The following is a 57671-nucleotide window of genomic DNA, read 5'->3' as shown; positions in this document are numbered from 1 at the left end:
GACGCTTGATTCCGATATCGCGGCGCTGGGGTGTTGCCACGGCATTCCCAGCAGCATTGAAAGTTGAATCGGTCATTATTCGTACTGCTCCCGGTACTTGCGAACGATGTAGAGCGCAAAGATGTTCATGATCAGCGTCAGGACGAAGAGGGTGATACCCAGCGCAAAGGCAACGAGCGTCTGCGGCGAGTCGAATTCAAGGTCACCGGTCAGCTGGTTGACGATCTTGACCGTGATGGTGGTCATGGCTTCAAATGGATTGGCTGTCAGGCGGGCTGCAACACCAGCTGCGAGTACCACGATCATGGTTTCACCAATCGCACGCGAAGCCGTCATCAGAAGTGCACCGACGATGCCGGGAAGTGCAGCTGGCAGAACAACCCGCTTGATCGTTTCGGAACGTGTTGCACCAAGGCCGAGCGAGCCGTCACGCAGCGAGCGCGGGACCGATGTAATGATATCGTCAGACAGCGACGACACGAACGGGATCAGCATCACGCCCATGACGAGACCGGCGGTCAGCACGCTCTGCGCCATGATGAAGCCCTGACCGCCAGCGATTGCCATCGAGAGATCGCGCAGGAATGGGCCAACCGTTATGAGTGCGAAGAAGCCGTAGACGATGGTCGGAATACCGGCCAGAAGTTCAAGCAGCGGCTTGACCACGGTGCGCACGCGAGGTGATGCATATTCAGCCATATAGATGGCGGAGAACAGGCCAACCGGCACAGCAAAGAGCATTGCAACCAGAGCAATGTAAAGCGTACCAGCGAGCAGCGGGATCAGACCGAACTGGCCGACTTCGCCGCCTGAACCGGCAGCTGCAAAGCGTGGGTCCCAGACTGTGCCGAAGAAGAAGTCCATCGGCGCGATTGACTGGAAGAAGCTCACAGTCTGGAACAGAACAGAGAACACGATCCCGATCGTCGTCAGGATGGCAATACCGGAAGCAGCGATCAGGCCCCACAACACGATGCGCTCGACATTGTTACGGGCACGCGTACGGCGCTTGATACCGGAGAGACCAAAAATCAGACCGGCAATCGCAATAATCATTGCGACGGCGCTGCCGAGCGTATGAGAGATTTTATTCGCTTTTTCCAGGAAAAGGGCGACAGGAACCATATAGTCCTGCCCTTCGGTCGCGAGCGCTACGCCCTTTGAACCGAGCACGTCACGTGCTTCCTTATAAGTCTGCGGGAAACTGTCGATTTCAGCAGGCGTCAGTTTGTCGAGACCGCCTGCAAGGCTGCGGATCATACCAAGCTGCAGGCTGCGCTCGGAAAACGAGCCATCTTCGACAGCAGCCGGCATACGAGCTGTTGCCGTATGATCGAGATAAACCGATGTACCAACCGCCCAGACCGCGAGAAACAGAATTGCGGGCAATGCGGAAACGAGGAAAACCCACCAGCCATGATAAAGCGGGCGGGAATGCATTTTCTCTGTGGCGACGCCTGAACTGACAGCAGGCTGAGCCTTGTCAATTGCAACGGCACGCTGTCGACCTATGAAGAATCCGATCAGTCCGATTGCGACGACACTGACGAGAACCAGAAAGAAGGACATTCAATTTCCCCGGTTGCCCCAAAAAATGTGAAGACAGCTTTTCATGCACAGTTGCAACCAGCCATTTCCACGCGAATGCGCCTGTCTTATCCGACCAGCGCAAAAGAGGAAGAATGTGGGAAGAAGTCCTCCCCACATTCCACAGATCAAAGCTTACTTGGCTTCCATCAGCTTGCCTTCGGTGAAGGCAGTGCGCTGTGCTTCACGTTCTGCATCCGGAGCCGGAACCAGACCGTATTCAGCAAGTGGGCCTTCTGGGCCGACCATCTGTTCGGACAGGAAGAAGTCAACATATTCCTTGAGACCCGGAATGACGCCAAGGTGAGCCTTCTTCACGTAGAAGAACAGCGGGCGCGAAACTGGATATTCGCCCGAAGCAACGGTTTCAGCCGATGGCTTGACGCCGCTGACGGTTGCGACCTTCAGCTTGTCAGCATTGTTTTCGAAGAAGTAGAGACCGAAAACGCCAACGCCCTGCTTGTTGGAGTCGATGCGAGCCAGCGTTTCGCTGTAGTCGCCATCAATATCGACAGCCTTGCCGTCTTTACGAACAGCGATACAGGCCGCAGCAGAAGCCTTGTCATCGAGACCAGTCTTCTTGATTTCGTCGAGAGCGCCCGATTCTTTGCAGCCGTCAGCAAGAAGCTTTTCTTCGAAAACTTCACGCGTGCCGTGCTTTTCGCCAGGGATGTAAGCAGTGATGTCCCAATCTGGCAGGTCTGCATTGACCTGGTTCCACTTGGTGTTTGGATTGTCGACCAGCTTGCCGTCTACGACGAGCTTGGCAGCAAGAGCCTTGTAAACGTCAACTGGAGCAAGTTTCCAATCTGGGCCGTTCGCATCGGTTGCAAATACGATGCCGTCATAGCCGAAACGAACTTCCTGAACTTCCTTGACGCCAGCGTCGATGCAAGACTTGAGTTCAGTGCCCTTCATGGCGCGCGATGCATTGGCGATATCGATGGTGTTTTCACCGACGCCCTTGCAGAATTCCTTGATGCCTGCACCAGAGCCGCCCGATTCAATAACCGGCGTCTTGAAGTTAGGATAGGTTTCGCCAAAGGTTTCTGCAACGATCTTGGCATAAGGCAGAACGGTCGAGGAACCGGAAACCTGAATCTGATCGCGCGCATTCGCAGCGGAAACCGACAATACTGCAGCAATTGCGAGCGCTGCGGTCGAGGAAATCATCTTGTTCATGAGCACCAGCCCCTGTTGTAAAAGACACATGACGTGAAAGCGTCACCAGCCGTCTACGCGCTCTATATAACAGTCATATGACAGTAGTGTTACAGCTTTGTATCAATCGACTTTGCCCGCCATTTTGCTGGGTTTTCTCAGGTGCTCAGTCGTTCAAACTTTCAAAAGCGGCAATCGCGCAGCCATTGCCCTGATCCCGGCAACGTCTGCATTGGCGAATGCAAAGCGCAAGAACGCATCCTGCCCATCTCCGAAAAAACTGCCGGGTAGCGTAACAACACCGATTGCCTTGGCGAGCCTCTCGGCAACCTTGACAGACGACACGCCTTCATAAGGATGACGCACGAATGCGAAATAAGCGCCCACTGCCTCTATATGCCAACCAGCCACATTGCTCATGGTAACACGCAAAGCTTCCGCGCGCCGCGCAATCTCCTTGCGGTTGTCGTCACGCCAGACTTTCAGCGGTTCAATCGCCCGACTAACCGCAATCTGTGGCGCACGCGTCGCGCAGATTTGCAGATTGTCCATCACCTTGGCGACATTGGCCACCATCTCGGAACCTGCAACAATCGCCCCAAGCCTGTGGCCAGGAATACAGAAGGACTTCGAGAAGCTGTAGAGCTGGATCAGATGCGACTGCCAGCCAGCCTCAGTGAACAGATCATGTGGAGCTCGATCAGCATCACTCAGAAAATCACGATAGGTTTCATCGAGCAGCAGCCATGTCCCGTTGTCACGGCAAGCGGCATAAATCTGGCCAAGCAGTTGCGGCGGGTAAATCGCCCCAGTCGGATTGTTGGGTGACACCAGAACGAGCGCGCGCACGCCTTTATGTAAGGCCGCCTTTACATCTTCGATATCAGGCACAAATCCGTTTTCAGCACGGCAATCGACAGTCGCCGAGCGAATGCCCAGCATCTCCAGTGATGAGTGATGATTGAAGTAAAAAGGATTAGTCGCGAGAACCGTATCGCCGCTTTGAGCGACACACATGATCGCGGCGATGAAAGCCTGATTGCAGCCTGATGTTATATGAACATTGTTGGCCTTGATTTCAGCGCCATAAAGCTTGCCGACATGGGTCGCATAAGCCTCACGCAAAACCGTCTCGCCCTCGATTGGACCATAGCCCGCAGATGTGACAGATCCCGCAGCCTCACCGAGAAAGCGCAGCATATCAGGATGCGGCGGATAACCGGGAACGGCCTGCGAGAGATCAATCAGAGGACCATGTGCCCCATCATAATTCCGCGCCCAGGCCTGTACCGCAGGAATGGGCGGTGCGGAAAGCTTACCGATAAGCGGATTGATGGAAGGCAAAGGCATTAAAAGCTCCCGTTTGCAATTTTGTCTTATTCACTGGGGCGCGACAACACGTAAGCCGCAGAACCAAGCATAAAGATCGTGACAGAGACAGCAAGCAAAGGCCCCGGACGCGCGCCCCACCAGAACATGCCATAGCCGAATGCCATGCCGAAGCAGGCATATAGTTTTGCCTTGGGCGGGATAGCACCGCGCTCGCGCCATTTGACAATAAGCGGACCAAATCGCGGATCTGCAAGCAGGCGCGCCTCAAATTTGGGCGATGAACGGGCGAAAAACCACGCAGCCAGAATGATAAAGATCGTGGTCGGCATGACCGGCAGAACGGCGCCAATGATACCAAGCGCCAGCATGAGGAAGCCAAGGCATAGATATAGAATACGCTTGCTCGCCGAAATGGCCGGAAGCGCTGTGTCGTTATCGTCCTTTTGTGGCTTATCCTGCATGATTTTCCGTTCTGAACATGAGCGCTTATAGCAGGATTTTGGCTTTTGCATGCATGCGATAAGCGGTCAAAACTGCGTCATCGCGCTGCCTTTCAACAAAAGTTACAGACGGCATCACAAACTTTACCGCGCCAAAAACACCCTATGGTTGTATTTCGCCCAAAAAAGGCCGGATTTTGTCAACTTGACTGACGCAGCCGAAAACTGGGGCTACAAATAAAAATTGCACCGGAACGGCAAGACCGTGGCCATCGGCAAAGCAGCTCTTCTTGCGCTTTCCGCATCAAAACATGGTTGAGCAAAGGGCAAGCCCGGAATCCTAACGAATCGTAAACAGTTTTACAACAACATCGATATATCGGTTAAAATATTCCTGATCTTTTCTTGAGCCATCAAATAAACAACGCATAGTATAGGATCATTTTCCGCACAGTTCATTGAATCTATTATCTCATTATACTCTCAATAACATCACGCCATCGCCACATTTAGATTCCAGTTGGCACAGGTCTTTCTCGTCGTAACTCAAAATTACCGGACAGACTTTGTGAAACGACTCTTGGAATCAGTATGAACTTCAAAATCCGTATGGCTATGCTCGCCGTTGCGACGACAGGTCTTTTCTCGATCACCGCAATGGAAGCTGAAGCTGCGCGCTGTGGCGGTGCCTCCTGGTATGCACTCACCTCACGCACTGCATCGGGCGAACGCATGAACCCAGCCGGTCTGACTGCGGCTCACAAAACACTGCCGCTTGGCACCAAGGTTAAGGTCACCAATCAGAGAAACGGCAAGTCGCTTATCGTCCGTATCAATGATCGCGGACCGTTCATTAAGGGACGCGTGCTTGATCTTTCCAAGGGTGCAGCGCAGCGCCTTGGTTTCATCAGTGCCGGACACACAAACGTCTGCTTTACACCGCTTTAAGAAGCCTCATGAACAGAACTTCACTGTTCAGCCCGCGCGTTCCAGCAGCATTTCTCTGACAGAGAAGTCGGTGTAAGCTTATATTTTATATGCGTAATTTCTGAACCGTCGCCCTTAAAGCGGCGGTTTTCTGCATCATCAAATGCAATTTATTAGTGTTAAAATAGCGCAATACCCGCGTTAACCATTAATTAAGATGTTGGGCGAAGACGCGGCAGTCTCAATTGACTCCGGCCATGTTTCATACTTTAACTTTTCGTTAATAAATGCCCAGTGCGGGCTGTGAAAAGGGCCTTGAGTATGTTTTGCGTAGTTCGCTCGAGCATGAAGTTTATCGCTGCTGCCAGCATCGGCATCGTCGCTCTTCTGGCGAGCGTCGGTGCACAGGCTGGAACGGGTGCCTACATGCAGACTGGCAAGCTTACCTCACAGCCAATCGGTCATTACGAGTTCTGCAAGCGCGAAGCCGCTGAATGCAACATCGTCAGCCGTGACACCCGCGCGCTCTCACTCAACAACAGCAACTGGCAGCACATTCAGGCCGTCAATCTTTCGGCCAATGAACGCATCAAGCCGATGACCGATATGGAAATCTACGGCGTCGAGGAATATTGGGCCTATCCAACCACTGTCGGCGATTGTGAAGATTATGTTCTTCTCAAGCAGCGTGAACTTGCCAAGGCCGGCATTCCGATGACGGACCTGCTGATCACCGTGGTCCGCAAGCCAGACGGCGAAGGCCATGCGGTTCTGACCGTACGTACCGATCGTGGCGATTTCGTTCTCGACAACCTGACTGACGAAGTTCTGCGCTGGGATGAAACCGATTATACCTACCTGAAGCGTCAGGCCGCCAACAATACCGGCCGCTGGGTCACGATCGAATCCCAGGACAATCTGCTGGTAGGCGCAGTCAAATAGTCACCAGCCTCTCTCGAGCATCTTGAAGACAGGCCTGTTTGTGTTATTCTTTTCAGGTCTAAAAAGGAAAGATCGGTGCGGTTAGCCCGATCCCCGTTTCAAAAGCGGGTCCTGGCCTTCGCGGGTGTTGAGAGCGCGCATTTTATCCGAAACCGCTTCACGCTTTTCGGGATGCACTCTGATCCGACCAATGCGTCGAGTCCCTTGACCTTCAACTCCGATGCAATGGTGCATTGGAGAACAAGAGGTCTTGGTTATGAAACAGCAAATCTCCGTTATCACGCTTGGGATCGATGATCTTGAGCGCTCTCGTCGCTTTTACGTCGAAGGCTTTGGCTGGACGCCCATATTCCAGAACGAAGAAATCATCTTCTATCAGATGAATGGTTTTGTTCTCGGCTGCTTCCTGAAACCCTCACTCGAGGCCGATATGAACCGCTTCGGCCTGATGCAGCCGGGCGCATTTTCACTAGCCCATAATGTGGGTGACAAAGCAGACGTCGAGCCACTCATGGAAAAACTCGTACAAGCTGGTGGAAAGATCGTGCGACCCGCCGATGCGCCGGTGCATGGTGGCATTCGCGGCTACATTGCCGATCCCGACGACCATGCATGGGAAATTGCCTGGAACCCGGCCTGGAGTATTGATGAAAACGGGCTGGTGACTTTCGGACTCTGACAAAATGCCGGGGCGCGTAAACGGCTCCCCGGCTAGAGCATTTCCAGCAAAAGTGCGAAGCGGTTTTGCATCGGATAATGCGAAAAAACAAAGAGATAGAGCATTTCCAATGATTCAAGAAAAACAGGAAATGCTCTAGCACGCAAAATGCTGTTCACCTCTCAACCCGATCTGCGCTATGCTCTGATTCTGGCTTCCTCCACGCCTCCTCCCTCCAATCGGGAAAGCATTTTTCATGCGGGAAATCTAACCATCGAACCAGCTGTTCGAGCGAATGCATAAGGAGGGATTGCAATCAAAGCTCGCATAGGAGGTTTTGATGAAATTATCGGCTCCCATATATCATTTGAAACGCCGCGCGAAGCTTATGGCGCGCGATGAAAGCATACCGCTTCATTCGGCATTGGACCGCATAGCAAAGCGCGAAGGCTTCAAAAGCTGGAGCACACTGACCCATAAATATACCGACACCGTTTCGGCTGCGGAACTTTATGCGCGCTTACAGCCGGGTGATCTGGTTCTGGTTGGCGCACGGCCCGGCCATGGCAAGACGCTGCTCAGCCTCGAAATCCTCATTGAGGCCATGAAGAAGGGAAATCGCGGCCTGTTCTTCTCTCTCGACTACACGCGGAAAGACATCGGAAAGCGATTTGAGATGCTGGGCCTCAACGAGCATGACTTTCAAGGACAGTTCGTGTTCGACACATCTGAAGCAATCAGCGCTGATTACATCATCGAGCAATCGCAGAACGAACCGCGCGACACATGTATCGTCATCGACTATCTGCAATTGCTGGATCAGAAGCGTGAAAAGCCGGAACTGATGTTTCAGATAAGGGCGCTGAAAGCTTTTGCGGAGGAAAAGGGGCTGATCATTCTCTGCATCTCACAGATTGATCGTAGTTTCGATGCGGACCTCAAGGCCTGCCCGGATTTAAGCGATGTGCGCCTTCCCAATCCGCTTGATCTATCGCTGTTCAACAAGGCCTGTTTTCTTAACAATGGCACCGTGACGCTTCAGGTAAACTAAGCCCGGAAAAAAGCTTCTGTGGCGTGATCTTCACGCCACAGAAGACAGTCTCTCGGCACCCATACGATAGGAAATCGCGCCAGCAAGATGTATCCGGCTGATCTGATCCACTCCATCAAGATCAGCCAATGTGCGCGCTACTTTCAAAATGCGATGATAGGCACGTGCAGAAAAGCGCATCTGTTCGCTCGCGTCGCGTAACAGTTTTAAACCCGCAGCATCGGGTTTGGCCACGTCTTCAATCAGATTTGCCGAGCAGTAGGCGTTGGTCATGGATGCATCCAGCCCAAGTGCGGCATAGCGCGCGCTTTGCATTGCCCGCGCCCGCGCGACACGTTTGGCAACGCTTTCGCTTCGTTCGGATTGCGAGGGCTGAATGAGATCAAGAGTTGAGACAGCAGGCATGTCGACGCGCAAATCGATACGATCCAGCAACGGCCCGGAAATGCGCGCCTGATAATCGCTTTGGCAGCGTGGCCCACGTGCGCATGTGTGACCCGGCTCTCCCGCCATGCCGCAACGGCAAGGGTTCATAGCGGCAATCAACTGAAAGCGTGCGGGATAGCTTGTGCGATGATTGACGCGCGCAATCATGCATTCACCAGTTTCCAGCGGTTGTCTGAGAGAATCGAGTACCTGCGGCGAAAATTCGGGAAACTCGTCCAGAAACAAAACGCCATTATGTGCGAGCGACACCTCACCCGGTCTCGCCCTTAGCCCACCACCAACCATAGCGGCCATGGAGGCCGAATGATGCGGAGCGCGAAAAGGTCTGCGGTCAGAAAGCTTTCCACCCGATAGCTCGCCTGCAATGGATGTGATCATTGAAACATCGAGCAGTTCACGCGGGCTGAGTTTTGGCAGAATGGACGGCAGTCGCTGCGCCAACATGGATTTTCCCGATCCCGGTGGCCCGACCAGAAGCAGATTGTGATTTCCGGCAGCAGCTATCTCAAGCGCCCGCCTGGCAGTTTCCTGTCCCTTGATATCGGCAAGATCCGGCAGCATTTCGCTTGATACGCGCATGGAAGGATCAGGCGGCGTCAGCACCTGTGTTCCGCGAAAGTGGTTGGCGAGGGCAATCAGGCTGCGTGGTGCAAGAATATCGACATTGGCCCCTGCCCATGCAGCTTCCGGTCCGCAGGCATAGGGACAGATCAGACCCTTGTCTTCACGATTGGCACCAATTGCGGCTGGCAATACACCCGCAACAGCCGTGATGGAACCATCAAGCGAAAGCTCTCCCAAAACCAGATAGGACTGTATGGCGTCTATCGGGATAGCACCGATTGCCGCCATCAACCCAACGGCAATCGGCAGATCGTAATGCGAGCCTTCTTTCGGCAGGTCGGCCGGAGCCAGATTGACCGTGACCCGCTTGGTCGGCATGGAAAGGCCGGAAGCATGGAGTGCTGCCTGTACACGCTCCCGGCTTTCGGCCACAGCTTTATCAGGCAGACCGACAATCGACATGCCCATCTTGCCTGGCGCCACCATCACCTGCACATCGACAGGCACCGCCTCTATACCCTGAAAGGCGACTGTCCCCACGCGCGCTACCATATGCCCCCACACAACACGCAACTCACCTAAAAGATGAGTAGACACTTAAATACAACCATAGGATTTAAGCATTTTCGACAGGTGCAATCAAGAGAAAGGGCCGATCTGATTGTTTCAGACCGGCCCTATGATTTTTTTCGCCGAAGAGATGCGTGTTACTTGCGCTTGGCTTCCACAGCGTCCCAGAACAGGGCGGCGATATTGGTGCCGTCGAAGCGCTCAATCTCTCGAATACCAGTTGGCGAGGTCACATTGATCTCGGTCATGTAATCGCCAATCACGTCGATACCGACGAGGATGAAGCCGCGCTCTTTGAGCGATGGTCCGATGCGGGCACAGATTTCCTGTTCGCGCGCAGTCAGCTTGCTTTGTTCTGCACGGCCACCGACATGCATGTTGGAGCGTGCATCGGTTTCCGAAGGCACGCGATTGATCGCGCCAACCGGCTCGCCGTCGATGAGGATGATGCGCTTGTCGCCTGCGCGCACATCTTTGAGATAACGCTGCGCAATGAACGGCTCCCTGAAGAGCTGGCCGAACATTTCCAAAAGCGATGTCAGATTGCGGTCGCCATCAGCCAGATGGAACACGCCGGCACCGCCATTGCCGTAGAGCGGCTTCAGGATGATATCACCAAACTCGCGGCGGAACTCCAGAACCTCCTGCGGATCCTTGGTTATCAGCGTTTCGGGCATCAAGTCGGGGAATTCGGTGACGAAGATCTTTTCCGGGCTGTTGCGGACCCATGCCGGATCGTTCACCACCAGCGTCTTTGGATGAATACGCTCCAGAAGATGCGTTGTGGTGATGTAGTTCATGTCGAACGGCGGGTCCTGACGCAGCAGAACCACATCCATTTCCGTCATGTCGCGACGCACCGGCTCACCCAGCGTGTAGTGATCACCCTTGATGTCGCGGACTTCCATTTTTTCAACGCGAGCCGAAACAACGCCATCGCGCATGGAAAGGCGGTCCGGCGTGTAATGATACAGCTCATGGCCGCGCTTCTGCGCTTCAAGCGACAGAGCAAAAGTGGTGTCACCCGTAATATTGACCGTGCTGATATGGTCCATCTGGACCGCAACTTTTAGCGACATGATTTCCTCGCGATTCTCAGTTGCCGGAACTTAAAACGGAATGGGCAGGCAACATAGAACTTTCTGATCACATAAACATTTGCAACTAGTGGATTGAATTTGACGTTTGAATCCCAGCCGACACAAATGCTGTATCAAACGTCAAGTTCGAAAAATCCACTAGTATCATATAGTTGCTAGTGGCCTCTTTGATTCCGACATTTGCTCAGCGCCTACGCCCAAGGGATGCAAATGTCGGAATTAGACCACTAGATCGCTGCCCTGCCCTTCATTATGTTGAAACGGCAAAGCCCGGGAGGAACAGGTGAGCATAGTCAACACAACCATATTTGCCGAACATATCGCAGAACTGGGGGAAGGTCCGGGCTATGATCCGCTGACCGGTCAGTGCTGGTGGTTCGATATTCTGGGCCAAAGGCTGATCGAGAAAGACGATAGCGGTGAAATCCGCACGCATGATCTCGGCATGAAAGCCAGCGCACTTGCGGTTATCGATCGTGAGCGGCAGTTGATAGTCAGCGAGCACGGGCTTTTTGTGCGCGAGCGTACCAATGGACGTCTGACGCTGCACCATCCACTCGAAGCCGATAACGACGCCACGCGCTCCAATGATGCCCGTGTGCACCCATCAGGCTCCTTCTGGATCGGCACCATGGGCAAAAAAGCGGAACCGGATGCCGGTTCGATCTGGTGGTATCGCGAGGGACAGGTAAAGAAGCTTTTCTCCGGTATCACGATCACCAATTCCATCTGTTTTTCGCCAGATGGCAAGATCGCTTATTTCGCAGATACCGACCGTAACATCATCTGGCGCGTCGATACGGATCCCGAAACCGGCCTGCCGACATCAGAGAAAAGCGTCTTTCACCATCGTGTCGAAGATGGCGGTGTTGATGGCTCGGTGGTTGATGCGGAAGGCACCTTGTGGAATGCCTGCTGGGGCGGAAGCGCGCTGAACGCTTATTCGTCACAAGGGCGTCTCTTACGCTCGATCAAACTGCCCGTTACCCAGCCAACCTGCCCGGCCTTCATTGGTGCCGACGCCTCTGTCCTGATTGTCACCAGTGCACATGAAGGCATGAATGAAAATGCCCGCAATGCGGATCCGCATGCGGGCAAGGTCATATTACTTGATCTGTCTGTCGCGGGCCGTCACGACCCGCCAGTAAGATTATAATCAGGCGACGCCTTCAACGATGACGATTTCGCCATCCGCTACAGTCTGGCGGATGGCTTTTGCTGCCTGATATTCCGGCGAATTGTAGCAATCGAGCGCGTGCTGCATGGTTTCAAATTCGATGATGACGTTGCGGGCGCGGCCCGGTCCTTCGACGGCTTCGGCTTTACCACCGCGTGCGATAAACTTCGCACCATAGCGCTCGAAAGCAGGCGTGGCGGTCGAAACATAATCCTTGTAACGCTCCGTATCACGGGCATCCACACGGGCGATCCAATAAGCTTTGGTCATTAGGTCCTCCTCAGAAACCGATTAGAGCGCCGGGCGTCCTATTGGACGCCCAACGGTCGCTATAACCCTTTAAAATCAGAGCATAATTTTACCTTAAACTGATCCAAGTTTAAGGAATTATGCTCTAGGCAACCGAACGCATTTCTTCCAGAATGGCAAGGGCTGAAGCCCTGCGATCCTGAGCTCCGACAATTGGTCGCGCAACAACGAGATGGCTTGCACCGGCTTTCAGCGCATCGGCGGGCGTCATCACGCGCTTCTGGTCGCCCTTCTCGGCTCCCGCCGGACGAATACCGGGCGTTACAACTGCCATATCGGGACCGATTGCCTGACGGATGGCGTAAGCTTCAGCAGCGGAAGCCACAATCCCGCCCATGCCAACCTCACGCGCCTGCTGTGCCCGCTTGAGCACCAGCGCTTCCGGCGTATCGGAATAGCCCGCTTCTTTGAGATCAGCATCATCCATAGAGGTCAGAACCGTCACACCCAGCAGGCAAAGATCAGACCCTTTGGCTGCTTCCACAGCCGAGCGCATGGCTTTTGGATAAGCGTGGAGGGTGAGCATGGAAACGCCCATCTTCGCGACATTCTCCACGCCCTTGGCGATGGTATTGTCGATGTCGAGGAGTTTCATGTCGAGGAAGACTTTTTTCTTGGTCGCAATCAGGCTCTTTGCAAAATCGAGACCGCCCGCAAACACCAGCTGATAGCCGATCTTGTAGAACGTGACAGCATCGCCCAGTTCTTCGACCACTTTTTCTGCTTCAGCAACGGTTGGCACGTCGAGGCCCACGATCAGCTGATCGCGCAAATCTTTCGTCGTCATGGAAATCTCCGCTGTGATTTTCGTTTTACAGCATCGGCCCAAAAATCGGAACCGATTTTTGGAAAGCACGATGCGTGGATCAAATAGGTTAGAGCGTCCTTTGTGCGTCCAGTTGGACGCACGGCGCTCTAGTCGCACAACAGGGCGCGGTACGAAAGATACCGCGCCCTGAAATGTGCAGATAATGCTGACTTATCAGCGTCCCGGATTGACCGAATGTTTGATAAGGCTCGCACAAACAGCGCTCAGCATTTTCGCCTGCCGTTCGTTTTTGAGTGTACCATCATCATTGAAAGCGTCGGCCGCACCACCAACCGAGCATTGCTCTGTTACAATCTGCGTGCCGCAATTCATCAGAACAGCGCGCAAGTGATAAAGCCCGCGCATACCGGCAAAAGCACCGTTAGATGTCGAGCACAGCCCAACCGTCAGACCCGCATAAGGCCTAAACGGCTTGTCACCATCCCTGGAAATACGGCTGACCCAATCGACTGTATTTTTAAGCAGCGGCGGGATCGATGCATTATATTCCGGCGAACAGATCATCAGCCCGTCATGCTCGGCAAAGAGACGGCCAAGCTTCATGGCATTTTCAGGAATACCCTCTTCTGCTTCCAGATCTTCATTCATGATTGGAAGCTGATAATCAGCCAGCGTTATGCGCATGACCTTCGCACCCTGTCGCGTGAGTTCTTTTTCGGCTGCATCGGCCATCTGACCCGAAAATGCACCCGTGCGGATAGAACCCGCAAAAACGAGAATTCGTGCAGTCATTGTTACTCCAGTTATCAGGCAAGCGGGCTGCGATAGACCCAGAGCTGCGCAGGCGGTACGTTGCGCACGACAAAATCATAATGCTGCACAATGTAATTGCCCTTGCCTGCCGGAACCGGTGGACGCGGACCATAAGTGATCTGGATCAGAGGACGACCGCGCGGCATACGCAACAACAGGCTCTCCATCAGCTGAATGCGGCTTTCCATCGGAAAGTTCAGCATGGGAACAGCGGAAACGATGCTGTCGAATTGCTGATCTTTCATGTCGCCAAGCGCCTGATCGAGATCGAATACGTCTCCCTGAATGATATTCACGTCAGGAAAAGTCCGGTCAAGGTGATCGACAAAGTCAGATGAGTACTCAACGCAGTAGAGATCGGAAGGTTTTACGCCATGGGCGAGAATGGCTTTAGTAATGACGCCTGTGCCTGGTCCGAGTTCTAAAACAGGCAGGCCTGATTTCGTATCGATGACGCTCGCCATGCGTCGCGCCGTAATCGAACTTGTCGGCAATATCGCGCCGACCGCTTTTGGTCCGTCTATCCAACCTTTGAAAAAACGGATTTCTTCATCGAACTTAGCGGCCAGTTTCCTGCCGAGCTGCCCTGCCATTCTTCACTGCTCCCATTGTCGTTATCAGGCAAGTTTATGCCGCATTGGAGTATTTAGGCAAGGCAACATTAAGGAATGCATTAAAAAAAGGGAGCCAAACGGCTCCCTTCTTTCACTCACCTATGCCTTCGAAAAACTCCTTCATCCGCGAGAAGAAGCCTGCCGATTTCGGGCTGTTCTCCTTGGACGAGAGTTGTTCAAATTCCTCAAGCAACTCACGCTGGCGTTTGGACAGGTTCTGCGGTGTCTCAATATCGATCTGGATATAGAGATCGCCCACTGCCTGCTGGCGCAAAACCGGCATGCCTTTGCCCTTGAGGCGGAACTGTTTGGCATTCTGGGTGCCTTCGGGCACCTTCACACGCGTCTGGGTGCTGTCGAGCGTGGAGACTTCAAAATCTCCGCCCAGTGCCGCCGTGGTCATCGAGATCGGCACTTTGCAGTAAAGATCAGCGCCATCACGCTGGAAAAACTCATGCGGTTTGACCGACAGGAAAATGTACAGATCGCCCGATGGGCCACCCCGCGTTCCGGCTTCACCTTCGCCTGCGAGACGAATACGCGTGCCGTCTTCAATACCAGCCGGAATATTGACTGATAGCGAGCGCTCCTGCGTCACACGGCCCTGACCGTGACACTTGCCGCAAGGGTCCTTGATGATCTGACCGCGACCGTTACAAGTTGGGCAGGTGCGCTCTACAGAGAAGAACCCCTGCGCAGCACGTACACGACCCGCACCCGAACACATGGTACAAGTGGTCGGCTGCGAACCGGCTTTAGCGCCCGAACCCGAGCATTCATCACAGGTCATGGATGTCGGCACACGGATCTGTGCGGCCTTGCCGGAATAGGCTTCCTCAAGGGTGACTTCCATATTGTAGCGCAGATCGGCGCCGCGTTCGCGTCCGCCATTGGAGCGACGGCGACCGCCACCCATCATCTCGCCAAAAATATCTTCGAAAATATCGGCAAAACCACCGGCTCCACCGAAACCGCCGCCACCACCAAAACCATTGCCCATGCCGCCATTTTCAAAGGCTGCATGACCGAAACGGTCGTAGGCTGCGCGCTTTTGCGGGTCTTTCAGCGTTTCATAGGCTTCGCCGATTTCCTTGAACTTGCGTTCTGCATCCGGATTATTCGGATTGCGATCCGGATGGTACTCCATGGCGAGCTTGCGAAAGGCGGTTTTGAGCACCTTATCGTCTGCAGTTCGCTCCACACCCAGAGCTTCGTAATAATCGATCTTCATAGTTCGTTATCCCGACGGCTGGATCGCATCCATTTTCCGGATTGCGTCTCCACGGTCCCATTTTTCGCAAAGCGGCCTCTGAATGACCTGTCTGCTGGACTGTTTTTTATTTTTGTCCGTCCGGTGCAACCGTCCCGAAAGGCCGCAAAAGCCCGGGAATGACCCGGGCTTAAGCTTTACGGACAAGGCTTACGACTTTTTCTTGTCGTCGTCGATTTCTTCGTAATCGGCGTCTACGACATCGTCGTTGGAAGAAGCATGCTCACCACCTTCAGCGCCACCTTCTTCAGCAGCCTGTGCTGCTTCATACATGGCCTGTCCGAGCTTCATCGAAGCTTCGGCAAGTGTCTGCGTCTTCGCCTTGATATCTTCAGCATCGTCGCCTTCAAGCGAGGTCTTCAGCGCTGCGATTGCGCCTTCAATTGCCTGCTTGTCTTCGGCCGAAACCTTGTCACCATATTCCTTCAACGACTTTTCAGACGAATGAAGCAGGCTCTCACCCTGGTTCTTGGCTTCAACCGCATCGCGGCGCTGCTTGTCGGCTTCAGCATTTGCTTCAGCGTCCTTGACCATCTTTTCGATGTCAGCGTCCGAAAGACCACCCGATGCCTGAATGCGGATCTGGTGTTCCTTGCCTGTGCCCTTGTCCTTTGCGGACACGTTCACGATACCGTTGGCGTCGATGTCGAAGGTCACTTCGATCTGTGGAACGCCACGCGGTGCCGGCGGAATGCCAACGAGGTCGAACTGGCCGAGGATCTTGTTGTCGGCAGCCATTTCACGCTCGCCCTGGAACACGCGGATCGTCACGGCCGACTGATTGTCTTCAGCGGTCGAGAAGGTCTGCGACTTCTTGGTCGGGATCGTCGTGTTGCGTTCGATCAGGCGGGTGAACACGCCACCGAGCGTTTCAATGCCGAGCGAAAGCGGGGTCACGTCGAGCAGCAGAACGTCCTTGACGTCGCCCTGCAGAACGCCGCCCTGAATTGCTGCGCCCATGGCAACAACTTCGTCCGGGTTCACGCCCTTGTGTGGTTCCTTGCCGAAGAAAGCCTTAACGACTTCCTGAATCTTCGGCATACGGGTCATACCGCCAACCAGAACCACTTCATCGATATCACCAGCCTTCAGGCCTGCATCGCGAAGAGCTGCCTTGCATGGCTCGACCGTGCGCTGAACGAGGTCGTCAACAAGGCTTTCAAACTTCGAACGCGAAAGCTTGATTGCAAGGTGCTTAGGACCGGTCTGGTCAGCCGTGATGAATGGCAGGTTGATTTCGGTCTGCTGAGCGGACGAAAGCTCGATCTTGGCTTTTTCGGCAGCTTCCTTGAGGCGCTGCAGAGCAAGCTTGTCTTTCTTAAGATCGATGCCCTGTTCCTTCTTGAACTCGGCAACCAGATATTCGACCAGACGCATGTCAAAGTCTTCACCGCCGAGGAACGTGTCACCGTTGGTGGACTTCACTTCAAACACGCCGTCGCCAATTTCGAGAACCGAAACGTCGAACGTGCCGCCGCCAAGATCGTAAACAGCAATCGTCTTGCCTTCGCTCTTGTCGAGACCATAAGCGAGAGCTGCAGCAGTTGGTTCGTTGATGATACGCAGAACTTCAAGACCAGCGATCTTGCCGGCATCCTTGGTTGCCTGACGCTGAGCATCGTTGAAGTATGCCGGAACCGTAATAACGGCCTGGGTAACAGTTTCACCCAGATAGGATTCAGCGGTTTCCTTCATCTTCTGAAGGATCATCGCGGAAACCTGCGATGGCGAATATTTCTTGCCGTGGGTTTCTACCCAAGCATCGCCATTGTCACCCTTGACGATCTTGTAAGGCACAAGATCCTTGTCCTTGGTGACCATTGGGTCATCAAAGCGGCGGCCAATAAGGCGCTTTACGGCAAACAGGGTGCCTTCAGGGTTAGTGACAGCCTGACGCTTCGCAGGCTGACCAGCGAGGCGTTCGTCACTTTCGCTGAAAGCGATGATCGAAGGCGTCGTGCGAGCACCTTCAGCATTTTCGATGACCTTCGCGTTTTTTCCGTCCATGACGGCAACGCAGGAGTTGGTCGTTCCCAGATCGATACCAATAACTTTAGCCATATTTCTCTCCATTCAGCAAACCGCCAGGACCTCTACCGAGCGTTCCATAAGCGGCTCCTATCGATTTCACAATGCTTGCTTCAAGGTTGCGGTACGGAAGATCACCATTGATCAACCGGGCCTGTCATCAAAGCCTCGTGCGTGGCGTATATAAGAAAGGCTCTTTTTCACTGCAAGTCACAACCTGTAAGGCATCGAAAGATTCCTGCCTGTCAAACTTTACAGCCTCTTCAGACATTCACGAAGCCGTCGCTTTTACCAGCACGATAAATCGCATCGATGAATTTCTGATTTTCCTTCGAGTTTTCCAGAGAAAACAGCATCACACCTTCACCTTTCGTGGCACGCACGAAGTTTTCGGCCTGAAGCTGGTAGTGGTTTGTATCGGAGAACGACCATTCGGTCGCTTCCGTATGCCCACCATTATAGAGCGTAATGCGGCCATGACCATATTTGCCAGTATTAAATGGTGCATGAACTTCGATAAAGCCCTTGTCGCCGTGGAAAACCATGGTCTGGCGGGCGCCAAGCTGGGTTGCGACATAGAAAGTCAGGTCGAAACCATCGAATCGCGCCGACACATTGGCATAGCGATCGGTGCCGAACTTCAGATCGAACTCAACTGAGGCCTGAACCGAAAGTGGCTCTTTTCCGGTCACCATGCGCGTCACCACGGTCGGATACACGCCGATATCCGGCAGCGCACCGCCGCCAAGCTCCGGCTGATTGCGCATATTGCCCGGATCATTGTTGAAATAGCTGAATGCGCCCTGCACATGACGCAGAGTGCCAATTGCACCTTCTTGCAGAAGAAAACGCAGCTTGATCCATTGTGGATGGTAATAGACCATGAAGGCTTCGGCGACCGTAACCTTATGCTTGTCGCGCGCGGCAATCAGCTGATCGATATCGTCGGCCTTCAACGCAATCGGCTTTTCACAAAGCACATGCTTGCCAGCCTGCGCTGCCTTCAGTGTCCATTCGATATGCTGCGAGGTCGGCAGCGGAATATAAACGCCATCCACTTCGTCACTCGCCAGCAGTTCTTCATAGGAACCGAAGGCGAGCGGCGCGCCAAAACGGTCAGCAACAGCGCGAGCGCGCGCATGGTCGCGGCTGGCAATCGCATGAACCACACCATTGTCAGAAGCACTGAGCGCCGGAATGACCTGCGTGACACCAATCTTGGCGGTGGAAAGAATACCCCAACGAAACATGCTATTCCCTTCTTCCAAACTTTGCCTGGTCTCGTGCTTTCAAGCAGAGTTCCAGTACGCGCAACGCGCCTCAGCATCATATTTTGTGGCTATCGATGGCACGATTGGTACTGAATATGAAACAAAAAATTCGCATCACCGAAGCGCTCCAATGAGGTTCGGCAGAACGAAATGCCTTACGCTCCCATAAAACGGTGTTGCATCTCATAAGATCCGCGAAAGAAATCGATGAATGCGCGCAGAGCGGGCCGCATCTGGCGGCGGCTTGGGTAATAGAGATAAAGGCCAGCAAAAGGCTGGCACCAATCTTCCAGCACTCTGACCAGACGCCCATCCTCCAGCGCATCGCGAACGTAGTCTTCGAACAGATAGGCAAGACCGGCGCCGTTGAGAATGGCATCGAGAATCAGCCTGTCATCATTGAGGATGAGTGGGCCGTTGATGGCAACTTCCAGCTCCTCACCCGCTTTTTCAAACTCCCAGCGATAGATACGCCCACTGGCAAAGCGATGACGCACACAGTGATGCTGCATCAGATCATTGGGATGTTCGGGGATGGCTACTGTTGCAAGATAGGAGGGCGACGCCACGATTGCCGCACGCAGATCACCGGTAAGACGGGCGCAGATCATATCCGCTTCGAGACTTTCACCGAGCCGCATTCCCGCATCAAAACCCGCCGATACAATATCGGTGAAAGCGCTTTCGACTGTCAGATCAAGCGTGATATCCGGATAGGCTTCAGCAAATTCACCAAGCCGCGGTGCAATGACAAACTGTGCAGCGATATGCGGCATCGTAATTCTCAGCGTGCCCGCCGGGCGCTCGCGCGCTTCGATCGCAGCACCCAGGGCCTGATGAATTTCCTCTAGCGCAGGCGCGAGCCGTTCCAGTAACTGTCGTCCGGCATCGGTGGGCGCCACGCTGCGCGTGGTGCGCGACAAAAGCCGAATGCCAAGACTGTCTTCAAGGGCTGCAACAGCATGACTGACTGCGGATGGCGCAATCGACAATTCTCTCGCCGCACCGCGAAAACTGCCATGAGCTGCAACTGCGGCCAGAACGGCCAGTTGGGAAAGCTGATTTCGATTCATTGTTCTAAAATATAGAATAACCCATGAAAATAAATCGGTATTATCGAACACGAATTCAGGGCGTAGTTTTTGCCTCACCGGACTCCCCTTCAGTTCCCTCCTTGCCTCCCGGGGTTTCCGCGCTTTGTTCTGCTGGAATGAGCAGACATTCACATTTCAGAACTCGTCCCGAAAGGAATATCGATGAAAACGCGCAAGCTTGGCCAGGAATTGACTGTCTCCGCAATCGGCCTTGGCTGCATGGGCATGAGCTATGCCTATGGCGGACAGGAAGAACAGGATGCCATCCGCACATTGCACCGTGCTTTTGATCTCGGCATCACATTCTTCGATACGGCTGAAGTTTATGGCCCCTATGAAAATGAAAAGCTTTTGGGCAAGGCGCTCAAGCCATTTCGTGACAAAGTAACCATCGCCACGAAATTCGGCTTCAAGATCGAAGATGGCAAGCCGGTTGGCGTGGACAGTCGCCCCGAAAATATCCGCGCCGTAGCGGAAGCCTCTTTGAAGCGCCTCGATATCGAAACGATTGATCTCTTTTATCAGCACCGTGTCGATCCGACTGTTCCGATCGAAGATGTGATCGGCACGATGAAAGACCTGATCAATGAGGGTAAAATTCGCACCATCGGCCTCTCCGAAGCAGGTGTAAAGACAATCCGCCGTGCGCATGCAGTCCACCCGATTGCAGCTCTTCAGAACGAATATTCCCTCTGGACGCGTGATCCGGAACAGGGTGTTCTGGCACTATGTGCCGAGCTCGGCATCGGTTTCGTGCCCTATAGCCCGCTCGGCCGCGGCATGCTGACAGGGCAGGTGCGCTCGCAATCCGATCTGGCAGAGGGCGATTTCCGCAAGACGCTTCCGCGCTTCCAGCCGGGCAACCTCGAAGCCAATAACAAGCAGGTCGATCTGATTGCTGAGATCGCGCGCGAAAAGCAGGTGACACCGGCGCAACTGGCGCTCGCCTGGGTACTCAATCAGGGCAATTTCATTGTTCCCATCCCCGGTGCCCGCAAGATCAACCATCTGGAAGACAATGCAAAAGCAGTCAATGTGACATTGACCACCGAAGAACTTGAACGGCTGAACACGCTTTTCGATTCTGAGAAGATTGCAGGCAAACGTTATACCGAGGCCTCGCTCGCCATGACCGGGCTTTAAAACAAATATTTAGAGCGCCGATCCGATCCAATCAGATCGAAACGCGCTCTAAGAACACAGACCTTTGCAAAGAAAGGGGGGATGGTTCCCGCCTTTCTTTCATATATCTGTGAACGGACGCGAACGCGCTGAGGCATCCCCATAAAGTAGAAAAATCTAATAAAACTTGTCATTCTGACACGCGCATGCTCTTTGCCCGCCATGCAAACGGGAACCATAACGAGAGTACCTGGTATATTTACCATCGCCGACGCTGTCATTGAATGAGGGAAAACCACATGAAACGCTTCTCGCCTCGTGCGATCCTGTTCACGCTTCTGGCAGTCATTCTGCCAACCGCCGCTTTTGCGCAATCTGCCGAAGAGGTCGATCCGAATGCTGCGATTGAAAAGATGAACGCCTATGTTTCGCTTCTCAACCGAACCATTCGTGCCTCGGAATCGCTCGACCGTTACGACAGCTGGGTCGATATGAAGAAGGGCCCAACAGGCAAGGAACGCAACGTCTACGGTCTTTACTCGCTCTATGATGTGCGCAGTGAGATCGAAGCAGCGCAAGCCGCCACCACGGCAGAGCCCAAGCTGCCTGCACTGGATGAGGCAATGGTGAGCTACATTGCGATCTATCAGAAGCTTGCGCCGGTGATCGAGAAGGCCAGCAAATACTACGACCGCAAGGACTACAAGTCCGACAAATATGCGGGTGCCAAGGAATTCCACAAACAGATAGCCGAGTATGCGCCGGAATTTACCAAAGAACGCAAGCGCGTCGATGCATTGCTGAGCGAAGAAAAGAGCAAGGTCGATCTGGCAGAGCTCGATGCGCTTGAGAAGGCCGAAGGCAAGAAAGCCAGCTGGCATGTGCGCAATGTCATGATCCGCGCCAATGCTCTGGTTGAACTGCTGCCGGAAAACGAAAAGCCGGTCGTCGATATGGATGCTTTCGGCAAAGCCATGGATTCCTATGCAGCCGCCGTCCGTGAAATGGACGACTATGCAACTGAACATCCAAACTCATTCCACGTCTTTGAATCCCGTCCGGCAAGCCTGTTGGGCAAGCTGCGCGACTTCCAGGAAAAGCTGGAGAAGACAAAAGGTGATGCACGCAAAGGCGGTGCTGCCTCTGATCTTCAGTGGATCGTGAATGACTACAACACGATGGTCTCGACATCGCAGAGCGCGACGCTGTTCTCGAAGGACTAATCCCCTTCCAGTACAATCTGCCTCAGAGGCTAAAAAGCCCGGCTCGAAGCCGGGCTTTTTATTTGTCTTTAACCGCGAAGGACGCCACCAGTCTGCTTGGCGACACTTGCAATCACCTGCTTCGACAAGGCTTCGAGATCCTCATCGGTCAGCGTACGGTCCTGCGGCTGCAACAGCACTTCAACCGCAATCGACTTCTTGCCTTCACCAAGCGATGCGCCTGTAAACACGTCAAAGACCTGCACACCAGCAATCAGCTTCTTGTCAGCCGATGATACGGCCTTCATGACGCTACCTGCTTCAACGCTTGCATCCACGACAAAAGCATAGTCACGCTTGAGGCTCTGGAACTGCGAGAGGCTCAGAGCAGGCTTGGTGCGGGTGGCCTTTGCCTTCGGCTCAGGGATCGCATCAATATAGACTTCAAAGCCGCAGAGCGCGCCTGAAACATCAAGCGCTTCCAGCGTATCCGGATGGAATTCACCGAAAGTGCCAAGCACGACCTTAGGGCCGAGTTTCAGCGTGCCGGAACGGCCCGGATGGAACCATTCTGGGCCACCGCCTTCGATCTGGATGCGATCTACTGGCGCACCGGCTGCTTCAAGTGCTGCCAATGCATCAGCCTTGGCATCGAAGACGCCGACGGTTGCTGCATTGCCCGACCAGAAACGGCCCGAACCTTCAACGCCAGCGGTGCCGCGACGGACGCCGCCAGCCACACGACGCTGCTGCTCAGGCTTGTCGCCTTCATAAATGCCCGACACTTCAAACAGTGCCGTATCACCAAAACCGCGATCTGCATTGCGCTGTGCAGCAGAAAGCAGACCAGGCAGAAGCGATGGGCGCATATCCGACATATCGGCTGCAATCGGGTTCGCCAGCTTGAGTTCCGGCTTGCCGCCGCCAAAAGCTTTGGCCTGTCCTTCGGAAATGAAGGAATAGGTCACAGCTTCCATCATGCCACGCGAAGCAAGCGTGCGGCGTGCGAGACGCGTGCGGATCTGCAGCGTCGTCAGAATACGGCCATTGACCGCACCATGATTTGGCAATGGCTGTGGCGCGATCTGGTTGATACCGTGAATACGCATGACTTCTTCAACGAGGTCGGCCTTGCCTTCCACATCGCCACGCCATGACGGAACAGTCGTTTTGATGACCTTGCCGTCGCCTTCAGCGCCGAAGCCAAGTCGCTTCAGAATATCAAGCGAAGCATCATAGGCCACCTCGATGCCCGTCAGACGCTTGACTTCCGAAACCGGGAAATCGATGACGCGTGCCTGATAAGGCTTGTAACCAACCACGTCGAGAACTGTCGGCTGACCGCCGCAAAGTTCCAGTACCAGCTTGGTCGCAATTTCCGCACCCGGGATCATCATTTCCGGATCGACGCCGCGCTCAAAGCGATAGCGTGCATCGGTAACGATGCCGAGTTCGCGGCCCGTGCGTGCAATCATGCGCGGGTCCCAGAGAGCAGATTCGATCAGCACATCGACGGTGTTTTCATCACAGCCAGAATGCTCACCGCCCATGATACCGGCAATCGATTCGGGACCGTTTTCATCGGCGATCACATACATGCCCGGCTTGAACTTATATTCACGCTGGTCGAGACCGAGAATGGTTTCGTCATCCTTGGCCAGACGCACCGTGAGATTGCCTTTGACCTTGGCCGCATCAAACACGTGCAGCGGACGGCCCTGATCGAACGTCACGTAATTGGTGATGTCGACCAGTGCATTGATTGGACGCAGACCAATGGCCTTGAGGCGTTGCTGCATCCATTTCGGGCTTGGACCGTTCTTCACACCCTTGACCATGCGAAGTGCGAAGCCGGTGCAGAATGGGTTTTCGGTATCCTGATCAAGAATGACCTTAACCGGCGTTTCGCCTTCGCCCTTCGCCGCTTCCGGCAAGGTGTTCCTGAGCGTACCAAGACCAGCTGCGGCAAGATCGCGCGCGATGCCACGAATGCCAGTGCAGTCCGCACGGTTTGGCGTCAGACCGATTTCGATGATCGGATCATCGAGGCCCATATAGGCGGCAAAGCTGGTGCCGACCGGAACATCGTCGGGCAGATCAATAATGCCGTTATGTTCGTCGGAAAGTTCCAGCTCGCGCTCGGAACACATCATGCCGAAGCTTTCGACACCGCGAATCTTGCCGATCGACAGCGTGACATCAAGACCCGGTACATAGTCGCCCGGACGCCCCAGAACACCGACAAGCCCGGCCCGGGCGTTTGGTGCGCCACAGACGACCTGAACCGGCTGGCCTTCGCCCGTATCGACCGAGAGAACGCGCAGCTTGTCAGCATCCGGATGCGGAACGGCAGTCAGAACCTTGGCGACCTTGAACGCCTTGAAAGCGGCGCGGTCATCGACCCCATCCACTTCCAGACCAATATCAGTAAGCTTCTCGACGATCTCAGCAAGCGTCGCATCGGTTTCAAGGTGATCCTTGAGCCAGGAAAGCGTGAATTTCATCTCTTTATTCCTTATCCGATCTTTACGCGCTCAGACCACCGAACAGCGTCGGAATGTCGAGTGGGCGGAAACCGTAATGATTGATCCAGCGCACATCGGCATCGAAGAATGCACGCAGATCAGGCATGCCATATTTCAGCATAGCGATACGGTCGATACCCATGCCCCATGCAAAGCCCTGATAGACGTCCGGATCATAGCCGGAAGCGCGCAGCACATTCGGATGCACCATGCCGCAGCCCAGAATTTCGAGCCAGTCATTGCCTTCGCCGAACTTCACATGCGGGCCGGAACGGTCGCACTGAATATCGACTTCAACCGATGGCTCGGTGAACGGGAAGAAGCTCGGACGCATACGCATCTTGACCGAAGGCACTTCGAAGAAGGATTTGCAGAATTCTTCCAGAACCCACTTCATATTGGCAACATTAGCCGACTTATCGACAACCAGACCTTCGACCTGATGGAACATCGGCGAATGGGTAGCATCGGAATCCATGCGGTAGGTCTTGCCCGGAATAACGATGCGAATCGGTTCGTCACGGCCTTCCTTGTCACGGATGGCCGCGAACTTCTCCATCGTGTGCACCTGCACCGGAGAGGTATGCGTGCGCAGAAGTTTGCGCTCGCCCTTCTCGTCTGCATTGAAGAAGAACGTGTCATGCATTTCGCGCGCCGGATGGCCTTCAGGGAAGTTCAGCGCCGTGAAATTGTAATAATCGGTTTCGACATCCGGACCTTCGGCGATCGAGAAACCCATATCCGCAAAGATCGCGGTGATTTCATCGATAACCTGCGAAATAGGGTGAATGCGGCCGCGCGATGCAGCGCTTTCACGAACCGGCAAAGTCACGTCGACCTTTTCGCGCTCAAGGCGCGCGGCAATCGCTTGCTTGCGCAGCTCTGTTTTGCGCTCAGTCAATGCTTCGGTGACGCGGTTCTTCAAACCATTGATCGCCGGTCCCTGCGCCTGACGCTCTTCTGGAGACATGGAACCCAGCGTCTTCAGCTTCTCAGAGATAGTACCCTTTTTGCCAAGTGCTGCGACGCGCACCGCTTCAATCGCCTGCTCATCGCTGGCAGCGACGATTTCGCCAAGAATAGTTTGTTCGAGTTGTTCAAGATCGCTCATTTTTAGCTTCCCTGTCGCGCTTTCAGCGCTCCACGCCTCTTGGTTTACATCCCTCTCGTGTCCAGGGGACACTCGACGCCTCTTGATTTATTTCCCTGTCGCGCCCGGCGGCGCTTCACGCCTCTTGTTTAGCTTCCCGCTCGCGCTGATTGCGCTCCACGCCTCTTGATCGGCAATATTTGCAGTTCGCCTGCACGAACTGAAAGAAAAACCCGCGCCAGCCAAGCCAGCGCGGGTTCCCAAAATTAACAATATCGCTTCGGGAAGGCGGCTGGCTTAACGAACAGCGCCTTCAAAAGCGTTTGGTGTCTCGGTGTTCTTGAGATACTCGAGAGCCTTCTTTGCCGCTGCAACCAGCGCGCCGAATGCTTCCGGCTGATGGATTGCGATATCGGAAAGAACCTTGCGGTCGACTTCGATACCTGCCTTAGCAAGACCGTCGATGAAACGGCCATAGGTCAGGCCCTGCTCACGAACAGCAGCGTTGATACGCTGAATCCAGAGAGCGCGGAACGTACGCTTACGGTTCTTGCGATCGCGGTAAGCATACTGCTTCGAACGATCAACAGCAGCCTTAGCGGTGCGGATTGTATTTTTACGACGGCCGCGGAAACCGGAAGCCTGGTCGAGAACTTTTTTGTGCTTGGCGTGTGAAGTAACGCCGCGTTTTACACGTGCCATGATATGATCTCCTTAGAGGATAGACGGCTTAGAGGCCGTTAGGCAGGAACTGTTTTACGATCTTCGCATCTGCTTCCGAGAGCACCATGGTGCCGCGTGCATCGCGAATGAACTTGTTCGAGCGCTTGATCATGCCATGGCGCTTGCCTGCAGCCGCAGCTACAACTTTGCCAGTGCCAGTAATTTTGAACCGCTTCTTAGCAGCCGATTTGGTCTTCATCTTGGGCATTTTGCTACTCCTTCTTTACGATCCCCCTCGTGCCTCCGGCACTCGACGCCTCTTGTTTGGCGTCTGGTCGTGCCTGATGCGTATGGGAACCCAGTTTTTACTCCCGGACCGACCAAGTCCGAAAAGCATGCGAAACCGCCACGGCATGCCCTGCCGGGCGGTTCGAAGGCGGCTTATAGGCTTAAAGCCTGAAAAACGCAATGCCTGAATCGGCTTGAATCAAGCTGAATCGCGCCTCAAACTCAATAAAGTCGCAGCAAAACCGGCAATGTGCCGATGTTCTGAAGATATTCGATGAATTCAAAGAACGGATAAGCCACAAAGAACACAAGACCGTCCGTGAATGTCCGATAAAGCCGATCCGGCTTTACGCGCAATTCACCTTCATCGCGAAACAATGAAAAATTGGGAAAGAAGCGCGGCACGCTTGCGCAATAAGTCTCATAGGGCTTTCCAAAATTCGCCTTGAGAAACTTCTCTTCCGTGCGGATGACTGTCGCAAAAGCTAAGTAACACAGCACGCCAAAAGCCAATGCGATAATAATGCTGCCCGTCTGGGCGCCAATGCCGATCGCGCCGATGCTGCTGAACACATAAAGCGGATTGCGCGTCATCGAATAAGGGCCGGTCTGCACGATTTCCGCACTTTTGCGGCCACCGATATAAAGCGTACACCACATACGACCGAGAATGGCTGCAACGATCAGGCTTATACCAAATGCCTCGATATATTCATGCATGTGGCCTGTCGATTGTGAACGCACAAACAACAGTGCAAACACAAGCAGTCCGATGACAATGGCAATCGCAAGACGACGTCGTTGCTGATATTTGCCCAGTTCGCCCAATGTTTTCATGGTTTTCTCTGAAAGTGGGGTGATTCTGGAAAAAGAAAAACCGCCCGAAGGCGGCTTTTCAAAGGCGGGAATTCACGATTAGCGCGGAGCCAATACCATCATCATCTGGCGGCCTTCGAGCTTTGGCTCGGATTCCACCTTTGCGATTTCAACGGTATCTTCCTTCACGCGCAGCAGAAGCTTCATACCAAGCTCCTGGTGGGCCATTTCACGGCCACGGAAACGAAGTGTAACCTTGACCTTGTCGCCTTCTTCGAAGAAACGCTGTGCAGCCTTCATCTTCACTTCATAGTCATGAGTGTCGATGTTCGGTCGCATCTTGATTTCCTTGATTTCGACCGTTTTCTGCTTCTTGCGTGCTTCGGAGGCTTTTTTCTGATTCTGATACTTCAGCTTGCCAAGATCCACGATCTTGCACACAGGCGGTTCAGCGTTCGGCACGATCTCAACGAGATCGAGGCCCGCTTCTTCTGCCATCGCAATGGCGTCCTGCGTCGGGATACTGCCGTGGTTGTGGCCTTCGGCATCAATAAGCTGGACCCGGGGAACCCGGATATCACGGTTGGAGCGCGGTCCGTCTTTCTGGACCGGCGTCGCTCTGAACGGTCGGCGAATGGTCGTTATCTCCTGATTATTAACGTCATAGGCGGCTTAATTTTGTGGCCCGCGACGGCCTTTCCCCATCAAACCGCTGTTTAACGCGGAAATGTGGTCAAGCGAGCGGTAAAGTCAATAGCATCTTTGACAGGGAAAATCACCCCCGACGAATAAAGAAGTATTTCGGGAGTGTTACGCGACATATCGGTCACATTCCTCATTATTTCAAGGGAGTGAGGTTTTCTCCGACGGGCAGAAATGGCAAATGAAAAACATTTGATAGATTGTCTGCCAAATCAGGAGACGAACCATGAGCGCAGCTGAACCAGACTATATTGATGTCGATGGTGCAAAGATTGCAGTCCGCCAACGTGCCGGACATGTTGCTCCAGGCGTCGTCTGGCTTGGCGGTTATCGCTCCGACATGCTCGGCACCAAGGCTGTCATTCTCGACGAATGGGCAGAACAGACCGGACATTCGGCACTTCGCCTCGATTATTCAGGCCATGGTGAGTCGGGTGGCGACTTCAATCAGGGCACGATTTCGCGCTGGCTCGACGAAAGCCTCGCCGTCTATGCAAAATACGCGCAAGGCCCACAAATACTTGTCGGCTCGTCCATGGGCGGGTGGATTGCGCTGCGCATGGCACAGGAGCTGAAAAAGGTTGGCAAGTCACCGGCAGGCATCGTTCTGATTGCACCAGCGCCGGACTTCACCGCTGAACTTGTGGAACCGTCGCTGACTGAAGCACAAAAGCGTGACCTCATCGAAAACGGTTATTTCGAGGAACCCTCGGAATATTCGCCCAATCCTTACATCTATACACGCGCGCTGATCGAAGATGGTCGCCACAATCTGGTTCTCAAGGGAATCATCGAGACGGGCTGCCCGGTTCATATTCTGCAAGGCATGCAGGATGAGGCTGTTCCCTATAAACACGCACTGAAACTGGTGGAGCATCTGCCGGTCGATGACGTAACGCTGACGCTGGTTCGCGATGGCGATCATCGTCTTTCGCGCCCACAGGACCTCGAACTTTTGATCCGTACAGTTTCCGGCCTCGCCGAACGCATATCGACAGGAGCATAATCATGCGCTTCTCGGTCTTTGCATCTTCGGCGGTCGCGGCGATTGTGGGCTTTGGCTCTACGCTGGCTCTCATCATTGCAGCAGCAAATGCACTTGGTGCAACACAGGCGCAAACAGCGAGCTGGGTCACGGCTGTCTGTCTGGCGATTGCCGCCTCGTCCGCATGGCTGAGTGTGCGTTATAAGATGCCGATTATCGCGGCATGGTCGACGCCGGGCCTGGCACTGATAGGCGCGAGCGTAGGTTTCACCATGCAAGAAGCCGTTGGCGCTTTTATCGTTACGGCCATTGCCCTCATCCTGACCGGACTGATCCGCCAGCTCTCGACACTGGTATCGCGCATTCCCGCTTCCGTTGCATCGGGCATGCTGGCAGGTGTGTTGCTGAGTTTCGTCATCGCGGCAGCAAAGACCGTCTCGCTCGACCCGGCTTTCGTGCTTCCCCTTGTGGCTCTGTTTTTCGTGATCCGCCTGTTTAATCCGTCGCTCGCGGTTATCGCCGTGCTGGTAATCGGCATGTCTTACGCGCTCTTGTCAGGTCGTGCGCCACAATTGCCTGCGCCCGAAATTTCGACGCTGACGCTGATCTGGCCTGAATTTCACATGGGTGCGATCATCGCCTTGGCGCTGCCTCTCTATATCGTCACCATGGCATCGCAGAACCTGCCGGGCTTTGCCGTGTTGCGTGCTTCAGGCTATGAGCCCCCGACCAGCGCTTCCTTGCAGGTGACAGGTCTTTTCTCCCTGCTTTCAGCCCCTTTTGGCGCAGCAACGAGCAATCTTGCTGCCATTTCTGCTGCACTTTGCACCGGTCCCGATGCTCACCCCGATCATGCAAAGCGCTGGTTGACTGGTCCAGTCTATGCAGCAATCTATGTCATCTTCGCCTTGTTCGGTGCATCGCTCGTCGCGATCTTCGCAGTGTTGCCCACCACACTCATTGCGCTGGTGGCGGGCCTTGCCCTGACGGGTCCGTTTATCAACGCCATGTCGCTCGCCCTCAAACATGAAGAAGAGCGGCTTGCAGCGGTCATAACTTTTGCTGTGACGGCCTCCGGCATCGCCTTCTTCGGTGTCGGTTCGGCCTTCTGGGCGCTTTTGGCGGGACTTGGCGTGGCAATACTCGAACATTTACGCAAAAAAATTTCGAGATAATCACATTGGTTAGCTCCCGCTATGCGGGAATCCGGAAACCATATTCTTGAAATGCCGCAATTGGTTCACCACCTCAAAATCAAGCCGAGAGATCAACAATCGGCCCAGATTTCACGGAGTATACCATGACCAATTCCGCATTGATCCGCCCCGCATGGACGCCAGCGACAATCGCGCTGATGGTGCTCGGCTTCATCTTTTTCTGGCCGCTTGGTCTCGCCATGCTCGCCTATATCATCTGGGGCGACCGTCTCGGTGATTTCAAACGCAGCGTGAATGAAAAGACCGACTCGATGTTTGGCTCGTTCCGCAACTGCGGCAAGAGCGAAAGCTTCAGCTTTGGTGGCACAACCGGCAATGCAGCTTTTGACGACTGGCGTCGCGAAGAACTCGACCGCCTGGCGGAAGAACGCCGCAAGCTGGAAGAAGCACGCGCTGATTTTGAAGCCTATGCGGCAGAACTGCGCCGTGCTCGCGACAAGGAAGAGTTCGACCGCTTCATGGCTGAACGCAAAGCCTCCGGCAAACGGACGCCAGCGACGCGCAAAAAGAACGACAGCAACGATGTCACGGACATTTGACCACTGAAATACGATGACGACGCGGGCTTTGTCCGCGTCGTTTTGCTTAGAGCGCATTTCGATCTGATTGAATCAGATCGGCGCTCTAACCTATTCTGTTTTAATCATAATCTTATCGATCCTCGTTTCACTCCGGTCGGATTATGCTCTAAACCAGAAAAATTTCTGGCTTTTTTCGCGAATCGCTTATTCTTAAGTGATGGGTTTCTCCTTATTTCGTTCATCGAAGGCTAAACAGTCGGCGACAGTCAGAAGCGAACGCATTCATGCGGTCGCGGGACGTGAATTGCCTTTGCGCGTGCTTGAAAACCCGCGCGCCAAACGTCTGACCCTGCGCATTGAAACTGGCGGCAAAGGTCTGCGTGTCACCATTCCCCCCGGTTTGCCGGACCGTGAAGTTCAGAGCTTTCTGATCCGCCATGAGGGCTGGATTGAAAGTCGCATTGCAAAACTGCCCGATCAGGCAGGCATCCGCGCAGGCGTAAAAATTCCCATCCGTGGCGTTCCGCATCTCATCACACACCAGCCGGGACGCGGCACAGTGGATTTGCTGGAAGGCAATATTCTGCTCGTTCATGGCGACCCCACGCATCTGGCGCGGCGCGTCGCCGATTACCTCAAGCGCGAAGTCAAGCGCGACATCGAACAGCTGGTTGCTCGTCACACAGCAACCGTGGGCCGCAAAGCCAAGGCGGTCCGGTTCAAGGATACCAAAAGCCGCTGGGGGTCATGCACCTCCGATGGCGTGCTTTCGTTTTCCTGGCGCATCGGCATGGCGCCTTCGCCCGTCATCAACTATCTCGTCGCTCATGAAGTGGCGCATCTGATCGAGATGAACCATGGGCCAAAATTCTGGAAACTCTGCCATGAGCTTTGCCCCGATACAGAGCGCTGCAAAGCATGGCTAAAGCGCAATGGCAGCGCATTACAGGCTATCGACTTTACATGACATCAGACATTCAAACTGCTGCACGGATGCTATGGAATTACCATTGCATCTATGATGAACTTCAGACCGCCGATATCATCATCGGACTGGGTAGCTACGATACGCGCGTCGCAACACACGCAGCGAAGCTTTATATGCAAGGCCTTGCCACATGGCTCATGTTTACAGGCCACAGCGGCAACTGGACCAAAGGACTTTACAAGAGCTCTGAAGCGGAAGCCTTTGCGGAAATCGCGATTGCCGAGGGCGTACCGGAAGACGCTATCATCATTGAACCGAAAGCCACCAATATCGGCGAAAACATCTTGTTTTCGCGCGAAAAGATGGTGCCGGGTGCTATCAGCCCGATTTTCGTGACCAAACCGCAAACCCAGCGCCGGGTTCGCGCGACCGTTGACCGGCAATGGCCGGAAGCCAAGGCATTCGTTACAGCACCGCCAACGGCTTTCGAAGATCAGCCCACACCGGGCCATGGTTTCGAGATGCTTGTACGCGAAATGACCGGCGATATCCGGCGTATCCTAGAATATCCGGCACAAGGCTTCCAGATCGCGCAAGCAGTTCCCCTTGAGGTCATGGAAGCGTATGATTATCTGATCGCTGAGGGCTATGAAGGCGATTAAGCTAAAAATCCCCGGATTAGCTTGAGTAGCACAGCAATATGTGCGACGGAAACGCCATGGTTTTTGATATAAAAATATGCGGTCTTAAAACGCCTGAAGCAGTCGACGCTGCTCTTGATGGCGGGGCGACCCATATTGGCTTTATCTTCTTTCCAAAAAGCCCGCGCCATCTCACCCCTGCCGCTGCTGGCCAATTGCGTGATGCAGCCCGAAACCGCGCCAAAGTTGTTGCGGTTACGGTCGATGCAAACGATGCCACGCTCGATGAAATCGTGCGTGAGCTCAAGCCAGATATGCTGCAGCTGCACGGCCATGAAACGCCAGAACGCGTTGCCGACGTGAAGAAGCGTTACGGCCTGCCGGTTATCAAGGCGTTTGCAGTGCGGGAAGCTCACGATCTTGATGCGATCGTGCCCTACAAGGGCATTGCCGATCGTTTTCTTTTTGATGCCAAACCACCGAAAGGCGCAGACCTTCCGGGTGGCAATGGTGTATCGTTTGACTGGGCATTGCTCGACGTGCTTGACGAAAGTGTCGATTACATGCTTTCCGGTGGACTGAACGCGGGCAACATTGCCGAGGCGCTGCAAAAGACACGCGCGCCGGGTATCGATGTATCGTCCGGAGTAGAGCGCGCACCCGGCGAAAAGGATGTGCGTCTCATTGAGGAATTTTTCCAGGCCATTGCGACTGCGGATGAAAGACCATCTGCAAAGCGCGCCTGAACATGACGGAGTGGCAAGCGTTGAATAAGCCGGTTGAACCCAATTCCTATAAGACAGGCCCGGATGAAGAAGGCATGTTCGGCATTTTTGGCGGACGCTTCGTCGCCGAAACGCTGATGCCGCTGATCCTTGAATTGCAGGAAGCCTATGAAACGGCAAAGAACGATCCTGAATTTCAGGCCGAGCTTTCCAACCTGTCGACCTATTATGCCGGTCGCCCTTCCAAGCTTTATTATGCCGAAGGCCTGACCAAGCATCTGGGTGGCGCAAAGATTTACTTTAAGCGCGAGGACCTGAACCATACCGGCAGCCACAAGATTAACAATTGCCTCGGCCAGATCCTGCTTGCCAAGCGCATGGGCAAAACCCGCATCATCGCGGAAACCGGCGCTGGTCAGCATGGCGTTGCATCAGCAACCGTTGCAGCCCGTTTCGGCCTGCCTTGCGTGGTCTATATGGGTGCCACTGACGTTGAACGTCAGAAGCCAAACGTCTTCCGCATGAAGCTGCTGGGTGCCGAAGTAAAGCCGGTAACGGCTGGCAATGGCACGCTCAAAGACGCCATGAACGAAGCGCTTCGTGATTGGGTCACCAATGTTGACGACACCTATTACCTGATCGGCACCGCGGCCGGTCCTGCTCCTTATCCGGAACTCGTGCGCGATTTCCAGTCGGTGATCGGCACCGAAGCACGCAAGCAGATTCTCGAACAGGAAGGCCGTCTGCCGGACGTGATCATTGCTGCCGTTGGTGGTGGATCGAACGCAATCGGTCTGTTCCACCCTTTCCTTGACGATTCGTCCGTCAAGGTTGTCGGCGTTGAAGCAGGCGGTCGTGGCCTTGACGGCGTTGAGCATTGCGCATCGATGAGTGCAGGCAGCCCCGGTGTCCTGCATGGCAACCGCACCTATCTGCTGCAGAACGAAGACGGTCAGATTCTCGAAGGCCATTCGGTTTCCGCAGGTCTCGACTATCCGGGCGTCGGTCCTGAGCATTCATGGCTCAAAGACAGCGGCCGTGTTGACTATGTGCCGATCCTCGATGACGAAGCGCTTGAAGCTTTCCAGCTCTGCACCCGCGTTGAAGGTATTATTCCAGCACTTGAATCCGCGCACGCCATAGCACAAGCTGTGAAAATGGCTCCATCCATGGGCAAGGATCAGGTGATGATCGTCAACCTGTCGGGTCGTGGCGACAAGGACGTCCACACGGTCGGGCAGTTGCTCGGCATGGACATGTGAGGACCGGATGAGCAACATCGTCGCCGACACCAACTCTTACAGACCGCGTGCCGCATGGTTCGACGGGCTGACAGAGTGCGGCACGGCGACGATCAAGCTCAACATCATTGAAGCCGATCCGTCCAATCCACTTGCAGAAGCAGCATGTGGCATCGCTCGCAGGCAGATTGCAGCCGTTGCAGACAAGCTTGAGCATACGCCACATCTTGGCGCGGGCTTTGCCATTCTGCATCAGGGTGAGGAAAGCTTGTGGCTGCTGCTGCACTGGTGGCTGGAAGGCGGCATCGCAACCCAGATTCTCTGGCAATCCGAACTCAACGAGGAAGTTGAATTCGAGCCTGCACAGCCTTTGCTTATGGCCTGTGTCTGGGAACTGGGAATTATCGACTTTGAACGGCGTGCATGGATGGAAACGGTTATGTCCGGCCAACCAACCGCCGATTATCTTACGCGCATTTTGCCACGGGGCACGGTATGACCACACGCATCGACACCAAATTTGCATCGCTCAAGTCCGAAGGACGTCCGGCGCTGGTTACCTATTTCATGGGCGGCGATCCGGATTACGCAACATCACTCAATGTGATGAAGGCGCTGCCCAAGGCTGGCTCCGACGTGATCGAACTTGGTATGCCCTTCTCTGATCCGATGGCTGATGGCCCGGCCATTCAGGCTGCTGGCCTGCGGTCGCTCGAAGCTGGTCAGACGCTCAAAAAGACGTTGCAGCTGGCTGCTGACTTCCGCAAGGATGACAACACAACGCCAATCGTCCTGATGGGCTATTACAATCCGATCTATATTTATGGCGTTGAACGCTTCCTTGCTGATGCAAAAACATCCGGCATTGATGGCTTCATCATTGTTGACCTGCCGTCTGAAATGGACAAGGAACTCTGCATTCCGGCAACGCAAGCAGGCCTCAACTTCATTCGTCTGACGACGCCAACCACCGACGACAAGCGTCTGCCAAAGGTGCTGCATAATTCGTCGGGCTTCGTCTACTACGTCTCGATGAATGGCATTACCGGCTCGGCGATTGCCGACACGACCCGCGTTGCGGATGCTGTACGCCACATCAAGAAAAGCACCGATCTGCCGATCTGCGTCGGCTTTGGTGTGAAGACGCCTGAACAGGCTGGAGCCATTGCTGAAGCTGCTGACGGCGTTGTTGTCGGCACTGCAATCGTCAATGCCGTGGCTGGCGAGCTGGACGAAAATGGCAAGGTTAGCGGCGATCCTGTCGCTGCTGTTACTAAACTTGTCAGTGCATTGGCAGCAAGTGTTCGTGCAACACGCCTTGAAGCTGCCCAATAAATCGTCCATTTAAGCAGCAAGAGAGCATGTCGCGGAAAAGTGGAAACCGGTTTTTCGATAACGACATGCATAAAATAACGAGTTTTTTGAAGAACAAGAAACGGAATCAAACGTCATGAACTGGATCACCAACTACGTTCGTCCAAAGATCAATTCGATGCTCGGACGTCGCGAGATGCCGGAAAATCTTTGGATCAAGGATCCATCGACCGGTGAAATGGTGTTCCATAAGGACCTTGAGAGCAATCAGTTTGTGATCCCCGGTTCAGGCCATCACATGCGCATCAAGGGCAAGGACCGTCTGCGTTTCTTCTTCGACAATGGCGAATACACGACGCTGGAAAGCCCAAAGGTTCCGGTCGACCCGCTGAAATTCCGTGATGAGAAGAAATATATCGACCGTCTGAAAGACTATCGTTCGCGCACCGGTATGGAAGACGCGATCATCAATGGTCTTGGCACGATTGAAGGTCTGCCGATTGTCGCAACCGTGCAGGATTTCGGTTTCATGGGCGGTTCGCTCGGCATGGGTGCCGGTGAAGCGATCATTCAGGCCTTCATGAAGGCTATTGAACTGAAGCGTCCACTGGTTTTGTTCGCAGCATCGGGTGGTGCGCGCATGCAGGAAGGCATTCTGTCGCTCATGCAGCTTCCGCGCACCACTGTTGCTGTGGAAATGCTCAAAGAAGCAGGCCTGCCTTATATCGTTGTTCTCACCAACCCGACCACGGGCGGTGTTACCGCTTCCTATGCTATGCTTGGCGATATTCACATTGCAGAACCGGGCGCATTGATCGGCTTTGCTGGTCCACGCGTGATCGAACAGACCATTCGCGAAAAGCTGCCAGAAGGCTTCCAGAGCGCTGAATATCTGATGGAGCATGGCATGGTCGACATGGTTTGCTCGCGCCTTGAGCTGAAGTCGACCATTGCAAGCCTGTTGAAAATCATGACCAGGCAGCCAGCCAATACCGATGTGCCTGCAACAGTGCCTGCACCAAAGAAGCCAGAAGCTGACAACAAGGCGGCATAATCGTGACAGGTAAAGCGGATGCCGTTATCGAACGGCTGATGCAATTGCATCCCAAAGGGTTTGATCTTTCATTAGACCGCATTCGCGGTCTGCTGGAAAAGCTCGGCAATCCGCACCTCAACCTGCCGCCTGTCATCCATATCGCCGGAACAAACGGCAAGGGATCGGCAACAGCCTTTTGCCGCGCGCTTCTGGAAGCGAGCGGCTTTGGTGTGCACGTCCATACCTCGCCGCATCTGGTCAACTGGCATGAGCGCTATCGTCTGGCCTCTAAGACAGGCGGCAAATTCGTTTCCGATGACGTTCTTGCAGAAGCCATCGAGCGCGTGGAAGCCGCCAATAGCGGTCAATACATCACGGTTTTCGAGATCCTCACCGCCGTTGCTTTTGTCCTGTTTTCAGAACATCCGGCCGATGTCGTGATCATGGAAGTAGGCCTCGGCGGTCGTTTTGATGCGACCAATGTCATACCCGAGCCAGCCGTATCGCTGATCATGCCGATTTCCATCGACCATCAGGCGTTTCTCGGCGACCGGGTTGAGCTGATTGCCGCCGAAAAGGCTGGCATTATCAAGAAAGACTGCCCGGTGGTCATCGGGTTCCAGCTTTTTGATGCAGCACGCGAAGTTCTGATTTCAACGGCTGACCGTCTGGATTGTCCTTTGTCGATCTACGGGCAGGATTTCCTCGCTTTTGAGGAACATGGTCGCATGGTCTTCCAGAACGAGGATGGATTGATCGACCTGCCATTACCGCGCCTGCCGGGTCGCCACCAGATCGCCAATGCGGCTGCAGCAATCGAAGCCGTGCAGATGGCCGGTTTCACCATTACCGACAAGGCTGCCGAAAAGGCGCTGATGGTGGTGGATTGGCCCGCACGCATGCAACGCCTCACCCATGGGACATTGATTGATCTTGCACCGGCGGCATCGGAAATCTGGCTCGATGGCGGGCATAATCCAGGTGCAGGTGCAGTGATCGCAGAAGCCCTTGGCGACCTTGAGGAACGCTCCACACGGCCTCTGTTCCTGATTACCGGCATGATCAACACCAAGGACCCTGTCGGCTATTTTGAAGCCTTTGCAGGCATGGCGCGTCACGTCTTTACCGTGCCGATCCCTTCAAGCGATGCGGGAATTCCCAACAATGAACTGGCGATCAGCGCACAGAAGGCTGGACTTTCGGCGGAGCCTGTTCATTCGGTTGCCAATGCGTTGAAAATCCTGCGCGACAGCTGGGCGCATGATGAAGCGCCGCCACGTATTCTTATTGGCGGCTCGCTGTATCTCGCCGGTGAAGTCCTGCGCGAGAATGGAACACCGCCTCAATAAAGCGGTGTTTTTTTATGCATTCGAGAATTAGCGATTATTCTCGCTTTTCCAGCCCTCAAACTTCTTTGCCCACTCATCCTTCGTGCAGGGGTAAAGCCCGATAATTCCGGCACCGTTTTTAACTTCTTCGAGAACAAAATCCTCAAAAACTTCCATTCCAACGCACTCATCGGCGATTTCTTCGCAAAGATGTGCTGGGATGACCATCACACCATCGGAATCGCCCACCAGCACGTCGCCGGGAAACACGGCTGCATCACCACAGGAAATTGGTACATTGATATCAACTGCTTCATGCAAGGTGAGGTTGGTGGGCGCCGATGCCTTGGCGCAATAAGCGGGCATGTCGAGTTCACCAATGCCCGTGACATCACGGAAGCCGCCGTCTGAAACAATACCCGCCGCACCACGTAAGGCCAGTCGCGTCACCAGAATGGAACCTGCTGTCGCCGCACGCGCATCCTTGCGCGCATCCATAACCAGCACCCAACCGGGTGGGCAGGTTTCAATCGCGACACGTTGTTTGTGATCGGGATTGCGGAAAACTGTAATGGGATTGCGGTCTTCGCGCGCCGGGATATAGCGCAGCGTAAAGGCCTGCCCCACCATGTTTTCCGGCTTGCGTGCCACCTGAAACGAGCCCTGAATGAACTGATTGCGCAGTCCGCGCTTGTATAGGGCTGTGGCAACCGATGCTGTTGAAACCTTTTTCAGTTTCGCGCGCGTTTCGTCGGGGAGGATATAGTCTGACATCTCGGTGCCTCTTAATAAATGACCGGCTCGTCGACCGGACGACCAAAATCAGTTTTCAGGAAATCGAAATCGCAGCCTTTGTCGGCTTGCTCGACATGCTTGGAAAAGACGAAGCCGTAGCCGCGCTCATATTTTGGCTCAGGCGTCTGCCATGCAGCGCGACGAGCAGCCAATTCATCTTCGGAAACGAGCATATTGAGGCTGCGCGCTGGAATATCGAGTTCAACCATATCGCCGGTTTTGAGCAAAGCCAGCGGCCCGCCGATAAAGGATTCCGGTGCAACATGGAGAACACAGGCACCAAAACTCGTCCCCGACATACGCGCGTCTGAAATCCGCACCATATCTCTGAGGCCGAGTTTCAGCAGTGCCTTCGGCATCGGGATCATACCCCATTCGGGCATACCGGGACCGCCTTGCGGGCCGGCATTGCGCAACACAAGCACGGTCTCGGGCGTCAAAGGATAATCGGGGTCGTCGATGATCTTTTTAAGTTCAGGATAACTATCCGCCACCAAAGCCGGACCCGTATGGCGATGAAATTTCGGATCGCAGGCCGCGGGCTTGATGACAGCGCCATCCGGACAGAGATTGCCTTTCAGAACGGCAAGCGAGCCTTCATGATAGACAGGCTTGGACAGGGGCCGGATAACGTCGTCATTGAAGACCTGCGCTTTTTCCAGCCCTTCCGTCAGCGGTTTTCCGGTGATGGTGATTGCTGATGGATCAAGCTTGTCACCGAGCTGTTTCATCAGCGCACGGATACCGCCTGCATAGTAGAAATCCTCCATCAGATAGGTCGAGCCCGATGGCCGGATATTGGCAATGACCGGCGTTGTGCGCCCAATCCGATCCAGATCATCAAGTTCGAGCGGCACGCCGGCGCGGCGCGCCATGGCAATCAGGTGAATGATCGCATTGGTCGAGCAGCCGGTTGCCATCGCGACAATGACGGAATTCTTCACCGCTGCGGGCGTGATGATCTGATCGGGTGTCAGGTCTTCCCAGACCATCTCGACGATGCGGCGGCCACATTGGGTCGACATACGCTGGTGATTGGCATCAGGAGCGGGAATGGAGGATGCCCCGGGCAATGTCAGCCCCATCGCCTCGGCAATAACCGTCATGGTGGAGGCCGTGCCCATGGTCATGCAATGGCCATAACTGCGCGCAATGCCGCCCTCTATCCCCTGCCATTCCTCCTTGCCGATGGTGCCTGCACGACGCTCATCCCAGAACTTGAACATATCTGTGCCTGATCCGAGCGTTTTGCCCGCGTAATTGCCACGCAGCATCGGACCGGCAGGCAAAAAGACAAACGGATAGCCAGCACTTGTGGCGCCCATGATGAGCGCGGGTGTGGTCTTGTCACAGCCGCCCATCAGCACAGCGCCGTCAACCGGATGCGAGCGTAAAAGCTCTTCCGTCTCCATGGCAAGCATGTTGCGGTAAAGCATGGTCGTGGGTTTGACATAGCTTTCAGATAGCGAGAGCGCCGGAAGCTCAAGCGGAAAGCCGCCAGCCTGCAGGATGCCGCGCTTCACCCATTCGACACGATCCTTGAAATGCGCGTGGCAAGGCTGGGCATCGGACCATGTATTGATGATGGCAATGATCGGCTTGCCTTCCCAGTCTGCCGGATCATAGCCCATCTGCATGGTTCGGGAACGATGCCCTGATGAACGCTGATCATCGGGCAACATCCAGCGTGCCGAACGCAGATCTTCATATGCTTTTCTGGTCATTTCAATGCCTTCCCGAAAACCGCCCTGCGTCCGTTGGAGCAAGAGCGCATGCTGAGAAAAAAGCGCCACCGGAGAGCGTTTCTCCGGGGCTTAAAATTGTCATGGCTGCATCCGCGCCGAGTTCTGGCCGATTGATGGCATCCGGCAGATGGCTGACGGGCTCTGCGCAAAAGGCGGCGCGGTCTTGCGGATTGAACACATGGAGATGGCGCAACGCGCCCTCACCTTTGAGCTTCAAACCCGTGTCTGTCTCAGGCCAACGAATGAATGCGTTCCGGCTTTCCCAGCCTGTGAAACAGCAATTGATCAAGGGCAATTGAGACAGCGGCGCCGCCTCGCCCGGTGTGAAACCTTCGACAGGCACAGTAAGACCTACCGGCAAGCCACGCGCATCAAGCTGTGGCGCGCCCTTTGCAGCAAACTCCAATGTGGCTTGCGCCGTTTTGGCAAACCACGGATGCAGGCCGATACCGAACGGCAATCGTGTCTGACCATTGTTGCGGATGCTTAGCGATATCCGAAAGCCGTCAGGCAAAATGCATAGTTCCTGCTCCAGCCGATAAGTGTAGGGGTGATCCTCACTTTCAACTTCATCGACCAGAACCGCCCGGTCCCCGCTTGACGACATGGCCTTCCAGCCACGTATCCGAGAAAAGCCGTGAATGGCCATTCCTTCATCCGGCGCATTGATGGGCAACTCAACAATCGCACCGTCAAAGGTGAAACACCCGCCATCGATGCGGTTGGCAAAAGGTGCCATCACGAAGCATCCCGCCTTCAAACCCGCTTCCGGCGTGGTCAGAGGCTCAAGCAAAGCAACCCATCCACCGTCAGGGTGATACCACTCAGCGGACAGCAGTGTTGCGCCATGCTGAGGGTCGATCCGCAACCGATAATCATGAGCGTCAAGTTCAAGCACCACTGGCTCAATCCTCACGCGAATAATCATGAGCTGTGAATGTGCCGCCCTGAAACTGCCGGGACACCGGATCGCCGGTTTCCGCCAGATCGCCAAAACGCGAAGCATCGTCCTGCGGCACATATCCGATGCGGGCGGCATCGTCGTTTTCCCACCAGCGCGAAGCATTGGCGGAAACACCCCAGACAACGGCAAAATCGGTTTCTGGTGCTTCAATTGCTGCAATCAAAAGCCGAACCAGATCATCATGTGAGAGCCACGTCGAGAGATGCCGCGCCTCTGTCGGTTCCGGCACACAAGAGCCGATACGCAGATGCACACTTTCGATGCCGTGCTTGTCGAACATCATTCGCCCAAGCAACTCGCCATAGGCTTTGGAAAGTCCGTAATAGCCATCGGGCCGAAATGGCTCATCCGTGCTCAGCATCTCGTCACGGGTGTAGAAACCAATCGTATGGTTGGAACTTGCAAAAATGACCCGCTGCTTTTCCGCTCTTGCTGCCTCGAAAACATGCGTCACACCGATCAGATTGGCTTTTGCAACCAGATCATAAGGTTGCTCAACACTGATACCGCCAAAGTGCAGGATCGTGTCCGTTCCACGCACCAGATCAGCAATTGCTGCCGCGTCAGTGAGGTCAGCCTGAATGAACTCGGCCCCCTCAGGCAATTCATCGGGAAACGGCGCAATGTCTGAAAGCCGAAGCCGATAGCCCGCTTGCGCCAGTCTTGGTGCCAGCATACGGCCCAGATTGCCGGACGCGCCGGTCAAGAGAAGTTTTTTCATCGGATCAAACTCCCTTCATTCTGGCGACTTTCGCGCCTGCAACGGGAGCCTTTGCCAGATGCACGCCGCCCGACTGCGGTCCATCCGGGTTTCCCAAGCGATGTGAGGTAATCGCAATAAGCGTGAGATCAGGCCCACAGAAGCAAGGCATTGTCGGCGCGGGGACAGGGGTTGGAACACGGTCCAGCAATGTGCCGTCACGATCAAAGCGGTTTAACACGCCAGCCGAAACACCAGCGCTCCAATAAGCGCCTTCTGCATCACAGGCCCCGCCATCGGGCCGACCGCTTTCTTCATCAAGCTCGCGAATGCGATTGCGATTGCTTATCAGTCCGGTTGCGACATCAAAATCATAACGGTCGATCCATGGCCCGCGAGAATCTGTGTGGAACATGGTCGCCCCGTCCGCAGTCCAGGCCAGACCGTTGGAAATCTCAAAACCTTCTGCCCTGATTTCGGCTTTGCCGTCAGCTGTCACACGATAGAGTTTTGAGATGGGTTCGCGTTGCGGACGTGCATCCATGCTACCGACCCAGAACGCGCCATCCGGCCCAACTTTGCCGTCATTAAGACGCGATGTTTCAGGTTCATCATACCCGTCCCAGATCGTCTGGCGCTCGTCAGTTTCCGGGTCAAACAGGATGATCTGACGGCTAAGCGAAATGACCAGCTTGCCGCTTTCTGCAAGCCCGAGGCACGGAACTTCTGATTCAAAAGTCCATTCGCGCAATGGCCCCTTATTCAGATCAATCTCATGGACCTTGCGTCCGTTGATATCGCAGGCAAAAAGCGTCCCACGGCGATCATCCCAAACAGGGCTTTCCATCAGTTGTCCGCGTAAATCGGCTATGCAGCGAAACGGTCCCATCATGCGGCTTTCGTGCTGCGACGGATGACATCGGGATGGTCGAGAACGAAGTCCGACAATTCAAGCCCCAGTCCCGCACCTTCGAACGGATAGATCACGCCCTTCTCAATCCTCGGCATCACCGTCACCAGATCACGATACCATGAGGTGTAATAGGCCCGCACAGATTCTTGAAAAATCGCATTGGGCGCATTCAGGGAAAGATGAATGGAGGCCGCGAAGACCACCGGCCCGGTGCAGTCATGCGGTGCGATGGGGCGCTGGAAGGCTTCGGCCATGGTGGCGATTTTCTTGGCTTCCGAAAGTCCGCCGCACCATGAAATGTCGAGCATCACATAATCGGTCGCGTCGGTGCGCAGTACTTCGAGAAACTGCGCGCGCGTTGCCATGGTTTCGCTCGCACAGACTGGAATGCCAGACTGTTGCGCATAGACCGCAAGCGATTGCGGATTCATCATCTTGATCGGGTCTTCCGACCAGAATGGCCGAAAGGCTTTCAGTTCGCGGGCGATAGCAAGCGCCGATGTCAAATCCCACATGGAATGAAATTCGACCATGATTTCCATTTTATCGCCAACCGCATCACGGATCTGGCGGAACGGAACCAAGGCCTTATCGAGATCGGTGGCATGAATGAAGTTGCCGCCACTGGCCACAGCATAGGGATCGAAGGGCCAGATTTTCATCGCAGTAATACCTTCCGACAGCAGGCTTTCAGCCAAGGCCCCGGCGTCGCGATGAAATGCCAGCTGATCCTCATACGGACCTTCCTTCGCATCATCCTGATCACCTATATAACGACGCGCACCGCTCTTATTATAGGTATAGCCCGCGCAGGTATTATAGGTGCGGATCGACGGACGCGAGAGACCGCCCAGCAACTGATGAATCGGCTGATTGGTCAGTTTTCCGAAAATATCCCACAGCGCGATGTCGATTGCGGAGGCCGCACGGATCTCCACGCCCGATGAACGGAAACCCACATAGGGTTCGAGCAAGAGCTTGGAGATACGATCAATCTCCAACGGGTTCTGCCCTACCAGTTGCGGTGCTATATCGCTGTGAATATAGGCTGCGACCGCATTTGCTCCGCGGAAAGTCTCGCCCAACCCAACGATCCCTTCATCTGTGTGGACGCGGACCCACAGGATGTTGTTGAGGTGCGGAAGCTGCACCGTTTCGATGGCCGTAATTTTCATCATGCACTCCGAGAAATGTTGGCCGCATCAATGGGCAGAAGGTTGACGATTGCGCGCCACGATCTGCGTCGGATTGACGAAGCGCAGCGCCAGCAACAGCCAGACCAGTGATGTAACCATGTAGATCACCGCCATGGCGTCGATGGATTGAACCGAACGCACACCGGCAGCAAAGACCGAATAATAAAGCGCCACGACCAATGTCTGTGATGTTGGCCCAGCCGTCAGGAAGGTCAGTTCGAACATGGCAACCGTGCGCACCAGGACAAGCAGCATGGCCGCCAGAATGCCCGGTGTCAGCATCGGCAAAAGCACATGCAGAAACAGTTTGAACGTGCCTGCGCCAAAGACTCGTGCTGCGGCTTCCACCTTGGGATCGATCTGCTCGATGAACGGCACCATCACCAGAATGACGAAGGGGACTGTCGGCACCAGATTGGCGAGAACCACACCCCAGAAAGTGCCACCGACACCAAACTTGTAAAGCACCGTTGCCAATGGGATACCGAAGGTGATCGGCGGCACAAGCAGTGGCAGAAGGAAGATCAGCAGCACAAACTTCTTGCCGGGGAAATCACGCCGCGCCATTGCATAAGCAGCCGTCACGCCCAGAAATCCGGACAGAATAACAACCGCAAAAACCACCTGAAATGTCACCAGCAGCACCTGATCGAGCTGGAATTCAGCCCAGGCGGCAGCATACCAGCGCGTCGTGAAACCATCTGGAAACCAGGTGCCAAGCCAGCGCGTACCGAAGCTTGAAACGACAACGGCAGTGATGACGGCCAGCACATTGAGGACGAAGAAACCCGTCACAAGCCAGACAACGGTGATCCAGAGTTTTGAAAGGACAGATGTATCGCGGATCATGGTCTATCCTTTCCCGCCAGCGGTCGAACCGCGATAAAAGAGTGAACGCACCCCAAGCAGCGCACCGACGACAAGCAGCTGCACCGCCGCCATAATCATGGCGATGGAAGACGCCATGGAGTCGTCATACTGCTCAAAGGCGGCCTGTGCTGCAGCAATGGAAATCACGCGTGTCGGTCCTGACGGTGCACCCAACAGCACAGCAGATGGAAACACAGCAAAAGCCTGCACGAAGGTGAGACACGACGCGACAACAAGGCCCGGCACCAGAAGCGGCAGCATGACATGACGGAAGCGCTGCCAGCTGTTTGCTCCATGCGTTGCAGCCGCCCGTTCAAGTGCGGGATCAATGCCGGTTATGTAGGACAGTGTAAGCAGGAACGTAAAAGGGAATACCGTGATCACCAGCGAGGCGAATACGCCCCAATAGTTGTTGGTGAGCTTGAGCGGATTCTCGATAAAGCCGATAGCGATCAGGCTGCGGCTGAACCAGCCCTGCGGCCCCAGATAATTCAGAAGCCCTTCGGCAATAAGCACTGTGCCCAATGTTACAGGCAGCACAAGGATTGTCGTCAGAAGGCGCTGCTTGCGCATCAGCCGAACGCGCATGGCGATTGGCACCGCAAGCAATATGCTGATCAGCGTGACCGGAATTGCCAGCCACAGCGTAGCTCCAATGGTCTTGTAAAGATAAGGATCGGAGAAGAACTTGCGGTAATTGGCCAGTGCTCCACCGCCATCCAGCGGATTGAACGACAGCACAAGACCGTACAAAAACGGATAGATGAAAACACCGATTACAAAGAGCAGTGCGGGCAGGATCAGCAGCGTGACACCATCGAAACCACGATTGGCAAGCCGCTGACGCAAACCGGGTTTGAGCGTTGCATCGGAAAAGCGTTTCTCCGCCATGGCTTAAGCCTCGCCTGCAAAGACCAGCGCGTGGTTCGCATCGATACCCAGCGTGATTTTCGCCCCGGGTCCAACCTCCTGTGGACCGTGAAAGACCATTTCCATGCCGGTTTCGGTGCGGGCAATACCGACATATTCGCGCCCGCGATATTCAATCGTCTCGACGGTCGCCTCGATCGTATTGCGACCCTTTTCGCCTGAAACCACATCGTCGCCGCGTGCCATCAGAACGGCATTGTCACCGGGTGCAAGCTGATCCATCGCGCGGCCGGTCAATTCACTGCCGGCAACGGCGATTGTGGCCTGACCATCTTCAACGCGCAGCACCTTGCCATGGAGCGCATTGCGGAAGCCCATGAAGGCTGCAACATCGAGATAACGCGGTTGCTCGTAAAGCTCGTGCGGTGTGCCAACCTGCCGGATTTCACCGTCGCGCAACACCACGATGCGGTCTGCCAGCGACAAAGCCTCATCCTGATCATGCGTGACATAGATGGTGGTGGAACCCAACTGGTTATGAATGCGCCGGATTTCAGCGCGCATTTCCAGTCGCAACTTTGCATCGAGATTTGAAAGCGGTTCGTCCATCAGCACCAGTGGCGGTTCGATGACGATAGCGCGCGCAATGGCAACACGCTGTTGCTGCCCGCCTGACAATTGGCCGGGAAGCTTTTCTTCCTGTCCCTGCAAACGCACCAGTGCAAGCGCTGCACGCGACCGTTTCTCGATCTCGCTTTTGGCAAGTCCGCGCATTTTCAGGCCAAAGCCGACATTTTGCAGGACATTCATATGGGGAAAGAGGGCGTAGTTCTGGAACACCATGCCAAAGCCGCGATCCTCGGGCTTCAACTGATCCACGCGCTTGTCATCGATATAGATGCCCCCGCCAGTCGTGCCCAAAAGACCTGCAATGCAATTGAGAGCCGTGGACTTTCCGCAGCCAGACGGACCGAGAAGAGCGATGAACTCGCCTTTGCCGATCGTGAGGTTAATCTCCCGCAGCGCGTTAAAAGTTCCAAATGAGCGGCTCATTCGGTCGAGCCGAAGTTCTTGAAAGGACATTGACGCAAGCACCGTAAATTGAGTGGTGTAATCTTAGGCGGCTAATGGCGGACCGATAGGATCCGCCATCGACGCTTTCGAGAAGCCTCAGCTGGCTGCGACGTCCTCGTCCCAGCGACGGAAGGCGGCAACCAGAGCTTCAGGCTCAAGCGGCAACTCAATCGGATTGTTTGCAATCCAGTCGGCATATTCAGGGCGACCGAATTCGGCGATCACTTGCTGACTTTCCTTGGGCGCCATCTCGATGGTGACGTCCTTCACCGCTGGTCCCGGATAGAAGTAGCCAGCGTCATAGGAATAGGCCTGCTGGTCCGGCTTGAGCGCGAATTTGATGAACTCCATCAAAACCGCGATCTTTTCTTCCGAAACACCCTTTGGAATTGCGAAATAATGCGCGTCGCAGACCCAATGGAAACCTTCAAGCTTGCTGACTGCCATTTCTTTCGGAACGACACCAAGCGCACGCGGATTGATATCCCAACCCGTTGTGGTCGCAGTCATATAGCGTGTGCCTTCGCCGAGCTCTTTCATCAGCGCGCCGGTTCCCGCCGGATAATATTCGATATTCTTGTGCAGTTCCTTGAGATAGGCCCAGGTCTTGTCCCAGCCCTTGACCGGATCTTTCGGATCGCTGTCACCGAGCAGATAAGGCAGACCCATCAGGAATGTACGCCCCGGACCGGAATTTGCCGGGCGGGCATAGATGAACTTGTTCGGGTTTTCCTTGGTCCAGGCAAGAAGCTCTTCCGCAGTTTTTGGCGGGGTCTTCACCTTATCTGGATGGTATTCGAGCAACGGGCCCGATGGGTAATAGGATACGACGACGCCCTTGCCCTTCGACATTTCCTGCATGCGCCAGGCTGGCTCAAGATAGACGTCCTGCAACTTTGGCAGACCATTGTCCGGAAGCGCGATGATATCGGTCCAGATATCGTCAGCGAGACCCGCAGAAAGAGCATCCGGGCCAACGATGACCATATCGATATCGATCCGGTTGGCGCGTTGCTGCGCCTTGATCTTGCCGGGAAGTTCTGGTGCCGGTGCTTTGTTAAAAGTAAAACGCGAAACAAGCGCTTTCTGTTCTGAAGCGAAGTTGTCGAAAATCGGCTGTGTCAGCGCAAGATTGCCAGCCGCGTCAATGACGTTCAATGCGACGGGCGATGATGGCAGCTTTGCCGATTGCGCCCATGCGACACCCTTTGGCAGCAAAAGCCCTGCGCCGGTCGCAAGCCCTGCGCCCGCCATGAATGTGCGGCGTGAAATTCCTTTGGTCATGTTCTCCTCCACTTTTTTGCTTGTCCAGCACGCACCGCTTCCTCCTGTCGGTACGTGCCGGTTTTCTAAACTATTGTTTTGACGCGCATCTTGCCCGAAAACCGCTTCACACTTTTCGGGATGCGCGAATGTCTTCAGACAATTGCATCAGTCTCCCAACCTGCAACAACCTTTTCGAGTGTCTTGCGGTCAGCCGTTTCGAGTTTCGGCAACCCCGGAAGCCGGACATCGCCGACAGCAAGGCCCTGAATTTGCAGTGCTTCCTTGACCACTGTGACGTTTGCACCATTGCGATATTTGGTTCGCATGGTTTCAAAATCGGCGATGCTTTCAACAACCTCGCGGGCGCGGGCGTAATCGCCAGCTTCCAGCGCATTCCAGACCGCCAGCGAGCGTTCCGGCGCGACATTGACAAGACCTGACGTAAAGCCACGACCACCAAGCGCGTAGAATGGCAGCGCCCAGCTTTCCGCGAGACCACAAATCCAGGTCGCGTCCGTCCCCTTGGTTGCGCGACAACATTCAAAGAACAGCATGGTATTTTGCGAGGCAAACTTGACGCCCGCGACTTTCGGATGCGTTGCCAGACGCACCATCTCGTCAAGCGGGATCAGATCGGAGCGGATATAGGCCACGATAGGCAGATCAATCGCTTCAGCAATTTCAATGAAGTAATCAACCTGCGCATGCGGCGCCGCAAAGGGATCAAGCGGGTGATGGATCATCACGCCATCGGCACCTTCGGCTTGTGCTGCTTTTGAAACCCTGATCGCATCACGGACAGAGCGACCGGCTGCGGCAGTCACTGCAGCCTTGCCATCTGCCGCCTTCACTGCGATAGCCTGCAAGCGGATCACCTCATCCACAGTCATGCTGTAGAACTCGCCCGTATTGCCGCCGGTGACGATATTATGCACACCTGCCCGGGCGATCCGCTCGACAATTTTCGCTGTCAGAGCAGCATCGATTTCACCATCTGTATTATAGGCAGTCGCATGCACGCCCGAGATGCCTCGCAGCACCCGGCGGTATTCCGCTAAATTCATAATACCCTCCCAGGTACTGGTCAGAAGACCAGTTCGATATGTGTATCCCCCGCCTTCACGATGTGCTCCCGCATCAACCGCTCGGCCAAATCACCGTTTCTTGCAGTAATCGCCTGCATGATTGCTTCATGCTCGCCAAACGATTGCCTGCGCACATCTTCGCGCGACAACACCGTCACACGAGCGGCATGGTCATACATGCGCTGCGCATTTTGCAGCCGCCGCAAATATTCGCATCCCGACGCCTCATGAATGGCATCATGAAATTTCTCATTGAGCTCGATCAGCGCATCCACATCACCGGATTCCACTGCCGCCCGCATTTCCTCAATAACTGCACGGAGAAATGCAAAAGCCTCTTCTCCGCCATGCTTTGCAGCCTGTCGTGCGATAATGCTTTCAAGTGCAGCACGCGCCAGCGTCATCTCTTCCGCCTGCCGCGCATTGAACGAAACGAATGTCCCGCGTCGCGCTTCCGTGCGGACCAGCCCCTCGCCTTCCAGCTGCCGCAGCGCTTCTTTCAAAGGGCTGGTGCTGATGCCGAGATCTGCCGCCAATTGCCGCTCGTTCAATCTGTCGCCGGATTTCAGACGCCCCGAAATAATCGCCTCCCGAAGATCGTCATGCACATGATCTCTGAGGCTCTTCACCTTGATCGGTGAAAATGGGGAAACGTTATCACGCAAGGGCGCACCTGACTGTCATCCGAAATTACCAGACGATCTTGGAACACATGACTTGATATGTCAACATCTGATGTATCAGACATCAGATGAGAGTATTTATGCCCCTTTGAAGAGAACCAGAAAGCGATAATGTTTTGAATTCGTTATGTTTTGCTCATTTCACGCTTTGAGCAGGCAAACCGAAAACCATGCCACTTGGAACAATCATAAAAAAACGGCTGCCATGAGCGGCAAACCATTTGCCATTCATGACAGCCATAGGAGACAGAAACGTTGCTGTTAGCGCGCCAGACCAGCTGATGTGAGATACTGTACCGACTGCTGGATTTTATTCTTGTCGCGCAGTTCGAGTATCAGGCGCGGATTGCTCTCAAGCTTCGACAAAGCGGCAAAGACAGCATGCCAGCAGATCGTGCCTTCGCCGATTGCCCAATGCCGGTCGGCGTGGCCGTCTGCATCCTGAAGATGCACATGCTCAAGACGATTGCCTGCGCGGCTGATGAAATAATCGACCGGATGCGCGCCCATGGAGCCATAGGCAAAATGCGCGTGGCCGGTGTCGACCGATACCGCGACCGACTTTGACTGGAAGCTATCGGCCAGAATGCGACGGGCATCGGGGTCGATATCTTCAATGTTTTCGATCACCAGCGTACAGCCGATTTCTTCTGCGCGTTTGACGACCAAAGCGAGTGTGTCATGGGCGTAATCGACGATATCCTGCGCACTTTCCGGCGAATTGTCGCGATTGTTGTTGAACCAGAAATTATAAGGGCTGTGCACGACCATCTGCGTTGCACCGATATATTCGCAGACTTCCAGACCCTTGAGATAACGCTCACGCACGATATTACGAATGTCTTCATCCGGGTTCGACATATTGAGCCCCCAGAAAGGGCCATGAATGCCGAGACGGCCCTTATAGCCATCCAGCAACGCCTTGATACGGTTTGCTGGCAGTTTCCAATCACCCTTCAACAGGCTGACATCAAAGAAATCCTGAATTTCCAGATCGCGATTTTCCGAAAGGATAAAGTCGAGATGGTTTTCGAGATATGACAATGGCACGGCTGCGCCAAGCAGCGGCAGATCAGACATGATATTCTTCCTGAGGTTGACCGAGTAAGGTTTGAGAGCTGAGATTTGTCAGGCGGGCTGTTTTGCGAGAGCGAGGCGAGACGCAATCACCAGATCGGGACTATCCGACGTGATGTAAGCGACATCGCGTTGCATCCAGCGGTCAATCAGGTCGCGCTCGTTGAGCGTCCATACGCCAAGGCGTTCGTTTGGAAACAGCGACGTGATGCGCTCAAATTCAGCCTCGAACAGGGCGTGGTGAACGCCGACATATTGAACCAGTGGTTCGACGCTCGCAAAGAAATGCTCCAGCCCACCATTGCGTTCAACCCATTCGGTGTTGAGCGACATCAGTCGTTCGATTTCCGGGGCAACTTCGGCGCAGCGCTCAACAACGCTGCGGTCGAAGGAATGCAAAACGACCCGCTTTTCAATGCCGCGTGCCCTGATGATTTCGACGGCCTTCTCGACCAGCCCTTCATAAGGTGTGCCATCCGGGCCTGACTTCAGCTCGACATAGAGCTTGAGTTCCGGCCTCGTCGCAAACACGTCCAGCACTTCGTCAAAAGTCGGAATGCTATCCCCGGTCACACTGCCCTGCTCGTCTTTGAGCCGAATGGCGCGACGTGCATCGTCATCGAGATCACGGACATAACCTTGAGCGTCTGTCGTACGCTCCAGCGTGCTGTCATGGATAACCAAAATCTGTCCGGCACCTGTCAGATGCAGGTCGAACTCGACACTATCGACGTCCAGCTTCAGCACATTTCTGAAACCTGTCAGCGAGTTTTCAGCCCACAGATTGCGCGCACCACGATGCGCCATGATCTTTATCATTGCGATATTCCTATTGAACGGTTGGGTCCAGCTTGTCGCGCAGCCAGTCCCCGAGAAGTGAAATTGAAAGGGTTGTCAGTACGATCACCAGCGCCGGTGCCAGCATGATCCACGGTGCCTGCGTGAGATATTCGCGCGCAAAGCCAACCATGTTGCCCAGAGAGGTGGCCGGGGGCTGTACGCCCAGACCAAGAAACGAAAGTCCGGATTCCATCAGGATTATTTCCGGGAAAGTCAGCGTCATCGACACGATCAGCGTCGAGGCGACATTCGGCAGAATATGATGAAAATAGACGCGGAACGGCGTAGCACCCAGCTGCACGACCGCACTGGCATAGCCCTGCGCACCGGCAGAAATGGCAAGCCCGCGCGCAATGCGTGCATAACGTTCCCAGCCATAGAAACCCATCAGACAGATGAGCAGCGTCAGCGAGTTGCCGAAGAAAGCCAGCACAGCCAGAGCCAGCACCATGAACGGAAGTGCCGCCTGAAAATCTGCCAGCATCAGCACCACCTGCTCCACCCAGCCACGGAACCGGGCAGCAAGAAAACCGAGCAGTGTCCCGAAGAAGGCCGAGAGGATTGTCGCGCCAAACGCAATGATCAGCGAAACGCGGATCGACTGCAGAAGACGCGAATAGACATCACGACCAAGTTCATCGGTGCCCAGCCAATGTCCAGGCGTGCCAAGCGGAACCAGACGCGCCATCAGGTCCATTTTGGTGATTGGATATGGTCGCAGCAGATCGGCGAAGAACACCACGAAAAGCATCAATCCAAGCCAGAAAATCGCAAATGCGACACTTGCGGGCACAGACTTACGCAGACGCGTTATAAGCCCCGGTGCGCGAATTGCGGTCGTGCTGTGAAGAGCTGTGTCAGTCATCCTCAACCTCCCTTAGTGAGCAGCCTTTGATCTCAGGCGTGGATCAAGAACGCCGTAGAGAACATCGACAATGAGGTTGGAGACGACCATGCAGCTTGCAATCATCAGAAGAAGGCACTGCACGACGGCGAGATCGCGATTGGCAACCGAAACAACAAGCAGGCGTCCGACGCCCGGCCATGAAAAGATGGTCTCAACGACAACCGCACCCGCAATCAACGATCCGACCATGAAGCCGACAATGGTGACAATCGGCACTGAAGCATTGGGCAGTGCGTGTTTCCACACAACATCATGCCAGCTCACCCCCTTGGCGGAAGCTGTGCGGATATAGGGACGGCCAAGCACTTCGATCATTGCCGAACGCGAGAAACGCGCCAGAATTGCCGTACCGCCGATGGCAATCGTCAGCGTCGGCAGAATGCCATGTATCCACGTATCACTACCACCGGATGGCAGAACGCCAAGCTGGATCGAAAAGATCAGAACCAGCACCAGACCAAGCACGAAAGACGGCACTGTAAAGCCAAGAATAGACAGTGTGATCACGCCACGATCCGCAAAACCCTGACGGTGCAAGGCCGCATAGACACCTGCCGGAATGCCAAGGCACAGCTTGATGATCAGCGCCGGGATCGTGATTTGAAGTGTCGCAGGAATACGCTGCAACACCAGATCGATGGCCGATGCCTTGTCTCGCATGGAGACACCGAAATCGAAGCTCAAAATCCCCCTGAGATAAGAGAGATATTGGAGCCACAGCGGGTCATCCAGCCCCCACGCCTTGCGAAACGCATCAATGGATTCCTGCGGCGCATCAGGACCAAGCATAATCTGTGCGGGATCGCCCGACATGCGCAGAACCACGAAAGCGAAGGTCATGACCAGAAACACGGTAACCAATGCGCGGAAAAAGCGGGATGCTACATAAGAAAACATTCGAGCCTCACGCCGCAGTTTTGACCGGCTCGACAAAATGACAAGCGGTTCGTCGGTCGTAACCGGAAATTTCAAGTTCTGGCATTGCGGTCGGACACTGGAACCCAGCAATCGGACAACGCGGATGGAAAACGCAACCATCCGGTCGATTGGCCGGATTTGGCGGTTCGCCCTTGAGGATCATGCGGTGCTCAAGCCGTTTCCCGGGAACGGGCACGGAGGAAACAAGCGCTTTTGTATAGGGATGCTGTGGTGTTTCAAAAATGACGCCGGAGCTTGCTTCCTCGACGATCTTGCCGAGATACATGACCGCCACGCGGTCGCAGATATTGCGCACGACCTTGAGATCATGGCTGATGAAAACCATGGCAACGCCGTGCCGTTCCTGCAGATCGCGCAGCAGATTGACGACCTGCGCCTGAATGGAAACATCAAGTGCCGAAACCGGCTCGTCACAGACCAGCAGGCGCGGGCTTGTGGCCAGAGCACGTGCGATGATGACACGCTGGCGCTGGCCACCCGACAATTCATGCGGATAGCGATCTCCCTGATCGCGACGAAGGCCGACTGATATCATCAACTCATCGACACGGTCTTTAAGCTCTGTTCCTCTAGCGATACCATGTATCTGCAAAGGTTCGCCGATCTGCGCGGCAATGGTCAGGCGACGGTCAAGGGCTGCGAGCGGGTCCTGAAACACCAGCTGCATCTGAGCGCGAAGCTTGCGCCATTCGACCGTATTGCGCGTTGGCAACGGCTTGCCGTCGAAGAGCACTTCGCCTTCTGTCGCATCGTCAATGCCCAGCAACATACGACCGAGCGTGGACTTGCCGCAACCGGATTCACCCACAATGCCAAGAGTTTCGCCCGGCTGAATGCGTAAACTCACGCCGTCGACTGCCTTTACCGGATCGGTCTTTCTGAAGATGCCGCCGCCCTGATAGGTGCGAACGAGATTGCGGGCTTCAAGAAGGAAACTCATGCAGCCGCTCCTTCTGCACTGATAGTGCAATGGGCGTTTCCCGCATCGATGAATGCGGTTTCCATCACATCAACCGCATTGAAACAGGCGACTTTCTGCGCGCTCAACTGCCGAAGCTCAGGAATATGTTTTTCACACTGATCGGTTGCCTGCGAACAGCGCGGCGCGAAGGCACAGCCTTGCGGCAAGTGTCGGGGATCGGGGACCGTACCCGGAATGGCGCGCAGTCGTTCGCGCCCGCCATCGAGCCGCGGAATGGCATCAAACAGGCCCAATGTATAAGGATGCTTCGGTGTCTCAAACAATTCCGACGTTTGCGCAGTTTCCACGATACGTCCGGCATACATGACGCACACCCGCTCGCATATCTGACTGACTGCCCCCAGATCATGGCTGATGAATACGATCGCCATGCCGGTTTCCTGCCTGATCTGGTTCAGAAGATCGAGAATCTGCGCCTGAATGGTGACATCGAGTGCCGTGGTCGGTTCATCCGCAATCAGCACATCCGGCTCACCGGCTAATGCGATAGCGATCATGATCCGCTGACACTGGCCACCTGAAAATTCATGCGGGAAAAGATTAAACCGTCGCGCGGCATCTGGAATGCCAACCCGTTCCATAAGCCTGATCGCTTCAAGACGCGCAGTATTGCCCTTCAATCCGCGATGGAGAGCCAAAGACTCGACAATCTGTGGCCCAACTTTCTTGACCGGATTGAGCGAGGAACTTGGGTCCTGAAAAATCATCGCAATGCGACCGCCACGAACGCTTTCCTGCACATGACGCGGTGCATCGATGAGCTGTTGACCATCAACGACCACTGAACCGGAGACCGATGTCTTGCCCGGCAAAAGACCAAGGGCTGCAAGCCAGGTTACAGATTTTCCGCAGCCGGATTCACCAACCAGACCCAGAGTTTCACCCCGGTCGATGTCGAGATTGATACCGTGCAGAACCTGCACACCGCTGAAAGAAACCTTTAAATCCCGAATGGAGACGAATGCCACCGTCTTCTCCTTTCGCTCGGTCAATCGCGGTTACTGGCGATTTTCAGATGCATTTCATGAAAAGAAAAATGGCTGACGCGTAAACGCGTCAGCCGTTCATCAGGATCAGACGTTCCAGTTGTTTGAACGGAAATCCATGGCGAAGGCCGGAGCGGCTTTCCACTTCAGTTCCTTCTTCATGCCGGTGAACACAGCATTCTGATGCAGCACGCTGTAAACCGGATCTTCGCGCTCACAGATTTCAAGCATACGCTTGATCGCCTTCTTGCGCTCTCCGCGATCTGTCGAGGTTTCCATGATGACCGACAGCTTGTTGATCTCGTCGTTCGACCAGTCCTTCTTCTGCTGGACTTCGCCGTTCGGGCCAAACTGCACGACCATCGGTGTGATCGGATCATTGATGTTGTTGGATGCCGACCAGTCACGGACACCCTTGGTGCCTGCCGGATCATGGATCTGCGCCCAGTTTTCCTTCATCTCGATCTCGACATTCAGACCAACCTGCTTCCACATTTCAACGAGAACCTGAGCAGTCGGGGTCTGGTTGGTGTAGTAGTTGTTGAGCAGACGGTAAGGGATCGCATCGCCCTTATAATTGGCCTGCTTGAGCAGATCGCGGGCGAGTTCCGGGTCGAACTGTGGTGGTTCCCAGCCTTCGATGAACATATCGGAGGTGCGGAAGCTTTCAAACTGCAGACCAGCAGGCACAACAGTCTGACCGGCCCAGAGCGAATCCACGATTGCCTGACGGTCAATCGAATGGGTCATTGCGCGGCGAACCAGCGGATCGCGCAGCACTTCATTCTGCGTATTGAAAATCGTCGTGCGGTGATTCCAGATGGTCGAGCTCTGGACTTCGAGACCCGGATTGTTGGCTACATTGCCGATCTGATCTGGTGGAAGATCGCAGGCGAAATCATACTGACCGGAAATCAAACCATTTACGCGGCTTGCAACTTCCGGCACTTCAACGAAGCGGATCTGCTGCAATGGCGGACGACCGCCCCAGTATTCGTCGTGCGCCTCAAGAACCAGCTCTACGTCTGGCTTATAGTCAGCAACCTTGTAAGGGCCGGTTGTGACTGGCTTACGAGCCCAATCGGTATAGGACTTTGCTTCGTTCCAGGCGCGCTTGTTGGCAATCTGTGAACCGAAGGCGTAGAGGCGGCCTTCAAGTGTGACGTCAGGTGTCGCATTGTGGAAACGCACGGTATATTTGTCGACAGCTTCGACACCGCGAAGGGCTGGCCACAGGCGACGCGAAATGCCCGGAATTGCAGCTGGCAGTTCTTTTTCGGTCTGCGGCTTGAAGTTTGCTTCGTAAAGCGT

Annotated in this window: 59 protein-coding genes (2 of these 59 running past the window's edge); 19 read left to right on the top strand and 40 right to left on the bottom strand. The window is 54.7% G+C overall.

Translation table 11 applies throughout. The annotated features are described in order from the left end of the window. The 5 genes from pstA to ACSME1_RS07065 all read right to left on the bottom strand — a co-directional run. Nucleotides 1–76 carry the 5' end (the start) of a phosphate ABC transporter permease PstA gene (gene pstA, locus ACSME1_RS07085; RefSeq protein ID WP_024898361.1) on the bottom strand. It extends 1244 nt beyond the left edge of the window, so 76 of the gene's 1320 nt are visible here — the first part of the coding sequence; the start codon lies at nucleotides 74–76; the stop codon falls past the left edge of the window. After that, a complete protein-coding gene (gene pstC, locus ACSME1_RS07080) occupies nucleotides 76–1569 on the bottom strand; it encodes a phosphate ABC transporter permease subunit PstC (protein WP_024898362.1) in 1494 nt (497 codons plus the stop codon). The genes pstA and pstC overlap by 1 nt, the downstream gene beginning before the upstream one ends. Nucleotides 1570–1722: 153 nt before the next feature. Next, a complete protein-coding gene (locus tag ACSME1_RS07075; protein ID WP_024898363.1) occupies nucleotides 1723–2769 on the bottom strand; it encodes a PstS family phosphate ABC transporter substrate-binding protein in 1047 nt (348 codons plus the stop codon). A gap of 153 nt (nucleotides 2770–2922) precedes the next feature. Continuing rightward, nucleotides 2923–4092 (bottom strand): aminotransferase, encoded by a 1170-nt coding sequence (locus ACSME1_RS07070; RefSeq protein ID WP_181153612.1) that lies wholly within the window; start codon nucleotides 4090–4092, stop codon nucleotides 2923–2925. 32 nt (nucleotides 4093–4124) lie between these two features. Beyond that, nucleotides 4125–4541, bottom strand: coding sequence for a YbaN family protein (locus ACSME1_RS07065; protein ID WP_024898365.1), 417 nt, complete (start codon nucleotides 4539–4541; stop codon nucleotides 4125–4127). A 570-nt stretch (nucleotides 4542–5111) separates the two neighbouring features. Here ACSME1_RS07065 and ACSME1_RS07060 point away from each other — a divergent pair. From ACSME1_RS07060 to ACSME1_RS07045, 4 genes are all read left to right on the top strand, one after another. Then, nucleotides 5112–5468: a septal ring lytic transglycosylase RlpA family protein gene (locus ACSME1_RS07060; RefSeq protein WP_024898366.1), complete on the top strand. Its 357-nt coding sequence runs from the start codon at nucleotides 5112–5114 to the stop codon at nucleotides 5466–5468. A gap of 300 nt (nucleotides 5469–5768) precedes the next feature. Then, complete coding sequence (locus ACSME1_RS07055; protein WP_024898367.1) at nucleotides 5769–6389, top strand: transglutaminase-like cysteine peptidase; 621 nt, start codon at nucleotides 5769–5771, stop codon at nucleotides 6387–6389. A 256-nt stretch (nucleotides 6390–6645) separates the two neighbouring features. Next, complete coding sequence (locus tag ACSME1_RS07050; RefSeq protein ID WP_024898368.1) at nucleotides 6646–7068, top strand: VOC family protein; 423 nt, start codon at nucleotides 6646–6648, stop codon at nucleotides 7066–7068. 319 nt (nucleotides 7069–7387) lie between these two features. After that, entirely contained in the window at nucleotides 7388–8098 is a 711-nt protein-coding gene (locus ACSME1_RS07045; RefSeq protein ID WP_024898369.1) for a DNA helicase, read from the top strand. 30 nt (nucleotides 8099–8128) lie between these two features. On the opposite strand, the gene ACSME1_RS07040 is transcribed toward ACSME1_RS07045, so the two are convergent. Continuing rightward, nucleotides 8129–9661, bottom strand: coding sequence for a YifB family Mg chelatase-like AAA ATPase (locus tag ACSME1_RS07040; RefSeq protein WP_105534747.1), 1533 nt, complete (start codon nucleotides 9659–9661; stop codon nucleotides 8129–8131). A 155-nt stretch (nucleotides 9662–9816) separates the two neighbouring features. Then, nucleotides 9817–10758, bottom strand: a complete 942-nt coding sequence (gene gshB, locus ACSME1_RS07035; protein WP_024898371.1) for a glutathione synthase — start codon at nucleotides 10756–10758, stop codon at nucleotides 9817–9819. A 304-nt stretch (nucleotides 10759–11062) separates the two neighbouring features. On the opposite strand from gshB, the gene ACSME1_RS07030 reads away from it, so the two are divergent. Next, nucleotides 11063–11935, top strand: coding sequence for an SMP-30/gluconolactonase/LRE family protein (locus tag ACSME1_RS07030; RefSeq protein ID WP_105705548.1), 873 nt, complete (start codon nucleotides 11063–11065; stop codon nucleotides 11933–11935). Here ACSME1_RS07030 and ACSME1_RS07025 read toward each other — a convergent pair whose 3' ends face one another. The 8 genes from ACSME1_RS07025 to ACSME1_RS06990 all read right to left on the bottom strand — a co-directional run bounded on the left by ACSME1_RS07025 (nucleotide 11936) and on the right by ACSME1_RS06990 (nucleotide 20103). Continuing rightward, nucleotides 11936–12226: a DUF1330 domain-containing protein gene (locus ACSME1_RS07025; protein WP_105705550.1), complete on the bottom strand. Its 291-nt coding sequence runs from the start codon at nucleotides 12224–12226 to the stop codon at nucleotides 11936–11938. It abuts the gene before it with no gap. 124 nt (nucleotides 12227–12350) lie between these two features. Beyond that, nucleotides 12351–13052: an orotidine-5'-phosphate decarboxylase gene (gene pyrF / locus ACSME1_RS07020; protein ID WP_105705552.1), complete on the bottom strand. Its 702-nt coding sequence runs from the start codon at nucleotides 13050–13052 to the stop codon at nucleotides 12351–12353. A gap of 195 nt (nucleotides 13053–13247) precedes the next feature. Next, nucleotides 13248–13826: an NADPH-dependent FMN reductase gene (locus ACSME1_RS07015; RefSeq protein ID WP_024898375.1), complete on the bottom strand. Its 579-nt coding sequence runs from the start codon at nucleotides 13824–13826 to the stop codon at nucleotides 13248–13250. Nucleotides 13827–13840: 14 nt separating this feature from the next. Next, the gene (pmtA, locus tag ACSME1_RS07010) at nucleotides 13841–14440 is read right to left on the bottom strand and encodes a phospholipid N-methyltransferase PmtA (protein WP_024898376.1); all 600 of its coding nucleotides are present in this window, start codon (nucleotides 14438–14440) and stop codon (nucleotides 13841–13843) included. A 112-nt stretch (nucleotides 14441–14552) separates the two neighbouring features. Further along, a complete protein-coding gene (gene dnaJ, locus ACSME1_RS07005) occupies nucleotides 14553–15692 on the bottom strand; it encodes a molecular chaperone DnaJ (RefSeq protein ID WP_100558378.1) in 1140 nt (379 codons plus the stop codon). A 189-nt stretch (nucleotides 15693–15881) separates the two neighbouring features. Next, complete coding sequence (dnaK, locus tag ACSME1_RS07000; RefSeq protein ID WP_024898378.1) at nucleotides 15882–17792, bottom strand: molecular chaperone DnaK; 1911 nt, start codon at nucleotides 17790–17792, stop codon at nucleotides 15882–15884. 230 nt (nucleotides 17793–18022) lie between these two features. Beyond that, nucleotides 18023–19009, bottom strand: a complete 987-nt coding sequence (locus tag ACSME1_RS06995) for a Gfo/Idh/MocA family protein (RefSeq protein WP_024898379.1) — start codon at nucleotides 19007–19009, stop codon at nucleotides 18023–18025. 176 nt (nucleotides 19010–19185) lie between these two features. Further along, entirely contained in the window at nucleotides 19186–20103 is a 918-nt protein-coding gene (locus tag ACSME1_RS06990; protein WP_024898380.1) for a LysR family transcriptional regulator, read from the bottom strand. 183 nt (nucleotides 20104–20286) lie between these two features. Here ACSME1_RS06990 and ACSME1_RS06985 point away from each other — a divergent pair, with 183 nt between their 5' ends. Next, on the top strand, nucleotides 20287–21267 hold the full coding sequence (locus tag ACSME1_RS06985; RefSeq protein WP_024898381.1) for an aldo/keto reductase: 981 nt from the start codon (nucleotides 20287–20289) through the stop codon (nucleotides 21265–21267). Between the two features lie 278 nt (nucleotides 21268–21545). Continuing rightward, on the top strand, nucleotides 21546–22469 hold the full coding sequence (locus ACSME1_RS06980; RefSeq protein ID WP_024898382.1) for a YiiG family protein: 924 nt from the start codon (nucleotides 21546–21548) through the stop codon (nucleotides 22467–22469). A 68-nt stretch (nucleotides 22470–22537) separates the two neighbouring features. On the opposite strand, the gene pheT is transcribed toward ACSME1_RS06980, so the two are convergent. The 6 genes from pheT to infC form a co-directional block, all read right to left on the bottom strand. Next, the gene (pheT, locus tag ACSME1_RS06975; protein ID WP_105705556.1) at nucleotides 22538–24952 is read right to left on the bottom strand and encodes a phenylalanine--tRNA ligase subunit beta; all 2415 of its coding nucleotides are present in this window, start codon (nucleotides 24950–24952) and stop codon (nucleotides 22538–22540) included. Between the two features lie 22 nt (nucleotides 24953–24974). Next, nucleotides 24975–26084, bottom strand: a complete 1110-nt coding sequence (pheS, locus tag ACSME1_RS06970; RefSeq protein WP_024898384.1) for a phenylalanine--tRNA ligase subunit alpha — start codon at nucleotides 26082–26084, stop codon at nucleotides 24975–24977. Nucleotides 26085–26360: 276 nt separating this feature from the next. Next, nucleotides 26361–26765, bottom strand: coding sequence for a 50S ribosomal protein L20 (gene rplT / locus ACSME1_RS06965; protein WP_024898385.1), 405 nt, complete (start codon nucleotides 26763–26765; stop codon nucleotides 26361–26363). Between the two features lie 28 nt (nucleotides 26766–26793). Then, complete coding sequence (gene rpmI, locus ACSME1_RS06960; protein ID WP_024898386.1) at nucleotides 26794–26994, bottom strand: 50S ribosomal protein L35; 201 nt, start codon at nucleotides 26992–26994, stop codon at nucleotides 26794–26796. Between the two features lie 242 nt (nucleotides 26995–27236). After that, a complete protein-coding gene (locus ACSME1_RS06955; RefSeq protein WP_105705558.1) occupies nucleotides 27237–27851 on the bottom strand; it encodes a methyltransferase family protein in 615 nt (204 codons plus the stop codon). A gap of 78 nt (nucleotides 27852–27929) precedes the next feature. Further along, on the bottom strand, nucleotides 27930–28406 hold the full coding sequence (infC, locus tag ACSME1_RS06950; protein WP_374844440.1) for a translation initiation factor IF-3: 477 nt from the start codon (nucleotides 28404–28406) through the stop codon (nucleotides 27930–27932). Between infC and ACSME1_RS06945 the strand changes: the two genes are divergently transcribed. From ACSME1_RS06945 to ACSME1_RS06890, 12 genes are all read left to right on the top strand, one after another. Beyond that, entirely contained in the window at nucleotides 28359–28550 is a 192-nt protein-coding gene (locus ACSME1_RS06945) for a hypothetical protein (protein WP_374844436.1), read from the top strand. The two genes, infC and ACSME1_RS06945, sit on opposite strands and share 48 nt — an antisense overlap. A gap of 208 nt (nucleotides 28551–28758) precedes the next feature. Next, the gene (locus ACSME1_RS06940; protein WP_105705560.1) at nucleotides 28759–29538 is read left to right on the top strand and encodes an alpha/beta hydrolase; all 780 of its coding nucleotides are present in this window, start codon (nucleotides 28759–28761) and stop codon (nucleotides 29536–29538) included. A 2-nt stretch (nucleotides 29539–29540) separates the two neighbouring features. Continuing rightward, entirely contained in the window at nucleotides 29541–30692 is a 1152-nt protein-coding gene (locus tag ACSME1_RS06935; protein ID WP_024898389.1) for a benzoate/H(+) symporter BenE family transporter, read from the top strand. 125 nt (nucleotides 30693–30817) lie between these two features. Further along, nucleotides 30818–31273, top strand: coding sequence for a DUF2852 domain-containing protein (locus ACSME1_RS06930; protein WP_105705562.1), 456 nt, complete (start codon nucleotides 30818–30820; stop codon nucleotides 31271–31273). Between the two features lie 199 nt (nucleotides 31274–31472). Then, complete coding sequence (locus ACSME1_RS06925; protein ID WP_024898391.1) at nucleotides 31473–32222, top strand: M48 family metallopeptidase; 750 nt, start codon at nucleotides 31473–31475, stop codon at nucleotides 32220–32222. Continuing rightward, nucleotides 32219–32845: a YdcF family protein gene (locus ACSME1_RS06920; protein WP_024898392.1), complete on the top strand. Its 627-nt coding sequence runs from the start codon at nucleotides 32219–32221 to the stop codon at nucleotides 32843–32845. The genes ACSME1_RS06925 and ACSME1_RS06920 overlap by 4 nt, the downstream gene beginning before the upstream one ends. 56 nt (nucleotides 32846–32901) lie before the next feature. Then, on the top strand, nucleotides 32902–33570 hold the full coding sequence (locus tag ACSME1_RS06915; RefSeq protein WP_105705564.1) for a phosphoribosylanthranilate isomerase: 669 nt from the start codon (nucleotides 32902–32904) through the stop codon (nucleotides 33568–33570). 20 nt (nucleotides 33571–33590) lie between these two features. Next, entirely contained in the window at nucleotides 33591–34811 is a 1221-nt protein-coding gene (gene trpB / locus ACSME1_RS06910; RefSeq protein ID WP_105705664.1) for a tryptophan synthase subunit beta, read from the top strand. Nucleotides 34812–34818: 7 nt separating this feature from the next. Continuing rightward, on the top strand, nucleotides 34819–35289 hold the full coding sequence (locus tag ACSME1_RS06905) for a hypothetical protein (protein WP_100558388.1): 471 nt from the start codon (nucleotides 34819–34821) through the stop codon (nucleotides 35287–35289). Continuing rightward, nucleotides 35286–36125, top strand: a complete 840-nt coding sequence (gene trpA, locus ACSME1_RS06900) for a tryptophan synthase subunit alpha (RefSeq protein ID WP_100558389.1) — start codon at nucleotides 35286–35288, stop codon at nucleotides 36123–36125. The genes ACSME1_RS06905 and trpA overlap by 4 nt, the downstream gene beginning before the upstream one ends. Nucleotides 36126–36240: 115 nt before the next feature. Continuing rightward, nucleotides 36241–37158, top strand: coding sequence for an acetyl-CoA carboxylase, carboxyltransferase subunit beta (gene accD, locus ACSME1_RS06895; protein WP_024898396.1), 918 nt, complete (start codon nucleotides 36241–36243; stop codon nucleotides 37156–37158). Nucleotides 37159–37196: 38 nt separating this feature from the next. Then, on the top strand, nucleotides 37197–38489 hold the full coding sequence (locus ACSME1_RS06890) for a bifunctional folylpolyglutamate synthase/dihydrofolate synthase (protein WP_181153613.1): 1293 nt from the start codon (nucleotides 37197–37199) through the stop codon (nucleotides 38487–38489). Nucleotides 38490–38516: 27 nt separating this feature from the next. Here the strand turns inward: ACSME1_RS06890 and ACSME1_RS06885 are convergent, their stop codons facing one another. The 19 genes from ACSME1_RS06885 to ACSME1_RS06795 form a co-directional block, all read right to left on the bottom strand. Beyond that, nucleotides 38517–39242 (bottom strand): ribonuclease activity regulator RraA, encoded by a 726-nt coding sequence (locus ACSME1_RS06885; protein WP_105705568.1) that lies wholly within the window; start codon nucleotides 39240–39242, stop codon nucleotides 38517–38519. An 11-nt stretch (nucleotides 39243–39253) separates the two neighbouring features. Continuing rightward, entirely contained in the window at nucleotides 39254–40987 is a 1734-nt protein-coding gene (gene araD / locus ACSME1_RS06880) for an L-arabinonate dehydratase (protein ID WP_105705570.1), read from the bottom strand. A 1-nt stretch (nucleotide 40988) separates the two neighbouring features. Beyond that, nucleotides 40989–41909 (bottom strand): hypothetical protein, encoded by a 921-nt coding sequence (locus ACSME1_RS06875; RefSeq protein ID WP_210202165.1) that lies wholly within the window; start codon nucleotides 41907–41909, stop codon nucleotides 40989–40991. Nucleotides 41910–41913: 4 nt separating this feature from the next. Beyond that, nucleotides 41914–42693 (bottom strand): NAD-dependent epimerase/dehydratase family protein, encoded by a 780-nt coding sequence (locus ACSME1_RS06870; protein ID WP_024898401.1) that lies wholly within the window; start codon nucleotides 42691–42693, stop codon nucleotides 41914–41916. A 4-nt stretch (nucleotides 42694–42697) separates the two neighbouring features. Next, the gene (locus ACSME1_RS06865) at nucleotides 42698–43564 is read right to left on the bottom strand and encodes an SMP-30/gluconolactonase/LRE family protein (RefSeq protein ID WP_036567513.1); all 867 of its coding nucleotides are present in this window, start codon (nucleotides 43562–43564) and stop codon (nucleotides 42698–42700) included. Further along, complete coding sequence (locus tag ACSME1_RS06860) at nucleotides 43561–44760, bottom strand: mandelate racemase/muconate lactonizing enzyme family protein (protein ID WP_024898403.1); 1200 nt, start codon at nucleotides 44758–44760, stop codon at nucleotides 43561–43563. Before ACSME1_RS06860 ends, ACSME1_RS06865 begins: the two co-directional genes overlap by 4 nt. Before the next feature lie 27 nt (nucleotides 44761–44787). Further along, the gene (locus ACSME1_RS06855) at nucleotides 44788–45630 is read right to left on the bottom strand and encodes an ABC transporter permease (protein WP_024898404.1); all 843 of its coding nucleotides are present in this window, start codon (nucleotides 45628–45630) and stop codon (nucleotides 44788–44790) included. A gap of 3 nt (nucleotides 45631–45633) precedes the next feature. Continuing rightward, nucleotides 45634–46542: an ABC transporter permease gene (locus ACSME1_RS06850; protein WP_024898405.1), complete on the bottom strand. Its 909-nt coding sequence runs from the start codon at nucleotides 46540–46542 to the stop codon at nucleotides 45634–45636. A 3-nt stretch (nucleotides 46543–46545) separates the two neighbouring features. Then, nucleotides 46546–47604, bottom strand: coding sequence for an ABC transporter ATP-binding protein (locus tag ACSME1_RS06845; RefSeq protein ID WP_036567515.1), 1059 nt, complete (start codon nucleotides 47602–47604; stop codon nucleotides 46546–46548). A gap of 87 nt (nucleotides 47605–47691) precedes the next feature. After that, nucleotides 47692–48879 carry an extracellular solute-binding protein gene (locus ACSME1_RS06840; protein ID WP_024898407.1) on the bottom strand — a complete coding sequence of 396 codons (1188 nt, stop codon included), beginning with the start codon at nucleotides 48877–48879 and terminating at the stop codon, nucleotides 47692–47694. 134 nt (nucleotides 48880–49013) lie between these two features. Beyond that, nucleotides 49014–49925, bottom strand: coding sequence for a dihydrodipicolinate synthase family protein (locus tag ACSME1_RS06835; protein WP_100558396.1), 912 nt, complete (start codon nucleotides 49923–49925; stop codon nucleotides 49014–49016). 20 nt (nucleotides 49926–49945) lie between these two features. Then, nucleotides 49946–50554, bottom strand: a complete 609-nt coding sequence (locus ACSME1_RS06830) for a GntR family transcriptional regulator (protein ID WP_024898409.1) — start codon at nucleotides 50552–50554, stop codon at nucleotides 49946–49948. Between the two features lie 336 nt (nucleotides 50555–50890). After that, nucleotides 50891–51709, bottom strand: coding sequence for a sugar phosphate isomerase/epimerase family protein (locus ACSME1_RS06825; RefSeq protein WP_105705574.1), 819 nt, complete (start codon nucleotides 51707–51709; stop codon nucleotides 50891–50893). Between the two features lie 48 nt (nucleotides 51710–51757). Then, nucleotides 51758–52525, bottom strand: a complete 768-nt coding sequence (locus ACSME1_RS06820; protein ID WP_105705575.1) for a glycerophosphodiester phosphodiesterase family protein — start codon at nucleotides 52523–52525, stop codon at nucleotides 51758–51760. Nucleotides 52526–52535: 10 nt separating this feature from the next. Beyond that, nucleotides 52536–53411: an ABC transporter permease gene (locus ACSME1_RS06815; RefSeq protein WP_024898412.1), complete on the bottom strand. Its 876-nt coding sequence runs from the start codon at nucleotides 53409–53411 to the stop codon at nucleotides 52536–52538. 12 nt (nucleotides 53412–53423) lie between these two features. Then, entirely contained in the window at nucleotides 53424–54350 is a 927-nt protein-coding gene (locus ACSME1_RS06810) for an ABC transporter permease (RefSeq protein WP_024898413.1), read from the bottom strand. Between the two features lie 7 nt (nucleotides 54351–54357). Beyond that, nucleotides 54358–55332: an ABC transporter ATP-binding protein gene (locus tag ACSME1_RS06805; protein ID WP_024898414.1), complete on the bottom strand. Its 975-nt coding sequence runs from the start codon at nucleotides 55330–55332 to the stop codon at nucleotides 54358–54360. Then, nucleotides 55329–56342, bottom strand: coding sequence for an ABC transporter ATP-binding protein (locus ACSME1_RS06800; RefSeq protein ID WP_105705576.1), 1014 nt, complete (start codon nucleotides 56340–56342; stop codon nucleotides 55329–55331). Before ACSME1_RS06800 ends, ACSME1_RS06805 begins: the two co-directional genes overlap by 4 nt. Before the next feature lie 105 nt (nucleotides 56343–56447). Beyond that, on the bottom strand, nucleotides 56448–57671 hold the 3' portion of the coding sequence (locus tag ACSME1_RS06795) for an ABC transporter substrate-binding protein (protein WP_024898416.1). The gene runs 405 nt beyond the window's last position; only the last 1224 of its 1629 coding nucleotides appear in the window; its start codon lies beyond the right edge, outside the window; the stop codon is at nucleotides 56448–56450.

Origin of the sequence: Brucella pituitosa (assembly GCF_965577835.1) — a bacterium.
Taxonomy (GTDB): domain Bacteria; phylum Pseudomonadota; class Alphaproteobacteria; order Rhizobiales; family Rhizobiaceae; genus Brucella; species Brucella pituitosa.
This window is presented reverse-complemented; position numbering and strand designations above follow the sequence as displayed.

Coding starts and splice junctions, on each gene's coding strand:
- ACSME1_RS06855 (WP_024898404.1), bottom strand. CDS start 45,630: ATGATCCGCGATACATCTGTCCTTTCAAAACTCTGGATCACCGTTGTC.
- ACSME1_RS07075 (WP_024898363.1), bottom strand. CDS start 2,769: ATGAACAAGATGATTTCCTCGACCGCAGCGCTCGCAATTGCTGCAGTA.
- rpmI (WP_024898386.1), bottom strand. CDS start 26,994: ATGCCCAAGATGAAGACCAAATCGGCTGCTAAGAAGCGGTTCAAAATT.
- ACSME1_RS07040 (WP_105534747.1), bottom strand. CDS start 9,661: ATGGTAGCGCGCGTGGGGACAGTCGCCTTTCAGGGTATAGAGGCGGTG.
- ACSME1_RS06935 (WP_024898389.1), top strand. CDS start 29,541: ATGCGCTTCTCGGTCTTTGCATCTTCGGCGGTCGCGGCGATTGTGGGC.
- trpA (WP_100558389.1), top strand. CDS start 35,286: ATGACCACACGCATCGACACCAAATTTGCATCGCTCAAGTCCGAAGGA.
- ACSME1_RS07055 (WP_024898367.1), top strand. CDS start 5,769: ATGTTTTGCGTAGTTCGCTCGAGCATGAAGTTTATCGCTGCTGCCAGC.
- ACSME1_RS07015 (WP_024898375.1), bottom strand. CDS start 13,826: ATGACTGCACGAATTCTCGTTTTTGCGGGTTCTATCCGCACGGGTGCA.
- ACSME1_RS06930 (WP_105705562.1), top strand. CDS start 30,818: ATGACCAATTCCGCATTGATCCGCCCCGCATGGACGCCAGCGACAATC.
- ACSME1_RS07045 (WP_024898369.1), top strand. CDS start 7,388: ATGAAATTATCGGCTCCCATATATCATTTGAAACGCCGCGCGAAGCTT.
- ACSME1_RS06925 (WP_024898391.1), top strand. CDS start 31,473: ATGGGTTTCTCCTTATTTCGTTCATCGAAGGCTAAACAGTCGGCGACA.
- ACSME1_RS07060 (WP_024898366.1), top strand. CDS start 5,112: ATGAACTTCAAAATCCGTATGGCTATGCTCGCCGTTGCGACGACAGGT.
- ACSME1_RS07065 (WP_024898365.1), bottom strand. CDS start 4,541: ATGCAGGATAAGCCACAAAAGGACGATAACGACACAGCGCTTCCGGCC.
- ACSME1_RS07025 (WP_105705550.1), bottom strand. CDS start 12,226: ATGACCAAAGCTTATTGGATCGCCCGTGTGGATGCCCGTGATACGGAG.
- ACSME1_RS06865 (WP_036567513.1), bottom strand. CDS start 43,564: ATGATGGGACCGTTTCGCTGCATAGCCGATTTACGCGGACAACTGATG.
- ACSME1_RS06955 (WP_105705558.1), bottom strand. CDS start 27,851: ATGAAAACATTGGGCGAACTGGGCAAATATCAGCAACGACGTCGTCTT.
- ACSME1_RS06870 (WP_024898401.1), bottom strand. CDS start 42,693: ATGAAAAAACTTCTCTTGACCGGCGCGTCCGGCAATCTGGGCCGTATG.
- ACSME1_RS06805 (WP_024898414.1), bottom strand. CDS start 55,332: ATGAGTTTCCTTCTTGAAGCCCGCAATCTCGTTCGCACCTATCAGGGC.
- gshB (WP_024898371.1), bottom strand. CDS start 10,758: ATGTCGCTAAAAGTTGCGGTCCAGATGGACCATATCAGCACGGTCAAT.
- ACSME1_RS06820 (WP_105705575.1), bottom strand. CDS start 52,525: ATGATAAAGATCATGGCGCATCGTGGTGCGCGCAATCTGTGGGCTGAA.
- ACSME1_RS06980 (WP_024898382.1), top strand. CDS start 21,546: ATGAAACGCTTCTCGCCTCGTGCGATCCTGTTCACGCTTCTGGCAGTC.
- ACSME1_RS06840 (WP_024898407.1), bottom strand. CDS start 48,879: ATGACCAAAGGAATTTCACGCCGCACATTCATGGCGGGCGCAGGGCTT.
- ACSME1_RS06810 (WP_024898413.1), bottom strand. CDS start 54,350: ATGTTTTCTTATGTAGCATCCCGCTTTTTCCGCGCATTGGTTACCGTG.
- araD (WP_105705570.1), bottom strand. CDS start 40,987: ATGACCAGAAAAGCATATGAAGATCTGCGTTCGGCACGCTGGATGTTG.
- rplT (WP_024898385.1), bottom strand. CDS start 26,765: ATGGCACGTGTAAAACGCGGCGTTACTTCACACGCCAAGCACAAAAAA.
- pmtA (WP_024898376.1), bottom strand. CDS start 14,440: ATGGCAGGGCAGCTCGGCAGGAAACTGGCCGCTAAGTTCGATGAAGAA.
- pheT (WP_105705556.1), bottom strand. CDS start 24,952: ATGAAATTCACGCTTTCCTGGCTCAAGGATCACCTTGAAACCGATGCG.
- pyrF (WP_105705552.1), bottom strand. CDS start 13,052: ATGACGACGAAAGATTTGCGCGATCAGCTGATCGTGGGCCTCGACGTG.
- ACSME1_RS06860 (WP_024898403.1), bottom strand. CDS start 44,760: ATGAAAATTACGGCCATCGAAACGGTGCAGCTTCCGCACCTCAACAAC.
- ACSME1_RS06825 (WP_105705574.1), bottom strand. CDS start 51,709: ATGTCTGATCTGCCGCTGCTTGGCGCAGCCGTGCCATTGTCATATCTC.
- ACSME1_RS06920 (WP_024898392.1), top strand. CDS start 32,219: ATGACATCAGACATTCAAACTGCTGCACGGATGCTATGGAATTACCAT.
- ACSME1_RS06990 (WP_024898380.1), bottom strand. CDS start 20,103: ATGAATCGAAATCAGCTTTCCCAACTGGCCGTTCTGGCCGCAGTTGCA.
- ACSME1_RS06845 (WP_036567515.1), bottom strand. CDS start 47,604: ATGTCCTTTCAAGAACTTCGGCTCGACCGAATGAGCCGCTCATTTGGA.
- pheS (WP_024898384.1), bottom strand. CDS start 26,084: ATGAGCGATCTTGAACAACTCGAACAAACTATTCTTGGCGAAATCGTC.
- ACSME1_RS06885 (WP_105705568.1), bottom strand. CDS start 39,242: ATGTCAGACTATATCCTCCCCGACGAAACGCGCGCGAAACTGAAAAAG.
- ACSME1_RS07050 (WP_024898368.1), top strand. CDS start 6,646: ATGAAACAGCAAATCTCCGTTATCACGCTTGGGATCGATGATCTTGAG.
- ACSME1_RS06915 (WP_105705564.1), top strand. CDS start 32,902: ATGGTTTTTGATATAAAAATATGCGGTCTTAAAACGCCTGAAGCAGTC.
- ACSME1_RS06940 (WP_105705560.1), top strand. CDS start 28,759: ATGAGCGCAGCTGAACCAGACTATATTGATGTCGATGGTGCAAAGATT.
- pstC (WP_024898362.1), bottom strand. CDS start 1,569: ATGTCCTTCTTTCTGGTTCTCGTCAGTGTCGTCGCAATCGGACTGATC.
- ACSME1_RS06850 (WP_024898405.1), bottom strand. CDS start 46,542: ATGGCGGAGAAACGCTTTTCCGATGCAACGCTCAAACCCGGTTTGCGT.
- accD (WP_024898396.1), top strand. CDS start 36,241: ATGAACTGGATCACCAACTACGTTCGTCCAAAGATCAATTCGATGCTC.
- dnaK (WP_024898378.1), bottom strand. CDS start 17,792: ATGGCTAAAGTTATTGGTATCGATCTGGGAACGACCAACTCCTGCGTT.
- ACSME1_RS06905 (WP_100558388.1), top strand. CDS start 34,819: ATGAGCAACATCGTCGCCGACACCAACTCTTACAGACCGCGTGCCGCA.
- ACSME1_RS06985 (WP_024898381.1), top strand. CDS start 20,287: ATGAAAACGCGCAAGCTTGGCCAGGAATTGACTGTCTCCGCAATCGGC.
- ACSME1_RS06890 (WP_181153613.1), top strand. CDS start 37,197: ATGCAATTGCATCCCAAAGGGTTTGATCTTTCATTAGACCGCATTCGC.
- dnaJ (WP_100558378.1), bottom strand. CDS start 15,692: ATGAAGATCGATTATTACGAAGCTCTGGGTGTGGAGCGAACTGCAGAC.
- ACSME1_RS06835 (WP_100558396.1), bottom strand. CDS start 49,925: ATGAATTTAGCGGAATACCGCCGGGTGCTGCGAGGCATCTCGGGCGTG.
- ACSME1_RS06995 (WP_024898379.1), bottom strand. CDS start 19,009: ATGTTTCGTTGGGGTATTCTTTCCACCGCCAAGATTGGTGTCACGCAG.
- ACSME1_RS06815 (WP_024898412.1), bottom strand. CDS start 53,411: ATGACTGACACAGCTCTTCACAGCACGACCGCAATTCGCGCACCGGGG.